Origin of the sequence: Nonomuraea sp. NPDC049486 (assembly GCF_040676925.1) — a bacterium.
Lineage (GTDB): Bacteria > Actinomycetota > Actinomycetes > Streptosporangiales > Streptosporangiaceae > Nonomuraea > Nonomuraea ferruginea.
On sequence record NZ_JBFAPV010000008.1, the window covers coordinates 144,482 to 200,229 of the forward strand.

Annotated in this window: 58 protein-coding genes and 1 tRNA gene (1 of these 59 cut by a window edge); 17 read left to right on the forward strand and 42 right to left on the reverse strand. The window is 70.2% G+C overall.

The genetic code is table 11. The features are described from left to right. Positions 1-234: 234 nt before the first annotated feature. From AB0K05_RS23720 to AB0K05_RS23750, 7 genes are all read right to left on the reverse strand, one after another. Positions 235-555 carry a TadE family type IV pilus minor pilin gene (locus tag AB0K05_RS23720; protein WP_364231652.1) on the reverse strand — a complete coding sequence of 107 codons (321 nt, stop codon included), beginning with the start codon at positions 553-555 and terminating at the stop codon, positions 235-237. A 35-nt stretch (positions 556-590) separates the two neighbouring features. Further along, positions 591-824, reverse strand: coding sequence for a DUF4244 domain-containing protein (locus tag AB0K05_RS23725; protein ID WP_148036299.1), 234 nt, complete (start codon positions 822-824; stop codon positions 591-593). 499 nt (positions 825-1,323) lie between these two features. Then, entirely contained in the window at positions 1,324-2,106 is a 783-nt protein-coding gene (locus AB0K05_RS23730; protein WP_364231657.1) for a type II secretion system F family protein, read from the reverse strand. 77 nt (positions 2,107-2,183) lie between these two features. Continuing rightward, on the reverse strand, positions 2,184-2,891 hold the full coding sequence (locus AB0K05_RS23735; protein ID WP_364231659.1) for a type II secretion system F family protein: 708 nt from the start codon (positions 2,889-2,891) through the stop codon (positions 2,184-2,186). Then, complete coding sequence (locus AB0K05_RS23740) at positions 2,888-4,216, reverse strand: TadA family conjugal transfer-associated ATPase (protein ID WP_364232107.1); 1,329 nt, start codon at positions 4,214-4,216, stop codon at positions 2,888-2,890. Before AB0K05_RS23740 ends, AB0K05_RS23735 begins: the two co-directional genes overlap by 4 nt. Before the next feature lie 65 nt (positions 4,217-4,281). Further along, positions 4,282-5,322, reverse strand: a complete 1,041-nt coding sequence (gene ssd / locus AB0K05_RS23745) for a septum site-determining protein Ssd (protein WP_219544809.1) — start codon at positions 5,320-5,322, stop codon at positions 4,282-4,284. A gap of 710 nt (positions 5,323-6,032) precedes the next feature. Further along, entirely contained in the window at positions 6,033-6,815 is a 783-nt protein-coding gene (locus AB0K05_RS23750; protein ID WP_271276109.1) for a Fic family protein, read from the reverse strand. Positions 6,816-7,063: 248 nt separating this feature from the next. Between AB0K05_RS23750 and acs the strand changes: the two genes are divergently transcribed. The 4 genes from acs (at position 7,064) to AB0K05_RS23770 (ending at position 11,127) form a co-directional block, all read left to right on the forward strand. Further along, positions 7,064-9,037, forward strand: coding sequence for an acetate--CoA ligase (gene acs / locus AB0K05_RS23755; protein ID WP_364231663.1), 1,974 nt, complete (start codon positions 7,064-7,066; stop codon positions 9,035-9,037). Positions 9,038-9,315: 278 nt separating this feature from the next. Further along, positions 9,316-9,762 carry a phage holin family protein gene (locus AB0K05_RS23760; RefSeq protein WP_271276107.1) on the forward strand — a complete coding sequence of 149 codons (447 nt, stop codon included), beginning with the start codon at positions 9,316-9,318 and terminating at the stop codon, positions 9,760-9,762. Continuing rightward, entirely contained in the window at positions 9,752-10,672 is a 921-nt protein-coding gene (locus tag AB0K05_RS23765; RefSeq protein WP_219544805.1) for an alpha/beta hydrolase, read from the forward strand. The genes AB0K05_RS23760 and AB0K05_RS23765 overlap by 11 nt, the downstream gene beginning before the upstream one ends. Continuing rightward, positions 10,669-11,127, forward strand: coding sequence for a DUF309 domain-containing protein (locus AB0K05_RS23770; protein ID WP_271276106.1), 459 nt, complete (start codon positions 10,669-10,671; stop codon positions 11,125-11,127). The genes AB0K05_RS23765 and AB0K05_RS23770 overlap by 4 nt, the downstream gene beginning before the upstream one ends. On the opposite strand, the gene AB0K05_RS23775 is transcribed toward AB0K05_RS23770, so the two are convergent. Further along, positions 11,124-12,317 carry a MarP family serine protease gene (locus tag AB0K05_RS23775; RefSeq protein ID WP_148036290.1) on the reverse strand — a complete coding sequence of 398 codons (1,194 nt, stop codon included), beginning with the start codon at positions 12,315-12,317 and terminating at the stop codon, positions 11,124-11,126. The genes AB0K05_RS23770 and AB0K05_RS23775 overlap by 4 nt on opposite strands. A gap of 82 nt (positions 12,318-12,399) precedes the next feature. On the opposite strand from AB0K05_RS23775, the gene AB0K05_RS23780 reads away from it, so the two are divergent. Next, the gene (locus AB0K05_RS23780; RefSeq protein WP_219544804.1) at positions 12,400-12,918 is read left to right on the forward strand and encodes a HEAT repeat domain-containing protein; all 519 of its coding nucleotides are present in this window, start codon (positions 12,400-12,402) and stop codon (positions 12,916-12,918) included. On the opposite strand, the gene AB0K05_RS23785 is transcribed toward AB0K05_RS23780, so the two are convergent. Together AB0K05_RS23785 and nth are read right to left on the reverse strand one after the other, a co-directional pair. After that, positions 12,895-13,542, reverse strand: coding sequence for a CoA pyrophosphatase (locus AB0K05_RS23785; protein WP_271276105.1), 648 nt, complete (start codon positions 13,540-13,542; stop codon positions 12,895-12,897). The two genes, AB0K05_RS23780 and AB0K05_RS23785, sit on opposite strands and share 24 nt — an antisense overlap. 39 nt (positions 13,543-13,581) lie before the next feature. Continuing rightward, positions 13,582-14,313 carry an endonuclease III gene (gene nth, locus AB0K05_RS23790; protein WP_148036287.1) on the reverse strand — a complete coding sequence of 244 codons (732 nt, stop codon included), beginning with the start codon at positions 14,311-14,313 and terminating at the stop codon, positions 13,582-13,584. Between the two features lie 349 nt (positions 14,314-14,662). Here nth and AB0K05_RS23795 point away from each other — a divergent pair, with 349 nt between their 5' ends. Further along, entirely contained in the window at positions 14,663-15,343 is a 681-nt protein-coding gene (locus AB0K05_RS23795) for a Crp/Fnr family transcriptional regulator (RefSeq protein WP_148036286.1), read from the forward strand. On the opposite strand, the gene AB0K05_RS23800 is transcribed toward AB0K05_RS23795, so the two are convergent. The 4 genes from AB0K05_RS23800 to AB0K05_RS23815 form a co-directional block, all read right to left on the reverse strand. Next, positions 15,325-16,113, reverse strand: a complete 789-nt coding sequence (locus AB0K05_RS23800; RefSeq protein ID WP_271276103.1) for an MBL fold metallo-hydrolase — start codon at positions 16,111-16,113, stop codon at positions 15,325-15,327. The two genes, AB0K05_RS23795 and AB0K05_RS23800, sit on opposite strands and share 19 nt — an antisense overlap. Then, a complete protein-coding gene (locus tag AB0K05_RS23805; protein WP_148037237.1) occupies positions 16,110-16,886 on the reverse strand; it encodes an NUDIX hydrolase in 777 nt (258 codons plus the stop codon). Before AB0K05_RS23805 ends, AB0K05_RS23800 begins: the two co-directional genes overlap by 4 nt. Before the next feature lie 88 nt (positions 16,887-16,974). Further along, a complete protein-coding gene (locus AB0K05_RS23810; RefSeq protein WP_148036284.1) occupies positions 16,975-17,433 on the reverse strand; it encodes a RidA family protein in 459 nt (152 codons plus the stop codon). After that, a complete protein-coding gene (locus tag AB0K05_RS23815) occupies positions 17,430-17,585 on the reverse strand; it encodes a hypothetical protein (protein WP_090945153.1) in 156 nt (51 codons plus the stop codon). Before AB0K05_RS23815 ends, AB0K05_RS23810 begins: the two co-directional genes overlap by 4 nt. Before the next feature lie 76 nt (positions 17,586-17,661). On the opposite strand from AB0K05_RS23815, the gene AB0K05_RS23820 reads away from it, so the two are divergent. Together AB0K05_RS23820 and AB0K05_RS23825 are read left to right on the forward strand one after the other, a co-directional pair. Then, entirely contained in the window at positions 17,662-18,663 is a 1,002-nt protein-coding gene (locus tag AB0K05_RS23820; RefSeq protein WP_271276102.1) for an ArsA-related P-loop ATPase, read from the forward strand. Next, positions 18,660-19,787 carry an ArsA family ATPase gene (locus tag AB0K05_RS23825; protein ID WP_219544801.1) on the forward strand — a complete coding sequence of 376 codons (1,128 nt, stop codon included), beginning with the start codon at positions 18,660-18,662 and terminating at the stop codon, positions 19,785-19,787. The genes AB0K05_RS23820 and AB0K05_RS23825 overlap by 4 nt, the downstream gene beginning before the upstream one ends. A gap of 44 nt (positions 19,788-19,831) precedes the next feature. Here AB0K05_RS23825 and AB0K05_RS23830 read toward each other — a convergent pair whose 3' ends face one another. After that, on the reverse strand, positions 19,832-20,128 hold the full coding sequence (locus AB0K05_RS23830; protein WP_148036282.1) for a WhiB family transcriptional regulator: 297 nt from the start codon (positions 20,126-20,128) through the stop codon (positions 19,832-19,834). A gap of 241 nt (positions 20,129-20,369) precedes the next feature. Here AB0K05_RS23830 and AB0K05_RS23835 point away from each other — a divergent pair, with 241 nt between their 5' ends. Continuing rightward, positions 20,370-22,634, forward strand: a complete 2,265-nt coding sequence (locus tag AB0K05_RS23835) for a transglycosylase domain-containing protein (RefSeq protein WP_364231673.1) — start codon at positions 20,370-20,372, stop codon at positions 22,632-22,634. Between the two features lie 45 nt (positions 22,635-22,679). Here the strand turns inward: AB0K05_RS23835 and AB0K05_RS23840 are convergent, their stop codons facing one another. Continuing rightward, positions 22,680-23,135 (reverse strand): GatB/YqeY domain-containing protein, encoded by a 456-nt coding sequence (locus AB0K05_RS23840; protein WP_148036280.1) that lies wholly within the window; start codon positions 23,133-23,135, stop codon positions 22,680-22,682. A 59-nt stretch (positions 23,136-23,194) separates the two neighbouring features. Between AB0K05_RS23840 and AB0K05_RS23845 the strand changes: the two genes are divergently transcribed. Both AB0K05_RS23845 and AB0K05_RS23850 read left to right on the forward strand, forming a co-directional pair. Further along, positions 23,195-24,088 carry a metallophosphoesterase gene (locus AB0K05_RS23845; protein WP_271276099.1) on the forward strand — a complete coding sequence of 298 codons (894 nt, stop codon included), beginning with the start codon at positions 23,195-23,197 and terminating at the stop codon, positions 24,086-24,088. Between the two features lie 72 nt (positions 24,089-24,160). After that, positions 24,161-24,234 (forward strand) — tRNA-Pro (locus tag AB0K05_RS23850). A gap of 358 nt (positions 24,235-24,592) precedes the next feature. Here the strand turns inward: AB0K05_RS23850 and AB0K05_RS23855 are convergent. The 9 genes from AB0K05_RS23855 to AB0K05_RS23895 all read right to left on the reverse strand — a co-directional run bounded on the left by AB0K05_RS23855 (position 24,593) and on the right by AB0K05_RS23895 (position 29,935). Beyond that, positions 24,593-24,721: a hypothetical protein gene (locus AB0K05_RS23855; RefSeq protein ID WP_364231676.1), complete on the reverse strand. Its 129-nt coding sequence runs from the start codon at positions 24,719-24,721 to the stop codon at positions 24,593-24,595. A gap of 49 nt (positions 24,722-24,770) precedes the next feature. Then, positions 24,771-25,286, reverse strand: coding sequence for a hypothetical protein (locus AB0K05_RS23860; protein WP_364231679.1), 516 nt, complete (start codon positions 25,284-25,286; stop codon positions 24,771-24,773). 360 nt (positions 25,287-25,646) lie between these two features. Further along, on the reverse strand, positions 25,647-26,363 hold the full coding sequence (locus AB0K05_RS23865) for a hypothetical protein (RefSeq protein WP_364231682.1): 717 nt from the start codon (positions 26,361-26,363) through the stop codon (positions 25,647-25,649). Positions 26,364-26,433: 70 nt separating this feature from the next. Further along, positions 26,434-26,724: a hypothetical protein gene (locus AB0K05_RS23870; RefSeq protein WP_271276095.1), complete on the reverse strand. Its 291-nt coding sequence runs from the start codon at positions 26,722-26,724 to the stop codon at positions 26,434-26,436. Between the two features lie 16 nt (positions 26,725-26,740). Continuing rightward, positions 26,741-27,115, reverse strand: coding sequence for a BlaI/MecI/CopY family transcriptional regulator (locus AB0K05_RS23875; protein WP_271276094.1), 375 nt, complete (start codon positions 27,113-27,115; stop codon positions 26,741-26,743). Between the two features lie 59 nt (positions 27,116-27,174). Next, positions 27,175-28,878, reverse strand: a complete 1,704-nt coding sequence (locus AB0K05_RS23880; RefSeq protein WP_364231686.1) for a VanW family protein — start codon at positions 28,876-28,878, stop codon at positions 27,175-27,177. Then, a complete protein-coding gene (locus tag AB0K05_RS23885) occupies positions 28,875-29,183 on the reverse strand; it encodes a hypothetical protein (RefSeq protein ID WP_271276092.1) in 309 nt (102 codons plus the stop codon). Before AB0K05_RS23885 ends, AB0K05_RS23880 begins: the two co-directional genes overlap by 4 nt. 11 nt (positions 29,184-29,194) lie before the next feature. Next, positions 29,195-29,401 (reverse strand): hypothetical protein, encoded by a 207-nt coding sequence (locus tag AB0K05_RS23890; protein ID WP_271276091.1) that lies wholly within the window; start codon positions 29,399-29,401, stop codon positions 29,195-29,197. 15 nt (positions 29,402-29,416) lie between these two features. Then, positions 29,417-29,935, reverse strand: a complete 519-nt coding sequence (locus tag AB0K05_RS23895; RefSeq protein ID WP_271276090.1) for a carboxymuconolactone decarboxylase family protein — start codon at positions 29,933-29,935, stop codon at positions 29,417-29,419. A gap of 57 nt (positions 29,936-29,992) precedes the next feature. Here AB0K05_RS23895 and AB0K05_RS23900 point away from each other — a divergent pair, with 57 nt between their 5' ends. After that, on the forward strand, positions 29,993-30,664 hold the full coding sequence (locus AB0K05_RS23900; protein WP_271276089.1) for a GNAT family N-acetyltransferase: 672 nt from the start codon (positions 29,993-29,995) through the stop codon (positions 30,662-30,664). A gap of 206 nt (positions 30,665-30,870) precedes the next feature. On the opposite strand, the gene AB0K05_RS23905 is transcribed toward AB0K05_RS23900, so the two are convergent. Genes AB0K05_RS23905 through AB0K05_RS23915 form a run of 3 tightly spaced genes read right to left on the reverse strand, consistent with a single transcriptional unit; the run spans position 30,871 to position 32,412 of the window. After that, positions 30,871-31,848 carry a saccharopine dehydrogenase NADP-binding domain-containing protein gene (locus AB0K05_RS23905; RefSeq protein WP_271276088.1) on the reverse strand — a complete coding sequence of 326 codons (978 nt, stop codon included), beginning with the start codon at positions 31,846-31,848 and terminating at the stop codon, positions 30,871-30,873. 46 nt (positions 31,849-31,894) lie between these two features. Then, a complete protein-coding gene (locus tag AB0K05_RS23910) occupies positions 31,895-32,104 on the reverse strand; it encodes a cation transporter (protein WP_148036270.1) in 210 nt (69 codons plus the stop codon). Between the two features lie 26 nt (positions 32,105-32,130). Further along, a complete protein-coding gene (locus AB0K05_RS23915; RefSeq protein WP_148037235.1) occupies positions 32,131-32,412 on the reverse strand; it encodes a metal-sensitive transcriptional regulator in 282 nt (93 codons plus the stop codon). A gap of 206 nt (positions 32,413-32,618) precedes the next feature. Here AB0K05_RS23915 and AB0K05_RS23920 point away from each other — a divergent pair, with 206 nt between their 5' ends. Further along, on the forward strand, positions 32,619-32,861 hold the full coding sequence (locus AB0K05_RS23920) for a hypothetical protein (protein WP_364231691.1): 243 nt from the start codon (positions 32,619-32,621) through the stop codon (positions 32,859-32,861). 105 nt (positions 32,862-32,966) lie between these two features. On the opposite strand, the gene AB0K05_RS23925 is transcribed toward AB0K05_RS23920, so the two are convergent. Beyond that, positions 32,967-35,003, reverse strand: a complete 2,037-nt coding sequence (locus AB0K05_RS23925) for a SufS family cysteine desulfurase (RefSeq protein WP_364231694.1) — start codon at positions 35,001-35,003, stop codon at positions 32,967-32,969. Between the two features lie 184 nt (positions 35,004-35,187). Between AB0K05_RS23925 and AB0K05_RS23930 the strand changes: the two genes are divergently transcribed. Further along, positions 35,188-36,318, forward strand: coding sequence for a helix-turn-helix domain-containing protein (locus tag AB0K05_RS23930; protein ID WP_271276086.1), 1,131 nt, complete (start codon positions 35,188-35,190; stop codon positions 36,316-36,318). A 131-nt stretch (positions 36,319-36,449) separates the two neighbouring features. Here AB0K05_RS23930 and AB0K05_RS23935 read toward each other — a convergent pair whose 3' ends face one another. Next, positions 36,450-36,887, reverse strand: a complete 438-nt coding sequence (locus AB0K05_RS23935; RefSeq protein WP_364231697.1) for a hypothetical protein — start codon at positions 36,885-36,887, stop codon at positions 36,450-36,452. 10 nt (positions 36,888-36,897) lie between these two features. Further along, positions 36,898-38,040: an amidase domain-containing protein gene (locus AB0K05_RS23940; protein ID WP_364231699.1), complete on the reverse strand. Its 1,143-nt coding sequence runs from the start codon at positions 38,038-38,040 to the stop codon at positions 36,898-36,900. 321 nt (positions 38,041-38,361) lie between these two features. Between AB0K05_RS23940 and AB0K05_RS23945 the strand changes: the two genes are divergently transcribed. Then, complete coding sequence (locus AB0K05_RS23945; protein WP_364231702.1) at positions 38,362-40,044, forward strand: hypothetical protein; 1,683 nt, start codon at positions 38,362-38,364, stop codon at positions 40,042-40,044. Between the two features lie 64 nt (positions 40,045-40,108). Here AB0K05_RS23945 and AB0K05_RS23950 read toward each other — a convergent pair whose 3' ends face one another. The 6 genes from AB0K05_RS23950 to AB0K05_RS23975 all read right to left on the reverse strand — a co-directional run bounded on the left by AB0K05_RS23950 (position 40,109) and on the right by AB0K05_RS23975 (position 45,038). Further along, complete coding sequence (locus AB0K05_RS23950; protein WP_271276082.1) at positions 40,109-40,720, reverse strand: isoprenylcysteine carboxylmethyltransferase family protein; 612 nt, start codon at positions 40,718-40,720, stop codon at positions 40,109-40,111. Position 40,721: 1 nt separating this feature from the next. Then, positions 40,722-41,384, reverse strand: coding sequence for a cation transporter (locus tag AB0K05_RS23955; RefSeq protein WP_364231705.1), 663 nt, complete (start codon positions 41,382-41,384; stop codon positions 40,722-40,724). Further along, positions 41,381-41,755 (reverse strand): metalloregulator ArsR/SmtB family transcription factor, encoded by a 375-nt coding sequence (locus AB0K05_RS23960; protein WP_364231708.1) that lies wholly within the window; start codon positions 41,753-41,755, stop codon positions 41,381-41,383. The genes AB0K05_RS23955 and AB0K05_RS23960 overlap by 4 nt, the downstream gene beginning before the upstream one ends. A gap of 68 nt (positions 41,756-41,823) precedes the next feature. Then, positions 41,824-42,687 carry a universal stress protein gene (locus AB0K05_RS23965; protein WP_148036262.1) on the reverse strand — a complete coding sequence of 288 codons (864 nt, stop codon included), beginning with the start codon at positions 42,685-42,687 and terminating at the stop codon, positions 41,824-41,826. 97 nt (positions 42,688-42,784) lie between these two features. After that, positions 42,785-44,503 (reverse strand): DNA polymerase/3'-5' exonuclease PolX, encoded by a 1,719-nt coding sequence (gene polX, locus AB0K05_RS23970; protein WP_271276079.1) that lies wholly within the window; start codon positions 44,501-44,503, stop codon positions 42,785-42,787. Positions 44,504-44,615: 112 nt separating this feature from the next. Continuing rightward, positions 44,616-45,038 (reverse strand): CBS domain-containing protein, encoded by a 423-nt coding sequence (locus tag AB0K05_RS23975; RefSeq protein ID WP_148036260.1) that lies wholly within the window; start codon positions 45,036-45,038, stop codon positions 44,616-44,618. Positions 45,039-45,220: 182 nt separating this feature from the next. On the opposite strand from AB0K05_RS23975, the gene AB0K05_RS23980 reads away from it, so the two are divergent. Then, positions 45,221-45,859: a phosphoribosyltransferase gene (locus tag AB0K05_RS23980; RefSeq protein WP_364231712.1), complete on the forward strand. Its 639-nt coding sequence runs from the start codon at positions 45,221-45,223 to the stop codon at positions 45,857-45,859. Between the two features lie 3 nt (positions 45,860-45,862). Here the strand turns inward: AB0K05_RS23980 and AB0K05_RS23985 are convergent, their stop codons facing one another. The 5 genes from AB0K05_RS23985 to AB0K05_RS24005 all read right to left on the reverse strand — a co-directional run bounded on the left by AB0K05_RS23985 (position 45,863) and on the right by AB0K05_RS24005 (position 54,714). After that, positions 45,863-48,769 carry an FAD-binding and (Fe-S)-binding domain-containing protein gene (locus tag AB0K05_RS23985; protein WP_364231715.1) on the reverse strand — a complete coding sequence of 969 codons (2,907 nt, stop codon included), beginning with the start codon at positions 48,767-48,769 and terminating at the stop codon, positions 45,863-45,865. Between the two features lie 99 nt (positions 48,770-48,868). Then, on the reverse strand, positions 48,869-50,632 hold the full coding sequence (locus AB0K05_RS23990) for a glycoside hydrolase family 15 protein (RefSeq protein WP_364231718.1): 1,764 nt from the start codon (positions 50,630-50,632) through the stop codon (positions 48,869-48,871). Positions 50,633-50,650: 18 nt separating this feature from the next. Continuing rightward, positions 50,651-51,748 (reverse strand): enolase C-terminal domain-like protein, encoded by a 1,098-nt coding sequence (locus tag AB0K05_RS23995; protein WP_364231721.1) that lies wholly within the window; start codon positions 51,746-51,748, stop codon positions 50,651-50,653. 40 nt (positions 51,749-51,788) lie between these two features. After that, positions 51,789-53,504: an RICIN domain-containing protein gene (locus tag AB0K05_RS24000; RefSeq protein WP_364231724.1), complete on the reverse strand. Its 1,716-nt coding sequence runs from the start codon at positions 53,502-53,504 to the stop codon at positions 51,789-51,791. Positions 53,505-53,670: 166 nt separating this feature from the next. Further along, complete coding sequence (locus AB0K05_RS24005; protein ID WP_219545524.1) at positions 53,671-54,714, reverse strand: LacI family DNA-binding transcriptional regulator; 1,044 nt, start codon at positions 54,712-54,714, stop codon at positions 53,671-53,673. A 345-nt stretch (positions 54,715-55,059) separates the two neighbouring features. On the opposite strand from AB0K05_RS24005, the gene AB0K05_RS24010 reads away from it, so the two are divergent. Then, positions 55,060-55,748, forward strand: partial view of an RICIN domain-containing protein gene (locus AB0K05_RS24010; protein WP_271276073.1) — the beginning only. It continues 1,333 nt past the right edge of the window; the window shows 689 of its 2,022 coding nt (coding positions 1-689); its start codon is at positions 55,060-55,062; the stop codon falls past the right edge of the window.

Here is a 55,748-nt window from a genome sequence, read left to right on the forward strand (position 1 = left end):
CGGTCTGCACATCAGGCCAGGGGGTCTGGCTGCCGCACGGGGGTCCGCACCGTGAGGTCAGGATTCGGTTCTCGCTGCCGCATGACCGGTCTGCACATCAGGCCAGGGGGTCTGGCTGCCGCACGGGGGTCCGCACCGTGAGGTCAGGATTCGGTTCTCGCTGCCGCATGACCGGTCTGCACGTGAGGTCAGGATTCGGTTCCGGCTGCCTCACGGGCGGTCCGCACCGTGAGGTCAGGATTCGGTGGGCGTGGTGGCGGACGCGGTCACGTGGATCGCGGGCAGGGCGGGGCCCCAGGGCGGGCGGACGGCGAGCGAGATGTGCACGGTCGTGTGTTCTGGGGTGCGGTTCACAGTTACCTCTGCTTCGGGGCGGGTGGCTGAGCGGGCGAGGTCTCGTACCTGATCGAGACGCTCGCCCCTGGCCGCGGCGCGAGCGGCGGAGCGGGCGGCGTCGACGCATTCGAGGTGGGCTCCGACGGCCTGGATGGCCCACAGCGCCGCCGCGAGGACGACCATGAGTGCGGGGAGCATCGCGGCCGTTTCGGCGGTCACGGAGCCTTTTGACGACCTCCGGCGCGCGTGGCCGGTCATCCCTTGGTGTTGAGCGCCCGGTCTATCAGCGAGGAGAGCATCTCCTGCACTTCGGGACTGCTGACCACCTTGAAGAGCAGAGCGGCGAAGGCGCAGGCGGCGATGGTGCCGACCGCGTACTCGGCGGTGGACATGCCCCTGTCGCGGGCGGCTCCCGCCAGGCGGGCCTGCCTGACGGACCACCAGCGGCGGTGGCGGGTGCGGAGCGACAGGTTCTTGTGGTCCTGCATCGTGCCTCCAGGAAGGTCGGGCCGGGGCGACGCCCCGGGGTGCGGGTCCAAGATTCGCTCGGACCGGCATGGGCCCAAGGGGCCGAGCGCCGTTCTGTGGATAAGCGAGTACGTGGCGCCGGAGCTGTGGAGGGAGCACCCGTGAACGGAGGCGGGATCGGGTGGACGCGACGTTGGGCGGACGCGACGTTGGGCGGACGCGACGTTGGGCGGACGCGGAGGTTGAGCGGACGTGGAGGTTGAGCGGACGTGGTGGTTGAGCGGACGTGGGCCCGGTGGACCTGGTGGCACGGTCTCGTCAGCGGACGCGTGCTCGCCGGAACGAAGCGCTCTCGTCAGCGGACGCGAGCCCGGCTGACCTAGCGGTGCTGTCTAGACAGCGGACGCGAGCTTGCTGAAGCCTGTGGAGCACTCTCGTCAGCCGACGCGAGCCCGGTGGAACCGGCGGAGCGCTCTCATCAGCCGACGCGGACTCGCTGGAACCGGGAGAGTGCTTTCGTCAAGGGAGGACGATCGTGGTGGCCAAGCCCGCTACCACGGGGATGATTCCCAAGAGGACGAACGCCGGGAGGAAGCAGAGGCCCAGGGGTGCCACCGCTTTGACGCCCACGCTGCGGGCCGCGGCCACCGAGGCGGCCCTTGACGTTTCGCGGGCGTCGTCCGCCAGGCGGGTCAGGATGTCGGCCACGGGGGCGCCGCTCTGGGACGCTCGGATCATCGCTCGGGCGAGTTGGGCTGTGGCCGGGTCGCGGGACAGGTGGGTCCAGGTCGGCTCGGGGTCGGCGCCGAGTTTGAGCTGGGCGGCCACCCAGGTGAGTCTCAGCCCGAGGGGGCCGCCTATCGCCGTGGCGGCGGTCTCGGTGGCGGCGCTGGTGGGCTGGCCCGCGAGCAGGCAGGCGGACATGAGGTCGGCGGCGAACGGCAGGTCCGTGGTGATCCGGTTGCAGTCGCGTTCGAGCTCTGGCGGATCTCTGCGGTGGAGGGCCGCCGCGGTGATGGGAGTGGCGAGGAGGGCCGTGACGATGCCGGGGACGCCGCCGACCAGCAGGGTGACAACAACACCCAGGCAGAGCGACGGGACGAGGGTGCGGCTTGAGAGCCGACGCCCGGCTTGCGCCGTGTCAGTGAGCCAGACGGGCGGGGGTGGGTCGGCGGGGCGGGATCCGTTCTGCCGGGGTGAGGGCTCGGGGAGCAGGCGCGCGAGGCGTTGCGCGGGAGTGGTGGGCGAAGTCCAGAGGTAAGCCGCCAGGGCAGTGCAGAGAATGGAGGCGAGCGCGAGCATCGGGTGGTCCTAGCTGTGACGGAGGTCGGGACTTTCCGCAGCGGATGGGTTTTGACGCCTGGCCTTGTCAGGGCGGGTCAGGGGTTCACCGCTTTGGTGGCCATGCGGTGGGTCCACCAGAGGCCGCAGGCGTCCAGGGAGATGCCGGCGGCGAGGCAGAGGAGGCCGGGGAGGCCGCCCAGCAGGAAGGTGAGGGGACGCATGCCCAGGGCGGCGGCCATCAGGAGGCCCAGCGCCGGGAGGATGGCCAGCATCCTGGCTGTCGTGCGAGGGCCGGCCAGTTGGGCGGCGACGTCCTGCCGGTGGGCCTGGGAGGCGCGCAGGGTCGCCGCCACGCGGTCCACGAGGGCGCTCAGGCCGGCGCCGACCGTCACGCTGACGTCCCAGCAGGCGGCGAGGCGGCGCAGGCCCTCGCCGCCCTCCTCCGGGGCGGCCCGGAGCAGGGCGGCGGAGACGTCGCCGCCGTCTCTGGCCGCGGCCGACACGGGGCGGAGCGCGCCGGGGTCCGGCAGGTCGACGGCGTCGAGTGCTCTGGACAGGGCCTCGCCGGGGGTCCGCCCCGCTGACAGCTCGGCGGTCATGGCGTGGCACAGCTCGATCGACGCGCGGCGCCAGGCGTCGGCTCGGCGTGACCTGCTCGGGCGAGCGAACAGGGCCTTCAGGCTGGGCGGGCGCGGCCCGTCGTCGTGGTGGGTGAGCCTGGCCAGACGGAGGGTGGCGGCGTCGGGGCTGGTCCAGAGCCAGACGGCGAGGGCGATGAGGAAGGCGGCTGCCACGGCGGTCATGACGCGGACTCCTCGGGAGAGGGAGCCTGGCCGATGGGGAGAGGGCGAGGGCTCCCGGACGGCGACACTTCTCGCGAGGCCGGAGACGTCGGGTGATGGCGAGGGCTCCCGGACGGCGGGGCTTCTCGCGAGGCCGGAGACGTCGGGTGGTGGCGGAGGCTCCCGGACGGCGGGGCTTCTCGCGAGGGCGGAAGGGGCGGGGAGTCGCCCGTCAAGGTTGTGTAGGCGGGGCCTGGGTGTGCGTGGCCTTCGGGGGTGAAGGTCACGGCGGGGATGGCTCGTACGAGGTCGTCGTCGGTTCTGGTCAGGAGGCGGATCTCGGAGATGCGGCGTCTGCCGTCCGTGCGGCTGCGGGTGAGGTGGATGACGACGTCCAGGGCGGCCGCCAGTTGGCTGTGGACGGCTTGTCTGCTGAGGCCCGCGGCGCAGCCCAGGGCCTCCAGGCGGGGCGGGACGTCGGCGGCCGTGTTGGCGTGGAGGGTGCCGCAGCCGCCCTCGTGGCCCGTGTTGAGGGCCGCGAGGAGGTCGACCACTTCCGCGCCTCTGACCTCGCCGACCACCAGGCGGTCGGGGCGCATGCGCAGGGCCTGGCGGACGAGGTCGCGCAGGCCCACGCCGCCCGCGCCCTCGACGTTGGCGGGTCTGGACTCCAGGCGGACCACGTGCGGGTGGAGCGGGCGGAGCTCGGCGGAGTCCTCGACCAGGAGGAGGCGTTCGCCGGGGTCGGCCAGGGACAGGAGCGCGGAGAGGAGAGTCGTCTTGCCCGTGCCGGTGCCGCCGGAGATCAGGAAGGCTCTCCTGGTCGTGACCAAGGTGGTGAGGATCGGGACGGCGGCGGGGGTGATGGTCCCCGCCGCCACCAGGTCGGGCAGGGTGAACGTGCGGCGGGGCGGCAGGCGCAGCGAGACGCAGGTGCCTCCCGAGGCGATCGGGGGGAGGATCGCGTGGAGGCGGACGCCTCCGGCGAGGCGGGCGTCCACGTACGGGGAGGCGTCGTCGAGGCGGCGGCCCGCCGCGGCGGCCAGGCGCTGGGCGAGCCTGCGGACCGCGGCGTCGTCGGTGAAGGTGACGGGGGTGAGGCGCAGGCCCCTGCCGTCGTCGACCCATACCTCGCGGGGGCCGTTGACCAGGACGTCCGTCACTTCGGGCGCGGCCAGGAGCGGCTCCAGCGGGCCCGCGCCGATGAGGTCGGCGCAGAGGGCCCGGGCGACGGCGAGGATCTCGGCGTCGCCGTAGACCGCCCTCTCGGCGCGGAGTGCCACGGCCACCTGGGCGGCCGTGGGTTCGGCTCCCGCTCTGGCGAGGCGTACGCGGACGGCTTCCACGAGCTCGGGGGTTACCTGCACGGTGGTCTCGATTCGGGTGGGATCGCGGGCGGTGGCTGAAGGGGTCACGCCGGGAGGAGGTCGTGGAGGAGCGTCGTGCAGAGGGCGCCGAGGGTGGTGCGGGGGCCCAGTCTGGGGAGTTCGCCGCGGTTGAGCGTGGCCGTCAGGCGAGGGTGGTCGGGCAGGTGGGCGGCGGCGGGGATGGACAGGGAGGCCGCCGCCGCGTCGGCGTCGAGGACGCCGGGGCGGATGACGGCGCGGATGTCGGAGGTGTGCTCGGCCGCCTGCCGCAGGACCTGGGCGGCGGACAGGACCCCGCGGACGTCGGCCGTGACCACCAGGAGGGTGGTGGTGGCCCTGCCCAGGGCTTCGGCGGCCGCCGCGTCGAGGTGGCGGGGAAGGTCGACGATCACCAGGTCGAAGCCCCGGCGGCCGGCTTCGAGGACCGAGCGCATGGCTTCCCTGGGGATGGGGCGGACCTCGCCCCGGTGGAACGACAGGACCGCGAGGTCGCCGAAGCAGGGAAGGGCTCCTTGGAGGGCCGTGGAGCTGATGCGGCCCTGCCTGGCCACCAGGTCGGCCCAGCGTGCCCCCTGCGTCTCCTCCTGGCCCAGGAGGGCGTCCAGGCCGCCGCCCAGCGGGTCGGCGTCGACCAGGAGGGTGCGGAGGCGGTCGCCGGAGGCTCTGAGCGCCAGGCACGCCGACAGGACGCTGGCGCCCGCGCCGCCCCGGCCGCCGATGACGCAGAGGACCGCGCCGGACCGCGGGTGGGGCTCCATGGCGTCGGCGAACTCCTCGACCAGGCGGCGCTCCTCGTCGGGGAGGGGCACGACGGCCTGGGCGCCGACCGAGACGCAGCGGCGCCAGGTGTCGGGGTCGTCGGGGGCGCGGGTGACGAGGAGCACGCGGTCTCTGGCGGGAGGGGCGCAGGCGGCGACGGCGTCGGCGAGGTCGGCGCCGACGACCACCAGCGGGGCGAGGCTCCAGAACGGGCGGGCGTGGGCCGGCGCGTGGGCCACGTCGATCTGGGCGCCGGCCGCGGCGGCGACGCGGACCAGGTCGTCGAGCAGGTCGCGGTCCTCGGTGATGACCAGTGGGCGATTCATCGGACTCCCTCGGGGTCGGGGAGGTCCGACCATGCCCGGGACGAGGTCGGGCGCGGGGAGGCGAACGCGGTTCTGGGGATGACGCCGCAGGCCGTGCACAGGCTGTGGACGACGGCTACGGGCGAAGTCCGGAAATGGGGCGACCCCCGCCGGGGGGGAGAGCGGGGGTCGCCTGTTCGGTCCGGCTCCGGGGGGGTAGAGCCGGTCCCGTTTCAGAAGAAAGCTTTCATCACTTCACCGGAGCATGGCAAGGGACTTGGAAACCCAACCCATGCGCAGTCACTCCAGTTTCTGGTGATACCACCGTATGCTGCCCGATCCACTCGAGTTTCGTCGAGGCGCAATCTGGTATTTCCGCCAAGTTTTTTCGTAATCGCATAACGATCACATAAAGCCGATCACGGACAGTGATCATCACGGCTTGATAACCACGCCCCGTACCGCGACGCCGATCCACCACACCGGACACGCGGCCAACCTCCGGTAAAGGTCTTGCTCCCGGGGGTTCCCATCAGGGCTGATCCGTCATAGAAAGGTGTCACGGACCAGTGGTCCGGGTGCATCAACCGGGTACCCACGCGCGACCAGCCGCGGGAGGCGCGTCGTGACGGGCTTGACCCGCTCCGACGAATTGAGGTGCACGCTTGGTAACCCGGCGTGATGCACCGGCGGACGGCGTCTCTTGACAGAGGCGCCGTCAGCTACGTTTCTCAGCCTCTTTGCATGGCTTCGCAGATGGCGACCGCTTCCCGCACCCCCAGGCTTACCGCAGAGGCACATTGCTGTATCCACTGGGCCACGCCCTCGGGTGTGCCGCTCAGATAGGCCCGCAAGCCCTCGGCGTACGGCAGCTCCAGATGCCCCACCTCGACGGCCACCAGCGACTTGGGGTCGAGCCCGTACTCCACCAGCGTGAGCCGCTCGGCGGCGCGCGCCACGACGCCGTCGGCCGTGCCGAAGGGTCGCAACACCGCCAGCTCGGCGTGCACGACGGCGGCCAGCACCAGCGCCGGGGCGGCCTTGGTGGCGCCGTCCATAAGCCAGATCAGGCGCTCCATCCGGGCCGCGGTCTCCTCGGCGGACGGCGCCGCGCCCAGGCCGAGCGGGTCGGGAGCGGCGTCGGCGGTCCGGGGCCGGCCCAGCGCCTCCTGGCCGGTCAGTCCGGCCGCGGCGACGGTGTGCAGGCGGGCCAGCACCTGCCTGGGGGCCTTGCGCCAGGTCGGCCCGAGGCGGCCCAGCTCCGCGGAGGCGCGCAGCGCCCCCTGCACGACCGGGTCGTGCGCCTCGTCCCTGCGCAGCGCGTCGAGCGGGACGTCCGCGCCCTCGATCGCGGCGGACGCGCGGGCGCCGCGCAGCGACGACTCGGTGGACACGGCCGGGCTCGCCCGGCGCAGGACGCGGTGGCGGTAGAGCCGGTCGACGGCCTCCCGTGCGGCGTCGACCGCTTCGGACACGCCGGGAAGCCGCGCGAGGGCGGCCAATGGGTCACTCACGGATATCGACCATACCCGCGGGTAGAGGATCACTCTCGCGGGGCCCATAAAGCCGCCTCCAATTGGCGCGCTCCAAGGGAGACATTTCAGGATGACAACGTTTCAATAGCTTTTGTCATTCAAATCGGCAAGCTGTCGACTTCCTGCGCCGAACGGTACAGACCTGTCTAGACCTCTTGTGTGGGGGTGCTGTGACCTGGTGAAGTGGGACATGACCTACCCGATCTGGCCCTAGAAGGAGCGCGAAGGTGGCCCCGGAGACCCCTGGCAAAGAGACCCAGGCCCTGTCCAACTTGCTGCAGGAGAACCGCCGGTTCGCGCCACCGGCCGAGCTGGCGGCGGCCGCGAACGTCACCGCCGCCGCTTACGCCGAGGCGGACGCGGATCGCCTCGGCTTCTGGGAGCGTGTCGCCGAACGGCTGACCTGGGCCAAACGCTGGGACACCACGCTCGAGTGGAACGCGCCCTTCGCGAAGTGGTTCGTCGGCGGCGAGCTGAACGTCGCCTACAACTGCGTCGACCGGCACGTCGAGGCCGGCCACGGCGACAAGGTCGCCTACTACTGGGAGGGCGAGCCCGAGGACGACTCCCGGGTGATCACCTACGCCGAGCTGCAGGACGAGGTCTGCAAGGCCGCCAACGCCCTGCGCGAGCTGGGTGTGGGCAAGGGCGACCGGGTGGCCGTCTACCTGCCGATGATCCCCGAGCTGCCGATCACCATGCTGGCCTGCGCGCGCATCGGCGCCGTCCACTCGGTGGTCTTCGGCGGCTTCTCCTCGGCGGCGCTGAAGAGCCGCATCCACGACGCCGACGCCAAGCTGGTCGTCACCGCCGACGGCGGCTACCGCCGCGGCGCCCCGTCGGCGCTCAAGCCGACCGTGGACGAGGCCGTCGCCGAGAGCCCTCAGGTGGAGAAGGTCCTGGTGGTCCGGCGCACCGGACAGGACGTCGCGTTCGGCGACAAGGACCTGTGGTGGCACGACGTCGTCGACCGCCAGAGCACCGAGCACACCGCCGAGCCGCACGGCGCCGAGGACCCCCTCTACATCCTCTACACCAGCGGCACCACCGGCAGGCCGAAGGGCATCCTGCACACCACCGGCGGCTACCTGGCCCAGACGGCCTGGACGCACGACGCGGTCTTCGACCTGAAGCCCGAGACCGACATCTACTGGTGCACCGCCGACATCGGCTGGGTGACCGGCCACTCCTACATCGTGTACGGCCCGCTGGCCAACGGCGCGACGAGCGTGATCTACGAGGGCACGCCCGACACCCCCCACCGCGGGCGGTTCTGGGAGATCGTGCAGAAGTACAAGATCTCGATTCTCTACACCGCGCCCACGGCCATCCGCACGTTCATGAAGTGGGGCGACGACATCCCCGCCAAGTTCGACATGTCGAGCCTGCGCGTCCTGGGCTCGGTGGGCGAGCCGATCAACCCTGAGGCGTACGTCTGGTACCGCGCGAACATCGGCGGCGACCGCTGCCCGGTGGTCGACACCTGGTGGCAGACCGAGACGGGCGCCATCATGATCAGCCCGCTGCCCGGCGTGACCCACGCCAAGCCGGGCGCGGCCATGCGCCCGCTGCCCGGCATCGTCGCCGACGTGGTCGACGACCAGGGCAACAGCGTGCCCGACGGCGGCGGCGGGTTCCTCGTCATCCGCGAGCCGTGGCCGGCCATGCTCCGCACGATCTGGGGCGACGACCAGCGCTACATCGACACGTACTGGTCGAGGTTCGACGGGATGTACTTCCCCGGCGACGGCGCCAAGAAGGACGAGGACGGCGACCTGTGGCTGCTGGGCCGGGTCGACGACGTCATGCTCGTCTCCGGCCACAACATCTCCACCACCGAGGTGGAGAGCGCGCTGGTCAGCCACCCGAAGGTGGCCGAGGCGGCGGTCGTGGGCGCCACCGACCCGGTGACCGGCCAGGCCATCGTGTCGTTCGTCATCCTGCGCGGCACGGTCGAGGAGAGCGACGACATCGCGGCCGAGCTGCGCGCGCACGTGGCCAAGACGCTGGGCCCGATCGCCAAGCCCCGCCAGATCCTGGTGGTGCCCGAGCTGCCCAAGACCCGGTCCGGCAAGATCATGCGGCGGCTGCTGCGCGACGTGGCGGAGAACCGGAGCATCGGTGACGTCACGACGCTGGCCGACAGCACGGTGATGAACCTGATCTCGGAGAAGCTCCCGTCGGCCAAGGCCGAAGACTAGAAGCCCTCGTACGCGACCCCCTGCCCTGGATCATCCGGGCGGGGGGTCGCTCGTGTGCCGGACCGGCTCGGCGCTATGTTCTCGGATCGGGTAGATCTGGGAGTGATTGCGGGGCGCGTGGTGGGCAGGTTCCTGGGATGTTCGGCCGGGGCGGCGAGGCAGTCAGGCGGGCTCCACGGGTGGGACGCGGCGGTGGGGCCGGGTCCCATACGGTATGCGGGCGTCGCATCCCGCTGACGATGATTGACACGGCCATCAGGCCTCGATAGGAGACGTTCATGCCGCAGACTCCCGAGGAAGAATCGCTGGGCTCGCTCGTCGCCCAGGCGAGCGATCACATCTCGACTCTGGTCCGTTCGGAGATCGAGCTGGCCAAGGCCGAGTTCAGGTTCGACGCCAAGCGGGTCGGCACGGCCGGGGGCCTGTTCGCCGCCGCCGCCTTCATGGCCCACCTGTGCCTGATCCTCGCCTCCTTCGCGATCGCCTTCGTGCTCGCTCAGTGGATGCCGACGTGGGTGGCCTTCCTCGCCGTGACCGTCTTCTACCTGCTTGTCGCGGCTTTGCTGGTCTACGTCGGAATCCGCAAGCTGAAGGGGCTGGCCGGGATGAAGCGGACCGCCCGGTCGCTGAAGGGCCTCAAGGAGATCGCCCATCCGGATGAGGTCCCGGTGGCGGACGATCGACCGGTCCCGGTCAAGAGGCCGGTGACACCCGGTGGCGTCTGACGAGGCCGTCGTCCAGATCGAAGGCCCTTGGACGCACCGCACGGTGCACGCGGGGGGCACGCGGTTCCACGTCGTGGAGGCCGGCGACGGCCCGCTGGTGCTGCTGCTGCACGGCTTCCCGCAGTTCTGGTGGACGTGGCGGCACCAGCTCAGGTCGCTGCCCGAGGCGGGCTTCCGCGCGGTCGCGGTCGACCTGCGCGGCTACGGCGGCAGCGACAAGCCGCCGCGCGGCTACGACCTGCCGACGCTGGCCGCCGACGCGACCGGGCTGATCAAGGCGCTCGGCGAGACCGGCGCGATCGTGGTCGGCCACGACTGGGGCGGGCTGCTGGCCTGGACGATGGCCGTGCTCGACCCCAAATGCGTGCACCGGCTGGTGACGGTGTCCGCCCCGCATCCCCTGCGGCTGCGCAACGCGCTGCTGACCGACCCGTTCGGCCAGCTCAAGGCGAGCCGGCGGGCGTTCGGCTTCCAGCTTCCGCTGCTGCCCGAGCGCAGGCTGACCAGGCGCGGCGGCGCGCTGGTGGGCAGGCTGCTCGACGACTGGTCCGGGCCCGGGTGGCCGGACCAGGAGACCTCGCGTACGTATCGCGAGGCGTTCACGATCCCGGCCGTGTCCCACTGCGCGCTGGAGTATCACCGGTGGTTCGGCCGCTCGCAGCTCCGCCCCGACGGGCGGCGGTACGCCAGGGCCATGCGGACCGAGGTCGAGGCGCCGACGTTGCAGCTGCACGGGGCGCTCGACACCTGCACGCTGCCGCGCACCGCGCAGGGGTCGGGCCGCTACGTGGCCGCCCCGTACCGGTGGCGGCTGTTCGAGGGGGCGGGCCACTTCCCGCACGAGGAGATTCCCGACGTGTTCGACACCGAGCTGCTCGGCTGGCTCGACGACCCGGAGCCCGACCGATGAGAGACCGAGATCCGGAGGGCCGCCCGCGCAACGCCCGCCCGCGTGACGCGTTCGGCCGGCCGCTGCCGTACGGCTCGGAGGGCATGCCGAGGGTGCCCGACGACTACGCGCCCACCACCGGGCAGGCGGTCGCCGACGGCCGCCGGTTCCTGGAGGAGGGCCTGCCGTTCAGCGCGCACGAGGTGTTCGAGGGGCGCTGGAAGTGCGCCCCCGAGGAGGAGCGCGAGCTGTGGCAGGGCCTCGCGCAGATCTGCGTGGGCCTGACCCACCTGCAGCGCGGCAACGCGCGGGGCGCGCTGACGCTGTTCGCCCGCGGCGCGGCCCGGGTGCAGTCGTACGGCGACCCGTACGACGCGGTGGGCAGGGCGGCGTCCGGCCTGCACGACGACAGCGACGCCGCCGAGGCGGTCGCGCTGATCCTGGCCGAGCTGCCGGAGCCGGACGACCTGACCTAGTCGCACTGCTGGGTGTCGGCGGGGCTGGTGTCGTTCTTGCCCTGCTCGGCGTCCGGGCGGACCTCGTCGGCGGTCAGCGCGTAGCCGGTCTCCTCCTGGCTGACCGCGGCCGCGAAGATCACCCCGTACACCCGGCCGTCGACGGAGAGCAGCGGGCCGCCGGAGTTGCCGGGCAGCACCAGGCCGCGGATCGCGTACACCGAGCGGGTGACGTTGGTGTCGCGGTAGATGTCGGGGCTCTCGGCGTTGTTGATGCGGCTGCGGATGCGGGCCGGCTCGGCGGAGAAGCCCTGGCCCTTCGGGAAGCCGGCGATGATCGCGTTGTCGCCCTTCTCGGCCTCGCCGTTGAAGGCCAGCGCCGGGAGGTCGAGCCCCGGGACGCGCAGGACGGCGATGTCGCGGCGCGGGTTGTAGCGGACCACGGTGGCGGCGTGACGCCGGCCGCTGTGGTCGACGATCTGCAGGTCGCGGGTCACCCCGGCGACCACGTGGGCGTTGGTCATGATGCGGTCGCGGGCGTAGACGAAGCCGGTGCCCTCGATGTGCTTGTTGCAGCTCTCGGCGTTGCCCTGCACCTTGACGATGGCGCGGGTGGCCCGCTCCAGCTTGGCGCCCTTGAGGATGCTGCGGGGGGCCGGTTCGACGTCCACGAGCTGGCCCGCGCCGATCGCGTCGAACACCGGCGGGAACTCGGAGCGGTCGATGAACTTCTTGAACGGCTGCTGCCAGTTGCGCGCGGCCTGCGGGATCGCCTGGTCGACGGTGGTGAGCAGCAACGACCCTTTGACCTGGTCGACCAGCGGGGTGAACGAGGTCGAGACGATCAGCGACCCGATCAGCCACGCGATCACCAGGACCGACAGCGCGCTGGCGAACGTGCCCCCGACCGCGTCGGCCACCTTGGCGGGCTCCCACGTGACGTGCGAGCGCACCACGGCCCCGATGGTCGAGGAGGCGAACTGTCCGATCGTCGCGGCCAGGAAGACGATCACGATGGCGAGCAGCGCCTGCGGCGTGTCGCCGTCGACGACGGTTCGGGAGATCGGCGGCGCGATGAACACCCCCAGGACGGCCCCGCCCACGAACCCGACGAAGCTCATCACCCCGATGATGAAGCCCTGCCGGTATCCCGAGATCCCGAAAGCGATCACGAGGCCGATCAATATGAGGTCAAGCAGATCACCGCGCACGCTTCAAAGCTAACCAGGGTCTGGGTCAAGTGTGCATGTCTTCTGCCAGGACCGCCCGCGGCCCGTGGCTAACGTGATCCGCATGCCGCCGTTCGAGGGAACAGTTCGTGGTCTCATCGAGGCAGCTCTGCGCGACACCGACCCGGACGGGCCGGTGCGCTGGCAGGTGATCAGCCGGCTGCGGGAGCGCGGCGATCTGGAGTGCTTCATCGAGGCCCGGCGGCTGTGCGCCGCCGACGGGACCGCCGAGCGGCTGCTGGGCGTCGACATCCTGGGCCTGCTGGGGGCGTACGTGGACCGCGCGCTGCCGATCCTGCGCTATCTGGCGGCCAGCGAGGACGACGCGGTGGTGCTGTACTCGGTGCTGATCGCCTTCGGTCATCTCGGGGACCCGCGCTCGCTGCCGTCGGTGATCGACCTGGCCGCCCATCGCGACCCGCGGGTGAGGTACGGGGCGGCCTACGCGCTGCAGCACGTGCTGGGCGACCCACCCGACCGTACGGGGCTGGCCGCGTTGCGTTCGCTGACCCTGGACGCCGACGCCGACGTGGCCGGCTGGGCCTCGCTCGGCGTGGCGCTAGCCACGGGCCGCGAGCTGTAGCACCTCGGGCGGGATCTCCTCCACCCGGTCGCGGTCCCACGGCAGCTCCATCGCGCCCTCGCGCAGCAGCCCGTCGAGCACCGCCGCGGTGAACCCCCACACGAGCATCCCGCGCACCCGGAAGGCCGGCCCGGCGAGCCCGGCCCGGTGGCGCAGCATGAGGCGGTTGGCCGGGTCGGTCAGCTCGGTCACCGGCACCCGCTCGACGGAGTCGACCTCGTCGGGCGAGGCGGCGTGCACCGCGCACGGGTCGTGCCACCAGCCGAGCACGGGGGTGACCCGGTTGTCGCTGTGGGAGAGGTAGAGCTCGGGCATGGTGCCGAGGACGGTGACGCCGCGCGGGTCGAGGCCGGTCTCCTCCTCGGCCTCGCGCAGCGCCGCGCCGATCGGCCCGTCGTCCTCGGGGTCGACGCCGCCGCCGGGGAACGCCGGCTGGCCGGGGTGGCGCCGTCCGCGCGTGCTGCGCTGGATCAGCAGCACGTCGGGGCCGTAGGGGCCGTCGCCGAACAGCGCCAGCACCGCCGCCCTGCGTCCGCCCCGCACGGGCGGGCGCAGCCCCGGGGGGACACGGGTCTGTACGGCGTTCGCGGCGAGCTGGTCAAGCCAGTGGGGCACCTCGGTCACGACTTCTCCAACACCGCGGGGATCACCGAACTTCCCCGCTCAGGAGAAGGGACCGGAACGCACCAGTTTGCGCGCCTCCTCGACGGCGGTCGGGCCGGTGCCGTACGAGGGACAGAGCGCCGCCAGCGGGCAGACGCCGCACGCGGGCCTGCGGGCGTGGCAGATGCGGCGGCCATGCCAGATGATCCGATGGGAGAAGACGGTCCACTCGCGCTTGGGGATGAGCTCGCCGACCACCTGCTCGATCTTGACCGGGTCGGCTTCCTCGGTCCAGCCGAAGCGGCGCACCAGCCGCTGGAAGTGGGTGTCGACGGTCAGCCCCGGCACCCCGAAGGCGTTGCCGAGCACCACGTTGGCGGTCTTGCGGCCGACGCCGGGCAGCGAGACGAGATCGTCCATCTTGCGCGGCACCTCGCCGCCGAAGCGGTCGCGCAGCCCCTTGGCCAGCCCGATCAGCGAGCGGGTCTTCGCCCGGAAGAACCCGGTCGGCTTGATGATCGTTTCGAGGTCCTCGGGGTCGGCGGCGGCCATGTCGTCGGGCGTCGGATACTTGGCGAACAGCGCGGGCGTGGTCAGGTTGACCCGCACGTCGGTGGTCTGCGCCGACAGCACGGTGGCGACCAGCAGCTCGAACGAGTTGGTGAAGTCGAGCTCGCAGTGAGCGTCGGGGTAGGTGTCCGCGAGGATCCGGTTCATCTTCCTGGCCCGCCGCACCAGCCCCAGCCGGGTCTCCGGCTTGCGTCCGCGGGCGCCCGCCACGTTCGTCGCCATGCCGCAAGGGTATGGCCACCCGCCGCTTCCCGGGACATGACGCTTTCTTTCCGCGTACGAGGAGAGCCGGCCATGAGAAGGAAGATCATAAATCCCCTCTTCGGGGGATTGGGCCGTTCTTATCGGTGTATGTAACGGACTGGAGGGCTCTGAGCGGGGGATGAGTAAGCATGTTGACGGTTTTGTTCGTACACTTCGGCAGGAGGATCGCACGGCTCGTCGTGGGGGGAACCATTTCGAGCCCGGCACGCGGTTCATCCAGCCGCTGAGCGGCACCCCCGGGCGAGCCTGGCTCGCCAGGTGTGCCGCCCGGAGTGGTGTGCGTCACAATGGCAGCAGAGGAGGCAGAGTGAACACCGAAGACGTGCTGGGCAAGGCCCCCCTGTTCGCCGCGCTCGACCGGGAGAGCGCCGCGGCGCTCAGGACGAGCATCACCGAGGTCCAGCTGTCCAAAGGGCAGACGATCTTCCACGAGAACGAGACGGGCGACCGGCTCTACGTCGTGCTCGAAGGCAAGGTCAAGCTCTCCCGCACCTCCCCCGACGGCCGGGAGAACGTCCTCAGCGTGCTCGGCCCGAGCGAGATGTTCGGCGAGCTGTCGCTGTTCGACCCGCGTCCGCGCACGGCCACCGCGACCGCGCTGACCGAGGTGCGCCTGGCCGGGCTGGGCCACGACGACCTGCGCCCCTGGCTGACGGGCCGCCCGGAGGTGGCGCTCCACCTGCTGCGGGCGCTCGCCCAGCGGCTGCGCCGCACCAACGACGTGCTGGCCGACCTGGTGTTCACCGACGTGCCCGGCCGGGTGGCCAAGCAGCTGCTCGACCTGGCCGAGCGGTTCGGCACCAAAACCGACGACGGCATGCGCGTCCACCACGACCTCACCCAGGAGGAGCTGGCCCAGCTCGTCGGCGCCTCCCGCGAGACGGTCAACAAGGCCCTGGCCGACTTCGCGCACCGCGGCTGGCTGCGCATCGAGGCCAAGGCCGTGGTGATCCTCGACCACGACCGGCTCTACAACCGGTCCAGATAGTCGAGCTGGGCCCGCACCGACATCTCGGCCGCGGGCCAGAGCGACCTGTCGACGTCCGCGTACACGATCCGTACGATCTCCCGCGGCGTGCGCGCGCCCTGGCGCCGTGCCTCCTTGATCTGGTCGAGGCGCACCCGCCGGTGCGCGATGTAGCTGTCGAGCGCGCCGATCGGGTCGGGCAGCACGGGGCCGTGGCCGGGCAGCAGGGCCTGCGCCTCCAGGCTCTCCGCCGCCGCCCTGAGCCGGTCCAGGCTGCGCAGATAGTCGGCCAGGCCGCCGTCACCCGCGATGATCGTGGTGCCCCGGCCGAGCACGGTGTCGCCGGTCAGCATGGCCCGGTCCTCCGGCAGCCAGAAGCAGAGCGAGTCCGCCGAGTGGCCGGGCGTGCCGTACACGTGGATCTCCAGCCCGTCCACGACGACCACGTCACCGTCGGCGAGCCCTTCGTCGCCCAGCCGGTGGCGCGGGTCCAGGGCGCGCACCGGCGCTCCGACGAGCCCGGCGAACCGCCTGGCCCCGCCGCTGTGGTCGAAGTGCCCGTGGGTGAGCAGGATCTGGGTCACCCGGCGATCCCCCAGGTGGTCGCGGACCCGGAGCAGGTGCGCCTCGTCGTCGGGCCCCGGATCGACCACGACGACCTCCCGGCCGCCGATCACCCACGTGTTGGTGCCGTCGAGCGTCATGATCGACGGGTTGGGCGCGAGGAGGTTCTCCGCGTGCGCGGTGCGCGACCCGTCGGGCGTGTCGAGCGGGATGTGCAGGCCGCTCATGCCGACTCCAACCGGAACTCGCCGTCGACCTCCACGACCCTGGGCAGCACGGTGACGATCTCCCGCCGCTCGCCCAGCACCGACTCCACGCCGTCGTGGCGGGCCAGGTCGCCGAGGGTGCGGTACGTGGGGGGCATCAGGAAGATCTCGCCCCGGTCAGCCATGGCGAGGGCCTCGGCCGGGCGGCGCCACTCGACCTGGTCGGCCTCGCCGCCCACGTCGCGGGTGCGCTGGCCCTCGGGCAGCACGGCGACGAAGAAGCGGGTGTCGAAACGCCGCGTCTCGGCCTCGGGCGTGATCCAGTGGGCCCACGGCTTGAGCAGGTCGGAGCGGAGCACCAGGCCGCGCTTGGCGAGGAAGTCGGCGAAGCCGAGGCTCCTGTCGATGAGAGCCAGCCGGTCGGCCTCCCAGTCGTCGCCCCGGGTGTCGGCGACCACGGATTCGGGGCCGGGCCCGGCGAGCAGCACCCCCGACTCCTCGAACGTCTCGCGTACGGCCGCGCACACCAGGCCCCTGGCCACCGCCTCGTCGGCGCGGAAGGCCCGCGCCCACTCGGCGGGCGACGGCCCCGCCCAGGCCACGGCCTGGTCGGTGTCACGCGGGTCGACCGACCCGCCGGGGAAGACGTACGCGCCGGCGGCGAAGGCCATGGTCGCCTTGCGCCGCAGCAGGTAGACCTCGATGCCGCCCGCCCGGCCCGCGCGGAAGAGCGCCACGGTGGCGGCGTCCCGCGCGCGGACCGGGGCGACACGCCCGGACAGCACGTCTCTGATGTGTTCGGCGTGTTCCCGAGAGAACCGAAGACCAGCCACGATGACCTCCAACTAGAACATCACTCGGTCATAGTGACATATCCGGCGTTCAGGACACCTCGGCGATGAGCTCCACCTCGACCGGGACGTTCAGCGGCAGCGCCGCCACCCCGACCGCGCTGCGCGCGTGCTTGCCGGCCTCGCCGAACACCTCGCCCAGCAGCTCGCTGGCCCCGTTGGCGACCTGCGGCTGCCCGGTGAAGTCGGGGGCGCTGGCCACGAACACCACGGCCTTGACGATCCGCTTGACCTCGGCCAGGTCACCGACCTCCGCCTTCAGCGCGGCCAGCGCGTTGAGCGCGCAGATCCTGGCCGCCTCCTGGCCGTCCTCGACGGTGACGTCGGCGCCGAGCTTGCCGGTGAACCGCACCTCGCCCTTCACCACCGGGACCTGGCCCGAGGTGTAGACCAGGTTGCCGGTCCGCACGGTCGGCACGTACGCGGCCAGCGGCGCGACCACCTCGGGCAGCTCCAGCCCGAGGTCGGCGATCTTCTGCTCCGGAGTCACTGCTTCTCCCGCTTGAAGTAGGCGACCAGCTGCTCGGGCGTGGCGCCCTGAAGGATCTGGACCAGCTCCCAGCCGTCGGAGCCGAAGTTGTCGAGGATCATCTTGGTGTTGTGGATCAGCACCGGAGCCGTGAGGTACTCCCATTTCTTCATGGCCATCAGCGTAGTGTGAGCAATCTCCGGGGCACTCGTGGGCTTGCGTCAAATGACCGTTCGGTAGCCTCGAATCGTGGACTCTCGGGACACGGATTGGGACGGTGTGCGACTGCACGTCGTCACCGGCAAGGGCGGCACCGGAAAGACGACGGTGGCCGCCGCTCTCGCGCTCGCCCTCGCCTCGGGCGGGCACAAGGTGCTGCTCGTCGAGGTGGAGGGCAGGCAGGGCATCGCCCAGATCTTCGACCTGCCGCCGCTGCCGTACGAGGAGCGCCGCATCGCGGTGGCCCCCGACGGCGGCGACGTCTACGCGCTGGCCGTCGACCCCGAGGAGGCCATGCTCGAATACCTGGAGATGTTCTACGGCATGCGCAGGGCGGGCCGGGCGCTGACCAAGATGGGCGTGCTCGACTTCGCCACCACGATCGCCCCCGGCTTCCGCGACGTCCTGGTCACCGGCAAGACCAGCGAGGCGGTGCGCCGGCGCGGCAAGGACGGCAAGCGGGTCTACGACGCGGTGGTCCTCGACGCGCCGCCGACGGGCCGCATCACGCGCTTCCTGAACGTCACGGAGGAGGTCGCGGACCTGGCGAGGGTCGGCCCCATCAAGAACCATTCCGATCTCGTACGAGGCGTCGTGAAAAGCCCGGAAACAGCGGTGCATTTCGTGACTTTGTTGGAAGAAATGCCCGTCCAGGAAACGCTCGACGGCCTCGCCGACCTTCGCGCGGCCGGCCTGCCTCCCGGCGGCGTCTTCATCAACATGGTGCGCGAGCCGCTCCTCCCCCAGCCGGTCCTCGACAAGGCGGTCAAGGGCCGCGTCGACACCGCCGAGCTCGTCGCCGGTCTGGAGGCCGCCGGCCTGGCCACCGGCGGCGACGCCAAGGCCCTGGCCGAGGCGCTCGCCGAGGAGCTCGCCGAGCACGCCCGCCGCACCGAGATCGAACGCGACGAGCGCGAGACCCTCACCGCCGCCGAACGGCCGAGCTACGAGCTGCCGCTGCTGGCCGACGGGGTCGACCTCGCGGGCCTGTACGAGCTGGCCGAGAGCATCCGCACCCAGGGAGCAGCGTGAGAAAGCCCGCCACCCTCGACATCGACGCCATCCTCGACGACAGCGGCACCCGCATCATCGTCTGCTGCGGCTCCGGCGGCGTCGGCAAGACCACCACCGCCGCGGCGCTCGGCCTGCGTGCCGCCGAGCGCGGCAGGTGCGCCGTGGTGCTCACCGTCGACCCCGCCAGGCGCCTGGCCCAGGCGATGGGGCTGAGCGAGCTCGACAACACCCCGCGCCGCATCGTCGAGTGCGAGAGCGGCGGCCAGCTCTTCGCGATGATGCTCGACATGAAGCGTACGTTCGACGAGATCATCGAGGCGCACGCCGACCCGGAGCGGGCCCGCCAGATCCTGTCGAACCCCTTCTACCAGTCGCTGTCGTCGAGCTTCGCCGGCACCCAGGAGTACATGGCCATGGAGAAGCTCGGCCAGCTCCGCCGCTCCGACGAGTGGGACCTGATCATCGTCGACACCCCGCCGTCGCGCTCCGCGCTCGACTTCCTCGACGCGCCCGAGCGGCTCGGGAGGTTTCTCGACGGGCGGTTCATCCGGCTGCTCACCGCCCCGGCCAAGGCCGGCGGGCGCAGCGCCTTCCGCATCTTCAACGCCGGGTTCGGGTTCGTCGCCGGCGCGCTGACCAAACTGCTCGGCGCCCAGGTGATCAAGGACCTGCAGACGTTCGTGTCAGCGCTCGACGCCGTCTTCGGCGGCTTCAGGCAGCGCGCCGAACTCACGTACAAGCTGCTGCAGGCGCCCGGCACGGCCTTCCTCGTGGTCGCCGCGCCGGAGCGCGACGCCATGCGCGAGGCTTCCTACTTCGTCGAGCGGCTGGCCGAGGAGCGCATGCCCCTCGCCGGCCTGGTCGTCAACCGGGTGCACGAGTCACCGGCCGCGACGCTCTCAGGAGTGAGGAGCGCCGCGGCCGCCGAGGACCTGCAATCACGGGGCGAGCACGAGTTGACCGCCGCTGTGCTGCGGCTGCACACCGGGAGGATGCAACTCGCGGCTCGCGAGCACCGGGAGCAGGACCGCTTCGTGACCGCGCACCCGACGGTGCCGGTCGCCCAGGTCGCCGCGATGTCCGAGGACGTGCACGACCTGGCCGGCCTGCGCCGCATCGGCGAGCTCATGGCGAAGGCATAAGAGTGCGGCCGGCGTCGTCACCGGCCGCGCCTCGCCTGGACCGATCAGCCGGCGATCAGCTCGTTGGTCCGCTCGTACTCTTCCTTCGCGGACTCGAGCAGCTCACGCCACGAGTCCACGTCGGGTCGCCGCCTTAGCAGCGCACGCCGTTCGCGTTCGGTCATACCGCCCCACACCCCGAACTCGATGCGGTTGTCCAGCGCATCGGCGAGGCATTCGGTACGGACCGGGCATCCTCGGCAGATCAGCTTCGCCCTGTTCTGCGCAGCCCCTTGGACGAACAGCGCGTCCGGGTCCGCACCTCGACAGGCGGCACGGGAGGTCCAATCCGTGATCCACATTTTCGACCCCACTCCCCTTAGGTGGTCAGTCGTCATTTGGGGCCGACGGGCGCGGGCGCCGAGCCTCCGTATTCAGTTGCCGCAGGGAGAACGTACGCAACGAGACCTTCGGACCGACAGACCCCAGAGGACCAAATTCTCGCTGGACTCTTGACCGGGAATGACTAGTCACCCCTACCAGTCAAGGCGAAATGGTGTGGTGTTACCGTTAGCCTCACGCTTTCGACGTAGGCTTGGGACCGTGCAAGCTCAGGGCAAAGATCGTTTCGCGCCGATCCTGAACGTCATCAAACTGACGACGGCCGGCGTGGCCGCGGGCGTGCTCGCAGCCGCCGTCGCGCTGCCCGCCGTGGGCGGCGCGGGCGTCTCCGCCAAGTCGGCCGTGGGAGCGCTCGACCTCAAGCCCGAAGAGCTCGAAGAGCCACCGCTCTCCGAACGCACCAAGCTGGTCGACGCGAACGGCAAGCAGATCGCGCAGTTCTACTTCGAGAACCGCCAGTCGGTCAGCCTCGACAAGGTCGCCCCGATCATGCAGAAAGCCCTGATCGCGATCGAGGACTTCCGCTTCTACAAGCACGGACCCATCGACATCGAGGGCACCGCCCGCGCTCTGATCAAAAACCTTACCACCGGCGGCGTCACGCAGGGCGGTTCTTCCATCACTCAGCAGTACGTCAAGCAAGTGCTGGTCAACGCCGCCGAGACCGACGAGGAGAGGGCCGCCGCCACCGCCACGACCGTCTCACGCAAGCTCAACGAGCTGCGCTACGCCATGGCGATCGAGCAGAAGTACACCAAGAACGAAATCCTGGAGCGCTACCTCAACATCGCCTACTTCGGCGCGGGCGCCCACGGCATCCAGGCCGCCGCCCGGCGCTTCTTCGACAAGCCCGCCTCCGAGCTCAGCCTCGCCGAGTCCGCCACCCTCGCCGGCGCGGTGCAGAACCCCGCCCGCACCGACCCCAACGTCGGCCCCAAGTCCAGAGCCCTGCTGCTGGAGCGGCGCAACGTCGTGCTCGACCGCATGGCCGAGGTCGGCGCGATCACCCGCCCGGAGGCCGACGAGGCCAAGAAGAAGAAGCTGGGCTGGAAGGACGTCGAGATGCCCGGCGGCTGCGAGGAGAGCTCATACCCGTACTTCTGCCTCTACGTGCAGAACGAGATCCTCCTCAACAAGGACTTCGGCAAGACCGCCGAGGAGCGGCTCAAGCTCCTCCAGCGCGGCGGCCTGACGATCAAGACCACGATCGACCCGAAGATGCAGAAAGCCGCCGAGAAGGCCATCAAAAAGTACGTGAGCCCCAAGGACAAGCCGGTGGCCGCCCAGGCGATGGTCGTGCCGGGCACCGGCGAGATCAAGGCCATGGCCGCCTCGCGCAAGTTCGGCAACTCCAAGAAGAAGAACGAGATGTCCTACAACCTGGTCGCCGACGCCGCGCACGGCGGCGGCCGGGGCTTCCAGCAGGGCTCCACCGCCAAGGTCTACACGCTGACCGCGGCGCTGGCGGAGGGCATGAAGTTCGCCGACGGCTTCCCCGCCCCCAACGGCTACCGCGCCACCGGCTACAGCTCGTTCAAGGACTGCAAGGGCAACGGCGTCGGCGACCCCTCCCACACCGTCAACAACTCCAGCGAGGGCGGCGGCGGCTTCAAGACGCTGGAGAGCGGCACCTGGGGCTCGGTCAACACGTTCTTCATGAAGCTGCAGCAGTCCGTCGGCCTCTGCGACACCGTCAAGACGGCCAAGAAGATGGGGCTCAAGCGGGCCGACGGCGGGAAGCTGGGCGAGTTCGAGACCTTCACCCTCGGCATCAACGAGGTCGACCCGGTGACGGTCGCCAACACCTACGCGACCCTCGGCGCCCGCGGCAAATACTGCGCCCCGCTGGCCATCACCGAGGTCAAGGACCGCGACGGCAAGGTCACCCGGTTCAAGCCCAAGTGCGAGCAGGTCCTGGACGAGAAGGTCGCCGACGCGGTCAGCGCCATCCTGTCCGGCGTGTTCACCAAGGGCACGATGAGCGGGGTCGGCGGCATCGGCCGCGACGCCGCCGGCAAGACCGGCACCACCGACAACTACACCGCCGCCTGGTTCGCCGGCTACACGCCCAACCTCTCGTCGGCCGTCAGCATCGGCGACCCGCGCGGCGCCTTCAGCCACAACCTGATCGGCGTGACCATCGGCGGCCGCTACTACTCGTACGTGTACGGCGCCTCGATCTCCGGCCCCATCTGGAAGGAATCGATGATCTCCGCCCTCAAGGGCGTGGAGCCGGCCAAGTTCCACTCGGCCGACCGGTCCCGCTTCGGCGGCTGCAGCGACAAGTGCGCGCCCAAGCCGAAGAAGAAGGAGCGCGACGACCGCGGCGACCGCGACTTCGACGACCTGCGCGACCTGTTCGACCGCGACAACGACCGCGGTGACCGCGGCGACCGGGGACGCGGCGGCGACAACAACCGCGGCTGGGGCGACTGGAACGAGACCGGCCTGGTGCCGTCCGACTGACTGACGGACGGGCCCTCGCCACCGGAGGCCCGTCCAGCCACGACGTCAGCCCGCCAGCCTGGCGCGCACGGCGGCGGCCACCCGGCCACCCTCCGCCCGCCCGGCGACCTTCGGGTTGACCGCCTTCATGACCTGACCCATCGCCTGCGGGCCCGAGGCGCCCGTCTCGGACACGGCCTCGTCGACCAGCCTGCCCAGCTCCTCGTCGGACAACTGGGCGGGCAGATACTCCTCCAGCACCGCTTCCTCGTCGCGCTCCGCCTGGGCCTGCTCGGCGCGGCCCGCGTTGCCGAACGCCTCCGCCGCCTCCCGGCGCTTCTTGGCCTCCCGGGTCAGCACCTTGATGATCTCCGCGTCGGTGAGCTCTCTCGCCGCCTTGCCGGAGACCTCCTCGACGTTCACCGCCGCCAGGGCCATCCGGATGGTCCGCAGCCGGAGCTCGTCCCGATTCTTCATCGAGGCCGTCAGGTCGGCCTTCAGCTTGTCTTTCAGTCCGCTCATGCGGTCCATCTTGCCGCGTGCGCGGACGGCCCGTGCCGGATGTCGGGCATCATGAAGAGGTGAGGAAAGCAGTCGCAGTGCCGCTGTCAGTGCTCGGGCTCGGCGTGGCCGGCGTGGCCTACGCGTCGATCGTGGAGCGCAACTCGTTCCGGTTGCGCCGGTTCGACGTGCCGGTCCTGGCGCGGGGCCAGCGCCCCGTACGGATCCTGCACCTGTCCGACCTGCACCTGACGCCCCGGCGCACCATGCTGATCAACTGGGTGCGCTCCCTCGGCGCGCTGGAGCCCGACCTGGTGGTCAACACCGGCGACTCGATCGCCCACCCCGACGCCGTCCCGTCGCTCCTGCACGCCCTGGAGCCCTTGCTGCGCCGCCCCGGCCTGTTCGTGTACGGCTCCAACGACCTGTACGCTCCGCAGCCCAAGAACCCCCTGCGCTACCTCTGGCGCACCTCGCGCAACGAACGCCGCCAGCACACCCCGTCGCTCCCCTGGGAGGAGCTGGGCGCCGGCATGGCCACCGAGGGCTGGCTCGACATGAACAACACCACCGCCCGCGTCAAGGTCGGCGACCTCGACGTGGCGGTGGCCGGCATCCACGACTCCCACATCTCCCGCGACCGCTACGACCTCGTGGCCGGCCCCGCCCCCTCCGACGCCGACCTCCGCCTCGGCGTCATGCACTCACCCGAGCCGCGCAACATGACCCGCTTCGCCGACGACGGCTACCAGCTCCTCCTCGCCGGCCACACCCACGGCGGCCAGCTCTGCATCCCGTTCTATGGCGCCCTGGTCACCAACTGCGGCATCGACAGGAAGCGCGTCAAGGGCCTCAGCCGCCACGACTCCTCCTGGCTCCACGTGTCCGCCGGCCTCGGCACCAGCCCGTACGCCCCGGCCCGCTTCGCCTGTTTCCCGGAGGCGTCCCTGCTCACCCTCGTGCCCCGGCGCTGAGGCGGGGCCGAGTGGTCACAAGCACCCGCGAAGTCGGCTAGACTTTCCACGCACATGCAAGACGGTGTGCACCGGGGTGTAGCGCAGCTTGGCAGCGCGCTTCGTTCGGGACGAAGAGGTCGTGGGTTCAAATCCCGCCACCCCGACAGTGCAGTAGCAGGTCGAGGGCCTGATCGCTGGAGACAGCGGTCAGGCCCTCGATCGTTTGACCGTATGTCTGAACTCCGGGTTCCGCAGTCGGTAGTCACAGGTGAGCCCGAAATTGAGGGTTGACCTGGGGGAAGGCGTGCAGGACCGTAGAGGGTCGTGTGCCTACGCCCTCCGCAGCCACGCGCCAGTCGGGTCAGGCCGGCTCGAAGCCGGAGCCCCGGGCTGGCGGCGTGATGGAAAGTGCCTGTAGACGGCTCGTTGTACGGGTCGTAGCGGGGTCGTGTGGACGACGGTTCCAGCCGGTCCGGCGAGGGTTACCTGGGACAGACGGGACAATTCGCGGTTGATCCGGGGCTATCTTTGCCCACATCCGCACTCGGCGACCCGGGTCCGCAGCAGGGCCAGCCAGCAGATCAGCACGTGCGCGCGGATGCGGTGCTCGAGTCGGTGGAAGACCGGGCGCAGGAGCAGTTTGGATTTCATGCATAGAAGTAATCAATCAACCACTCATTGTCAGGGCGCTTGATGGGTTCTAACGCTCGCCGGACAGCTCCACGATCACGATGTCACCGTCCGCCGCGTGCGCTCCGATCTCCGGCGCCTCGGCGCTGTCGACCACGACCGTGACCATCGTCGTGCCGTTGCGCTGCTCGACCACGCTGTCCACCAGCGCGCTGGGCGCCAGAAGACTGGCCTGCCCCGTGTGGTGGGCATGGATGACCTGCACCCGGTATCCCGGCTTCAACTCGCTCGGCACCTGACCCGGCTTCAGCGCCAACCCCACCCGCGCCTTGCCCGCGGCAAGTTCCTCGCTCGCCGTCGTGGTCATCGCCCGGGTGAGCAACGTGTGAGGAAGGATCGTCACCGCGGCCACTGTCCTGGCGATCTGCTTGCGTTCCGACCACAGCACGTATTCCCCGCCGGCGTCGGCGATCAGCGCTTCCTGCATGACCGCCGGCCGGAATCCCTCCCCCGAGCCGACCTGCTGATTGATCCGGATCACGGAGATCCGCTGATCAGCACATTGCACGAGCAGCGTGGTGGCCAAGGCACCCCCGAGCACGAGCAAGACCGCAAGGGCGGCGAGCCCCGGCCGTCGTGGACGTAGCATCGCAGGCAGCCCACGCTCCTTCGAAGCGGTGAACGGAGTCGCCTCACTCGTGGGACGGAACGGTCTTTCGGTCGTCGACACGATCCGCAAGTCTGGCGGAAGTAACAGGCCTTGCCCCCAGAGGGTGGGGGAAGTCATCAAGAACGTCATCCTCAGGCGTATAAATCTCTACCCGATCCTTCTGGTCACTCCACCCGCTACCTCTCCAGCCGTCGGCTTTCGCGGCGAATTTCATGCGAGAACATAAGAAAAGCGCTTATGACCTGGGAGGATAGGAATCATCAATACATGCCGAAATCACACGATGGAGGCTAGGCTCGTACGATGAGCGCCGGGAAGACCTTGGTCCTGTGGGACATCGACCACACTCTGATCACCATCGGCGGCCTCAGCCACAACATCTACGCCGAAGCCTTCCAAACCGCGACGGGCCAGGCCATGCGCCAGCTCGCCGACATGACCGGCCGCACCGAACGCGCGATCACGGCGGATACCCTGCGCCTGCACCACATCGAGGTTTCGGCTGAGCTGCTGCACTCGTTCGGCCTTGCCCTCGCCGAGTCCTTCCTGACCTTCGAGGAGGAGATCAGGAAACGCGGCCAAGCCCAAGCGCCGGGCGACGAACTGTCCCTCCAGATGATCGACCGCACCGTCGAGCGTGGACACCAGCCGGAGACCGGGCAGGTGTTCGGTCATGGTCTCGATGGACGGGCCCCCGCGTACATCCCATGTGCCCCAGCCCTTCGCTGAAGAGCAGATCGCCGGGTTGCAGGGCGTCCAGCGGAACGCGCCGGTCGGCGCCCCAGCTCCATTGAGACCATGCGGTGCGGGGCTGCCGGAGGCCGGGCCGGTGTAGACCATGCCCTTGCCGTTGCGGTCACCGGTGCGGAAGGCGCCGAGCCGCCGCAGGAGCTTGGTCTGCGCGTCGACCATCTTCTCTACCTTGGCCTTCTCCCCGCGCACCTTGTCGTGGGCTGTCTCGGTCTCTGCCGCGCCGCGCGTCAGGCGCAGCAAAACATACTATTCCACATAGTGAATGATTCGGCATTGTCGCTATGAGATACGCGTGGCCCGCCCGGAGCGTTCAGTGCGGCGGACAACGGGTGACGCCGTGAAGATCGTGTCCGCTCAGCAGGGCCGCCGTACCCGTGGTGGTCAGGCCGGACCCGTCACTCAGCAGGGCCGCGCACGCCTTGAACAGCCCGGCCGGACCGTGCCCCACGACCTCGGCCGGCACGGCGAAGGCCGGCGCGGCCAGCACGACGGACGCGACCACCGAGGCGGCCGCCGCCTGCCACAGCGCGATCGCCGCCCAGGCAGTGGCCCTGCGTCCTAACCGGGGGAGGTACACGGCGGCGGCGATCGTGTAGATCACCGGACGAGAGAGGCGATCAGGCCCGGCCACCCCGGTTCGGGAACACCTGCAAGGCCGCCTCAAGCGCTGCGGCTTCCTCCGGAGTGAGCCGTTCCAGGAAGTGGACGAGCGTGGCCGCCTGGTTGTCACTGCCCGCCAGCGCCTTGCGCATCAGGTCGGCGGTGTAGGCCTCTTTGGACGCGATCGGCTCGTAGACGTAGGCGCGGCCGACGGGCTGCCGCTTGAGCAGGCCCTTCTTGTGCAGGTTGTCCATCACGGTCATCACCGTGGTGTAGGCGATCGTCCGCTCCTGGCGAAGGCCCTCCAGCACCTCACGCACCGAGGCCGGCCTGCGCCGGGCCCACATCCAATCCATGATCGTGGATTCGAGCTCGCCCAGGCCGCGCAACATGCCGTAATACTACTGGTGATCGTCGTCACACCGTTTCTTGAACGGTTCCTTCGGCGCGTTCACCGCGACTGCTCCGGCCCGTCACAGGTGAGCCGGGGCTCCGCGTCGTACACGGTGTGGAACTTCTGCTTGCGTACGACCTTCCCGTCCTCCTTGAAGATGCGCCACACGTCGATGGTGAACCCCTCCGCGCCTCCCATCGGGATGCAGTCGGGCCCCGAGTCGGTCAGGCTGGGGACCGGCTTGACGTCGTAGCGCGCCGAGCTCTCGGACTCGATCTCGTAGCGCTTGGTGCTCCAGAACTGCACGGTGATGGAGGTGCCGGTGTACGAGGTCTTGATCAGCACGCCGTACGGCGAGTCGTTGCGCCAGCGGAAATCCGGCTGGGGATAGGAGACCGTGGACTCCCGCCCGGCCGGGTAACGGGAGATGTAGTACTGGTGCGGCCTGTGCTGGACGTCTTCGAAGCCGCCGAAGAAGACCGCGTTGAACATGGTGGTGGCGAACTGCGAGATGCCTCCGCCCACGTCGTTGACGAAGCGGTTGTTGAGGATCATCGGCGCCTCGACGAAGCCGCGCGCCTTGTCGCGCTTGCCGACCACGCCGTTGAGCGAGAACGTCTCGCCCGGCCGCACCACATAACCGTCGAGGATGTCGGCGATGCGGTGGATGTTGGTCACGCGAGGAGCGCAGCACGGGTGGTGCGTGGTGTACGAGCTGACCTTCTCCTTGACGCCCAGCTTCTTCGCCTCGGCGGTGGTCACCCGCGCCTGTCGTGCCACGGCGGGCAGCTCGACGGTGCGCTCTCCCGCTGCCACGGCCTCGGCGATCGCCGGGCCGATCGCCTTGGTGTCGACGCCCCGCCCCGGCCGGGAGGGGACGACCTGCGGCTTGCCCTTGACGATTTTGAAGGAGGCGTCCTTCGGAGGCGTCGCCAGCAGTGCCTTGCCCAGGGCCGGAGCGATCTCGGAAGCCTTGAAGGACGGGCGCAGACCACCCTGCCCGTCCGAGACGAAACGCAGGCCCGCGGCCAACTGCTCTCTGGACACGTCGGCTTCCTTGCCGCCACTGGTAAGCGTGAGCGGCGACGCGACCGCCGTGCGCGCGGTGGTCGTGGTGACACGACGGACCTCGGCGGCGGTGACCTTCGGCGGCGTCGCGCGGACGTCCAGCTCCACTGACGTACGGCCCTGCTCGAAGGCCTCCCGTACGGCTCGCGCCGCCTGGTCGAGGTCGAGCGCGCGGCCGGGCTTGGGCAGGACAGCTCGCGGCTCCAGCCCCCGGTAGCGGACACTGCCTTCCCTGGGCTTCTGGTGCACGCTCTCGGCCAGCTCCCCGAGTGCGGCGGTGAGCCGCCCCTGATCCACCGTGACCTTGGGAGGAACCTCGCGACTGCCGAAGAGCGAGCGGGCGACGCCTACCGGGGTGACGGCGCCGTCCATGGCGACCTCGACCGTCGCCCCGGTGTCGAAGCCGAACCCCAGCTCGGCGGGTGTCACTTGTTCCCGCTTCTTCCCGGCGATCAGCGTCAACGGCTCCTCCACTCGCTTCCTCAGCTCCTCGTCCAGCCGGGAGCGGGCGGCCTCGGGTGACATTCCGCCGACGTCGACCCCGTCCACCCGCGTACCGGGTGGAACCTCGCCGGCGAGCAGAACGGCCGGCACGGCGTAGGCCAGTATCGCGACGAGGACGGCGACGGCCGGGATGAGCACGCCGGGCGAGCGCAGGCGGCTCCGGTCCTGGCGCGGGTGATGATCGCTCATGTGCCCGCCGGTCGGAAGGCGACGTCGCCACCCTTGTTCCGCGACTCGTGGACAGTGCCGTCTTCGAGGGCGGCGAGCAGCCGGTTGCCGTCAACGGCGGCGAACGCGACGACTCGCCCCGCGCCGCCGGCCTGCCAGGTGCGCCCGCCGTCACAGCTGGTTTGAACGCGTCTCTCGGCGTCCACACCCACCAGCGGAGTCCAGCTCTCGCCGTCGCCGGGACTCGACCGTACGCGGCCGGTCCGGCCGTCGTGGGCGTACAGCTTGTCGCCCGCGGTTGCGGCACGAAGCCGTGGATCGCGCATGACTCACCCTACTAGCCGATATAGTACTTCAGCCCACGCAGGCAACCCTGACTGCCGCCTGCATCGCGGGCTTTACTGGACCATACCTGCATCAATGGACCGATATGTGCGGCAGTAGTGGCGCAGGCCCAGTACGGCGGGCTGGTGACGATGCAGTCCACCGAGCCTGCGGGCATCTCTGCGAGCACCTGGCGGGCGTCTCCCTGGTAGATCGCCATGCATCGTGCTGCTGCTCAGTTCGCTGGTTGCAGGCCGGCCAGAAGGTTGAAGGCCCCGGTCAGCAGGTTGAGTGTGACCACGCCGACGATCTCCGCGATGATGCGGTCGCTCCAGCCGTGCGCGCGGAGGTCTGCGACATCCGCGTCGGTGATGGAGGACGGCTCGGCCAGCACCCGTACGGCCACGGCGATCAGGGCTGCCTCTCTGGCGTCGGTGGACGTGCCCTGCCGGGCCAGGGCGATGTCGGCCTCGCTGAGCCCGGCCGCGCGCCCGGCCTCGACGTGCGCCTGCATGCAGGTGCCGCATCCGATCCACTCCTGGACGGCGAGCGAGACCTTCTCGCTGAGGGCGCGGGGCAGCTTGACCCGCTTCATGGCGCGAGAGAAGTTCAGGTAGCCCTCAAGCAGCGCCGGCGAGTGCGCCATGGTGGCGACCATCTCCCCCACGCTTCCTCTCCTGTCGAGGATGTCGTTCAGCAGTTCCTTGGACCTGCCCGGGGCGTCGGCAGGCTCAAGCGGGACGAGACGTCGCATATGTCCTCCTCAAGACTCTCGATGTACCATACCCCCCTACCGTATAAGGAGGAAGGCGTGGAGCGATGGCTCGTTGAGCATCTGTCCCACTGGCTCGGCGGCTGGCCCGCAGTGACCGAGCTGGACATCGTCGGCGCGGACGTGCGCGATCATCCCGGCTGGGACGGCAAGATCCATCCCGCGATCGGGGTGTCCAGCCCCGAGGCAGGCGTGTTGTCGCTCCCTCCACACGCCGTCACGGCCGCGACGAAGCTGTACGCCGAGGACAGGGACCTCGCCGTGCTGGGGCCGCGGGTTCCCGCCCTGGCGGGCTTCCCCGAGCGCGGCTGGTTCACCGCCGTCTACCGCTGGACCACCCACCCCGAGCCCTTGCCCGACGCCGGTACCTGGATGGCCGCGGACGCCCCCGGCGTACCGGACTGGCTGCTGCCCTTCGGCGGGGATGTCCTGGTGGCCATGGACCCCGCAACCGGCGAGCACCTGGCCGGGGTGGGAATCAAACGGCACGACGCCTACGGCCGCGAACTGGCAGTGGTGACCGCTCCCCAGGCCCGCGGCCGGGGCCTCGCCCGCCGCCTGGTCGCCCAGGCGGCCAGACGGGTGCTGGACGAAGGCGCCCTGCCCACCTACATGCACGACCCCGCCAACCGGGCCTCCGCGGCGGTGGCCGAAGCCGCCGGCTTCCCCGACCGGGGATGGTTCGCCTTCGGCGCCGCCGAAGCCCGTTGATCACACTGCTTCACGGCGGGGCACTCCGCCGCGTCAGAACAGATCGCGCTGCACCGCGCATGCTCATCTACGACCGTCACATCGCCGTCGTACAAGCCGATCCAGAGTCCCTGCAGGCCGGCACTGTGCTGATTCGCGGCGGCGGCCGACTCGGCCGGCTCGACCCCGGCTGACCGGTGAGCGGCGGAACCCTGCTCCCACGAGGTTCAGCAATTGACGTCGACGACGAACCCGCTGGCGGCCAGTTCGGTCAGGAAGGCGATCGGGTCCACCAACTGCTCGATGTGGCGGACGCCGGCCGGCAGTCCGGGCAGGTCGCGGACGAGCAGCGCGGCCGCGCGGCCGGTCGCACAACTCTGTGAGTGCCCGCCGAACGACGCCTGAGCCGCTCCGGCGCTGACCGTCACCGCGAAGCCGTCGCTTCCGAGGTGGACCTTCGCCAGCGTCTTGAGCAGCAGCTCTCGTATCCGGGGACGGCGCAGCAGCCCTGCGATGGCAGGGCGCCGGGCGGCGGCCAACAGCGTGGTGAACAGGCGGGAGTCGAGGCACAAGCCCGTGCGGGCGGACGGTACGGCGATCGTCCGGGGCAGCGTGTACTGGTCGGAGAAGGGGAAACGATGCACGATACGGGCACCGTACGGCTCGGGGAAGGCCATCGTCCACGAGCCTTCGAGCGCGCCCAGCCCGTCCAGTGTCCAGGCGATCGCCGCCGAGCCGTGCTGCTCCCCCGAGCCGAGCAGCACGCCGATGTGCAGGTCGCTGCCCGGTGACCGCTCGGCGACCACGCGCGCCAGCAGGTTGGTGACGCCGGGAACGAGGCCGACACTCAGGACGGCGGTCGCGCCGCGCGCCGCGGCGAGATCGTCCAGTTCCTCGATCGTGGCCAGTACGTCATGGGAGGCCGACACGTCGACATAGCCGATGCCGCGCTCCAGGCAGGCGCGGGCGACGGCGGCATTGTCGATCTCGGCGCACATAAGCACCGTCGTGATTCCCTCCAGTGACCTGGCCAGGTCAGCGGGGTCGGCGGCGTCCACGCGAACCGACGTCACACCGGCAATGGGCCGGGCACGGCCTGGATTGCGCCCAGCGACGATCACCTCTGTGTCGGGACGTCCTGACAGAGCCAGGGCGGCCTCGCGGCCGACCGCACCATATCCACCGAGGATGAGGACGGCGCTCACCGACGGGCCCCTTCCGCAACCGTCCGCCCGAGAATGAACGTGGTGTTCACTGGTTCGCCACTTCGTAACCGGCCTCTTCGACGGCGGCGGTGATCTTCGCTGGGTCGACGGGGCCGTCGCTGTTCACGGTCAGCAGGCCGGTCGCCAGGTCCACCTCGACGTTGGTGACACCGGCCACTTCACTGACCTCCTCCTTGACGGAGCTGACGCAGTGGCCGCAGGTCATGCCCTTGACGGTGTAGGTGGCGGTGCTCATATCGATCTCCCTTTCAATCCGGTCGGTCAGGAACGAACAAGCCGTGCGATGGCGTCGGAGGCCTCCTTGACCTTGGCCTCCGCCTCGGGCCCGCCCTTCTGCGTGGCCTCGGCGACGCAGTGGGCCAGGTGCTCTTCGAGCAGCGCCAGGGAGAACGACTTCAGCGCGCTGGCCGCTGCCGACACCTGCGTCAGGATGTCGATGCAGTACTTGTCGTCCTCGACCATGCGCTGCAGGCCGCGGACTTGCCCCTCGATACGGCGCAGGCGCATCGCATGGTTCTGCTTGCTGTGGCTGTATCCGGCCATGTCCACTCCCCTCTGGTTCGGTTGTTCGGAATAACACCATACCCCCCTATGGTATTTCTGCCATTCGCGGGTGGCCCTTGCCGCCGGCCGTACACGATTGAAGGAGTCCGCATGCCGCACATGATCCGCAAGCCAGGCGTCCTCGGCGGGACGTCGCTGGCCGTTTCCTCGCCGGAGTTCATTTCGTCAATGACGCGATCACCGCGATGCTCGGAGCCCTGCTGCCGACGTTGCAGGATCGCTTCGGGCTCGGACCGGCCCTGCTGTCCGTGCTCGTGCCAGGATCGCTCGATCGGCCCAGCCCGGTTCCGCACGACGATCTGACGCCGCAGTACCGTCACCTCATGCCGGAGCACCATGATCTCGGCGTCCAAGGCCGCCTCGCTTCAGCCCAGGAGGACCAACCAGCCGAGTACCCGGACCACGATCAAATACAGGAGATGGGCTGACACCAGAGCCGATCTGGGCCGTTGGGTCGGGCACGGGCGAACTCATGAACTGGGGCGCCGAAAGGCCACCCCCGGCGGGAAGTGGCCCTCGGGGAAGAGCGGCGGTCAGGCTCGGGCGGTCACCAGGGTCACCGCGGTCTCCGAGTGGACGCCGGTCTCATCCGTGCAGTGCGCCAGATTCGCGCGTACGGCGGCCGCGAGGTCGGCGCGACGCGAACCGATGTACGGGCTGACCGCGGAGAAGTCGAACAGGCAGCAGATCGCGTCAGGCCCCCCGGGAAGGGTGGCCGGCAGCGTCCATTCGCGGAGTTCGATGTCCACGAAACCGGCCTCCTTCGCCAGCATGGCGACCTCGATCCCGGGCAGGGACCACGGTTCCTCGAAGAGGCCCGCCTTGTCCGGGCCGAGGACGGTGGCGACGGCGTCGTGCAGGGCGCGGAAGAGGGGGTTGCGGTGCAGCGGCTGCCACGTGGCGATGGCGATCCGCGCGCCGGGGCGGGCGGCCCGCCGCATCTCGGCCAGCGCCGCGCCGCGATCGGGAACGAACTGCAGGACCTGCTGCATGGTGATCAGGTCGAACGCTTGGTCGGAGACGTGCAGCGGGGTGGCACCGCATTCCACGTACTGGATGGGGGCGCCGTCGAGGGCAGGCAGTTCAGCGGCGAGGGCGAGCATGGCGGGGTTGAGGTCGGTGCCGACCACGGCGCCGGTGGGGCCGACCGCCTTGGCCAGCACCCTGGCGACAGTGCCGGGGCCGGTGCCGACGTCGAGCGCCTTGGTGCCGGGGGCCGGCGCCAGCGCCTCCACCATGTACTCCGCCCACGGCTGGAAGATCGACGGGAGCAGGATGTCCTGGTACTGCCGTACCAGGCTGACGTCGAAGGAGGTGCCCGCGGTCACGGCGGCCCGGGACCTCGTGGCCGTTTCGAGGGTCTCGGCGAGGATGTCGACCTCGTCGGGGGAGTTGTACAGGTAGAACGAGGCCCGGATCGCAGCGGGGACGCCGAATCGGCTGCACGCGAGCTGCGCGCAGTGGTTGCCGGACCGGACGGCGATGCCCGCCTCGTCCAGACTCGCGCGCATGCGCTGGAGCGGGATGCTGTCCACCACGAACGACAGGAGCGGCAGCCGGTTCGCGGTGTCGGTCGGGCCGATGAAGCGGATGCCGGAAACATCGCCGAGCCGGTCCAGGGCGTACTCGATCAGGGCCTGGTCATGGGCGGCGATCGCGTCCATGCCGATGTTGCTCAGGAAGTCGCAGGCGGCGCCAAGGCCGACGGCCTGCGCGACCGGGGGTGTGCCGGCCTCGAACTTGAGCGGGGGCGCGGCGTAGTGCATGGCGTCCACCGCGACGTGCTCGATCATCTCGCCGCCGCCGAGGAAGGGCGGGAGCTCTTCCAGAAGTTCGTACCTGCCCCACAAGGCGCCGATTCCGGTCGGGCCGCACATCTTGTGGCCGGAGAACGTGACGAAGTCGGCTCCCAGCGCGGTGACGTCGATGCCGAGGTGCGGGACCGACTGGGCCGCGTCGACGACCATCAGGGCGCCGACCTCATGCGCGCGGGCGGCGATCGTTGCGACCGGGTTCACCGTGCCCAGGATGTTCGACGCGTGCACGACCGTGACGACCTTGGTCCGTTCGTTGAGCTTCTCGCTCAGGTCGGAGAGGTCCAGGCGGCCGTCGTCGGTGATGCCGAGATATCTGACCTTCGCACCCACCCGCTCGGCCAGCAGCCGCCAGGGGATCAGGTTGGAGTGGTGCTCCATCTCGGTCAGGACGATCTCGTCGCCGGGACCGACGCGGAGCCGTCCGTCCGCCCAGATGAACGAGTTGGCCAGCAGGTTGACGGCCTCGGTCGCGTTCTTGGTGAACACGATCTCCTCGGCTCGCGGTGCGCGCACGAACGCGGCGATCTTGCTTCGCGCCCCTTCGTACAGGTCGGTCGCCTGCACGGCCAGCCGGTACACGCCACGGTGCACATTCGCATTGGTGCGGATGTAGTAGTGGTTCAACGCGCCCAGGACAAGGGCGGGTTTCTGCGTGGTGGCGGCGCTGTCGAGGTACACGGGTGGGCGGGAACCGTCAAGGGCGGTTTCGAAGAACGGGAATTCCTTCCGAATCGACTCGACGTCGATCGCCATCGTGGTCTCCTCCTGCCGAATGGTGTAGCGGCATTGTCGGCGGAGCCCGACCGGATAGATCCAACTGGAGTTGCTTCGTGGCGAACCCTTCAGCGTAACCCACATTTCACCAAGGTCGAGCGGCAAGGAGTCGCCGTCATTTCCGGCCACCGAGGGCCTCGAATTCCTCACTTAATGTGGCGGCATGGTCGGCGATTTCTTGGTTGACGGCGCGCGGATCATGGCCAGGCGCCGTTCGCGCGGCCTTACCCGGAGAATTCTGGCCGACCTGGTCGGCTGCAGCGAGGAATGGCTCCGCCTGGTCGAGAACGGGGTGAAACCCCTGGATCGGCTGTCGACCATCATGCGGATCGCCGAAGTGCTCCGCGTCGAGGATCTCTCCGAGTTCGTCGGCGGCCGGACGAAACTCCCGCCCGCCTGCGAGCACGGCGAATCCGACGAGGTCGGGAACGCGCTGCTGCTGCCCGGCCGGTTCACCGGCGAGGCGACCGAGAGCGTGCTGCGGGTGCAGCACCACGTGATGACGGCGTGGGAGATCTGGCAGCGCTCGCCCCACCGCTACACCGAGACGCGGCGCCGCCTGCCGCCGCTGCTGTCGATGGCCGACCTGTCGGCCAGGGGCGCCACCGGCGCGGACCGGGAAGCCGGTACGGCCGGCCTCACCCAGGTGTACCGGCTGTTCGCGGCGCTGCTGCGAAGCTGCGGCCAGCACGCGCTGGCCCTGGTCGCCGCCGATCGCGCGGTGGCCTCCTCGGCGGGTTCGGCGATCACGAAGGCTGAGGTGGCGGGCGTGCTCGTCTCGCTCGGCCGGTACGCCGACGCGCGCTGGCTGTGCCTGGCGGTGATCGACGAGCGGCCCGAGTCGCTGGAGGTCACCGGGCTCTGCTATCTGACGGCCGCGCTCGCCGCCGCCGAGGAGAGCGACGTGCTGCGGGCCGAGGAGCTGCTGAACCACGCCCGTAGGATCGGCGACCGGCTGGGCACGGAGTTCGCACTGGAGGTGGACCTGCACCGAGTCGCGGTCGCGGTCCGGATGGGCCGGTGCGCGCAGGCGATCCGCCTCGCCGCGGGTGTCGATGCCGACCGCCTCCCCGACAGGGACCGCCAGGCGCGGCACCTGCTGGCCGTGGCCACCGCGCACGCGATGGACGGCGACTCGAGCGCGGCCATGGCGCTGCTGTGGCGGATCGTCGAGGGCTGCCCGGAGGAGCTGCGATTCAACGCGGACGCCGGACCGGTGCTGGCCCGGCTGCGGGCGATGGACTGCGAGTCGACCCGAGGGGAACTTCGGCAGATGACCCGGATCACCTCTTGATTCATCAACGTCGGGGCATGGACGACGCGCTTCTCGGCCGTTCGGGACGACCACGCCCGTCGCCATCTCCGCGAACACCGACTTCCCCCTGCCGGATGAGGACACACCGCACGGCAAGACCTGGACGTACCTCAGCCTGAAGGGCGGGCCGTCGAGGCCGGGGTCTTCGCCGGTTGAGGATGCGATCCCAAGGCGACATACCAGCGCCGATCCTGGCGAGTGAGCACCAAGGTCTCGGCATAGTGCCCAGAGGTGCCGCGGCCCACGAGCCGGGCGGTCGCCACCTTCGGCGAGATCTCGCTGCTGATGTCGACGTTCTCAAGCCGGATCTGCCGGCCGCCGTGCATCTCCAGCCGCCGCTGGATGTCGGCTGCCGGGTCGTTCCCGATCGGGGCCAGCAGGGCGAGCCGCTGCGCGTCGTGCTGGTTCAGCCCGGTCACGTAGGCGTCCACCGCGGCCCGGGGGCTGGCGGCTCCTCCGGGCGCCTCCGTGAGGCCGCATCCGAACAGCAGCGCGCATCCGGCGAAGGCCAGGACGAGCCTCCGCCGGATGTCCGAGATGATGCTCATATCTGCCGTGTCACGTCCGATGTGCGTAGAACCATGCATCGGGGGTCGCCGCGATGATGCTGCTCAGTCTCTTGTTCAGAGTATTGGTGCTGTGGTAGGTCATGTACAGTTCGTCGGCGTTCTGTCCTGAACCGTCGCGGCCGGTGACGAACATGGAGTGGCTGATGTTGTCGTTCCGGTCGAAGTCGATTTGCAGGACGTCGCTGACGCCCATTTCCCAGATGTAGTCGAGCGGCTCCGTCCGGCCGGAATTGAAGGGACTGGCGAACCAGTACCAGTTCTCGGCCGCCGCCCAGGTGTAGGTGGTGGTCCAGTTACCTTCGTGCCCGTAGTACCACTGGTCGGGGAGGGTCCGGTTCTCGCCTGGCCAGGAGCCCGTCTCCGCCCAGCCTCCGGCCTTGACTATCTGCGACAGGAAGTTGGTGCAGTCGCCGCCTTCACCGCCGTAGGTCCGGTAGTTCGGGTTGTAGTTGCTCCAGTATTGGAGGGCGTATCTCGTCATCGCGCCGTAGTCGTAGGCGAGTGTGGAGTTACCGGGAGCACGATAGGTGGGGGACGATTTGTCGGGCACCGTGCCCTGGGACGTCGTCCGTGGCCGGGATGTGCTGCTGAGCTTCTTACTGGATGGAACGGCTTTGGACGGTACGGTTACTGCGGTGCTCGGGTAGGTGTCGGGAGCGAGGTCTCCCACGCGGATATCCGGCGCGTCATGGCTGAGCACCCACTGGCTTCCTTCCAGGGTGTACGTCAGGGTGTGACGCAGCTGGTATTGCTCGGCCTCCGGACTGCCTGGCGTCGTGCGGGCGTAGAACAACGTGGTGTTCTCGGTCAGCTTGACCGTCGCGGTCTTGCCGCTGGTCGATATCTGCGTGTCGGAGACGGTGACCTCGCCCCGGCTGTGCCCGCCGTTGGCTGATCTCAACTTCTCGCGGCGTACGTCGATCGCGGCGGAGTCGGCTCGGAGCGTCTCCTTGAGCTGCTCGCTCGCCGGCGTCGCGTGGAGTGCGGTGCCCCGCGAGTCGCCGGTCAGTTGGGCGACTCGCGATTTGAGGTACATCAGTGCGGCGGTTTCGATGTCTTCGGCCGAAGCGTGTGTGTCGGCCGAATATGCGGGTGTGCTGATTGCCATCAGACAAGCGGTGGCCGCGGCCACCCATAAGTGCCGTTTCCTTGTACGCACGATGCCTCCCCGTAACTATTGTCATGACAACCCGTTGATCGCTTCGTAAGGATCTCTTGCGAGGGGATATCCGTCAACACTGCGCATGCCGGAAAACGCATGTCGGTGCCGCATGGACGAGTAACCGTCCGGGGCGGCCAGGGTGTCAGCTCCGGTGGTCAATCCTTGATCCGTGCCGCGCTAAGATCATCCATGCTTCCGGATGGTTTCTGGCGGGTTATCAGGATTGGATTAGTAGGTCTGGTTCTTGCGGCGACGGTCGCGGGCCTGCTGATCGGTGATGCCTGGCTCTGGGTGGCCGTCGAATGGGCGCCGCCGGCCTATGCGGGCTTCGCCGGGCGAGAAGGGTTCGGCACCCCGACGGTCGTGGCGCTGCTCGTGGCCGCCCCGGTGAAGGCCGCGTTCCTGTGGCTGATCCTGCGCGCTCCTGCGCGGGGGCCGCTCGACCGCCGGGAGAAGGCGCTGCGCGGGCTGCTGTATCTGGCGGTGGCGGACGGCCTCGTGCTGTGGTACCCGATCGCGCTGCTCCCCGACGCGGTCGACGCGGCCTTCCAGCTCGCGCTGTGGGCCGCGATCGACGTTCTCTTCCTGCTCGTCATCCGCTGGCGGTCCGGCATGCTGCGGGCGGCGGCCGGCGCGATGTTCGCCGTCGAGCTGGTCGTGATGACCGACGAGCTGCTCGACGACCTCGACCTCCCAGAGCTCGGCGCGGGCGACATCGTCGTACCGATCTTGATGCTGGGCGGAGTGGCGGGGATCCTCATCACGGTCATCGGGCAGTGGCGCGACGGCCGGTGGAGCCGTGGCACGCTGACCGCCGGTTGGCTGTCGGTGGGCGTCTACGCGCTGGTGCTCCCGCTCGACATTCTCCTCGACACGATCCCCGGCGACGGTCTGGCGGTGTCGGTCCTGATGGAGGCGGTGACCCTCGTCAGCACCGTGTGGATCGCGGCGACCGCCCGTGAAATGCCTAGAAAGGACCGCCTGGCGGACCTTCCGCCCGCGCGGCAGCGCGCGATCCGCGTCGCGGTGGCGGCCGTGGCCGTGCTGCTGGTCATCGCGCAGATCCACCCGGAGCAGACCGCGCACCTCACCCACACCGGCTGGTCGATGGACTGCTATGACCGGCCCAGCTTCGGCGACCTGAAACCTGAGGAGCGCGACGCCGCGTTCCTGTGCCTGGCGCGGAGCAGAGACGGCGGGGTTCCGCCCATCTTCCCGGACAGCCTGTCGGACCAGGGCGTCCTCTCGTACGCGCGAGCACTGTGCCGTGCGAAGGACCGCGACGAGCAGACGGCGATCCTGACGCGGGCCGGGAGCGCGCGGCCCGCGTGGGGCGCGGACCCGTGGGACCTCGTCTACGTCTGCCCCGAGATCATCGGCGCGACCCACCCCGAGCTGCTGCGGTCGACCGCGGAGAAGAAGGCGGCGAGCGACGCCTACCTCGCCGAGAGAAACGCGAGTTGCCGCGACCCGTGGCCCCGGACGAAGGGTGTCGTCCAGGCCACGGCCACCTACTTCCTGTTCGCCGACGGCGATGCCGGATATCTGGTCCACGATCCCGGCGACCCCGCGGCCGGCGAGGCGGCGGAGCGGGCGACGGACAAGGTCTACGACGACAGCGCCGGCATCGGGGTGGCCCGCAGCGCGGTGCTCATCGGGCACGTCGAGGACGTCATCGATCTGTGCCTCACCGTGAAGGCCCTCCGCACCGCGCCGCCCCGGCGGACGGCCGGGTGGGATCAGGTCAACGAGGTGCCGATCGTCAGCCGCAGCGGCCGGCTCACCGTGCCGGAGATGGGCGACGGAGAGGTGGGCGCGGGTGCCCCGATGCCGAACCTGGCGATCGCGGGGAAGGGCCGCTACCGGCTCCGCGTCTACGTGCGGGTCGGCGAGGCGGGTGAGGAGCACCTCGTCGTGGTGTTCCCCGGCGCGTCGAGGAAGAGGGTCGAGCTGAAACGGTGGACAGCTCGATGATCACGATCTCCGGTGCGATGGCGCTGCCGACCACGTGGAAACGCCGAGATCTCGTCCATCGTCGTCAGGAGGTGTGCGGCATGCGGCCGATGCCGGGCAGGAAGCGGCCGACGCGCGCCGCGTACCGCAGATAGGCGGCGCCGTGCACGCGCCGGAGATACGGTTCTTCGACGGCGCGGACCTGCAGCTCGATCGCCACGACGGCCAGAACCAGCGCGGCCAGGGAGATCAGGTTGGGGACCATGGCGGCCAGCCCGGCAGCAGTGGCGATCATGGCGGTGAAGATGGGGTTGCGCGCGAGGGCGAAGGCGCCGGTGGTGACCAGGTCGGTGGTCTCGCTCTCGGCCACGCCGATGCGCCAGGAGGCGCCCATCGAGGTCTGCGCGGCCAGCGTGGCCGCCACTCCGAGCAGGGCCAGCACTGTTCCGGCCGCCTGCAGGGGCCGCTGGTCGATGCCGGGCAGCGGCGGCAGGCCGGCCAGGGCTGCGGTCGGCCCGGCCGCGCCGGCGGCCAGAGCGGCGACGAACAGGAGTTTCGCCCACCACTGGACGCTGCCACGGGCGAGGGCTGCACCGCGGAAGCCGGCGTCTCCGGTGCGGCGCCACTGCACCCAGCTGCGCAGCCCGAACGCCAGCAGGGCCCAGGCGAGATAGATGACCAACGCGGTGACGGGCATGTCAGTCTCCCGGGCAGGAGCAGCCGGGGGCGCAGGCCTGGGTGGTCACGCAGCAGGCGTGGCCGCGCCAGGCGTCGCGGCCTTCCTTGACCGCGACGGCGGCGATGACCAGGGCGGCGATCGGGTCGGCCCAGGACCAGCCGAAGGCGCTGTTGAGCGCCAGGCCCACGAGCAGCACGGCGGACAGGTACGTGCACAGCAGCGTCTGCTTGGAGTCGGCCACCGCGGAGGCGGAGCCGAGCTCGCGGCCGGTGCGGCGCTGCGCGGCCGACAGGAACGGCATGATCACCAGCGACAGCGCGGCCAGGACCAGGCCGGGGGTGGAGTGCTCGGCCTCGCCGCCGCCGAGCAGGGCGCGCCCGGCGTCGAAGGTGACGTAGGCGGCCAGCGCGAAGAACGAGACCGCGATGACGCGCAGCGCGGCCTTCTCCCGCTTCTCGTGGTCGGCGGCGGAGAACTGCCAGGCCACCGCGGCGGCGGAGGCGACCTCCACCACGGAGTCGAGACCGAAGCCGATCAGGGCGGCGGAGGAGGCGACGGCTCCGGCGGTGATGGCCACCACGGCTTCGATCACGTTGTACGTGATGGTCGCGGCGACCAGGAGCCGGACGCGGCGCCGCAGGACGTCCCGCCGCACCGGGACGGTGACGTTCGGCGCGGTCACGACACCGTCTCCCCGGCCTCCCGTACGGGACACAGCGCCACGGCGTGGCCGGTGGCGGCCAGCAGCTGCTCGGCCGAGGCGAGCAGGTCCATCAGCTCGGGCCGGGTCAGGGAGTAGAAGGACTGGCGGCCTTCGGCGCGGTAGCCGACCAGGCCGCAGTCGCGCAGGCAGGCCAGATGCTTGGACACCGTGGACTGGGCCAGCCCGAGCTGGGTGGTCAGGTCCACCACGCGGGCCTCGCCGCGCGCGAGCCGCTGCACGATGCGCAGCCGGGTCTCGTCGGCCAGGGAGTGGAACATCGCCACCGCCGGGGAGACGCCGGCGGCGATGTCCGCGCTGACACAACGGCCGCCATCAGAATCAATCGCCATATGGCGATGATAGCCCGATACCACGATGCATATGCAAGAGGAACGGGCTGCGCTCCTGAGCGGGCCGGTCAGCCGGCTCGCCCGCGCGGCCGTACGACGGCGACCGGGCAGGAGGCGTAGTGAAGCACCCCGTGGCTGACCGAGCCGAGCACGGCTGAGCGGATCGCTCCCCTCCCCCGGGAGCCCACGACGACCAGGTCGGCACGCACGGACGCCTCGCACAGCGCCGCAACGGGATTGCCGCGGTAATCCGAAACGGTCACGGCCACGCCGGGATGCCGCTCCGACCATGGCGACAACATCCTCTGGACCTCTTCCCGCCGCGCCTCGGCGATGATGTCGAAATCCCGTGGGAAGCCCCGGCCCAACCTGCTCGACGGCAGATCCCAGGCGTGCACCACCCGCAGCCGGGCACCATGCGCCTCCGCCTCCTTGAAGGCGTAGTCGATGGCCGGGTGTTCGGGATCCTGAGGATTCAGGCCGGCCACGATCTCGCCCCGCATCATCGCGGGTGAGCCACGGACCACCACCACAGGACCCGCTGCGTGCCCGGCGAGGCCCAGGGCCACCGAGCCCAGCAGGAGCCCGGTGAATCCGCCCAGGCCGCGACTGCCGACCACGATGGCCGAGGCCTCGTCGGCCTGCGCACGCAACACCTCGGCGGTATCACCGTAGAGCAGCTCGGTGCTCACGCGGACGGTGCCGCGGAACCCCGCGGCCACCGCTGCGGCCTCCTGCAGCTGCAGCTCACCTTCCTCACGCGCCGGGTCGTCGGCTGAACGCTCGTATGCCCGCCCGCCGTGGACGAACGGCTCTACGACGTGGACGATACGCAGGTCGCAATCGCGTCGGGCCGCGTCGTCGGCCGCCCACACCACCGCGGCCAGCCCTCCCCGGGAACCGTCCACCCCTGCGACGATCGGTTCGGCCATGTCATAGCCCCCTCCACTCGGTTCCGCCGACCGCCTCGGCAACCGGTCGAGCACGTACGCAACCGCCCCTCGCGGCCGCCGGTCCGATGCCGGGCGGTCACCCTGACCGGAGGAACTCCAGCAGCCGGTCGACCGGCCAGGTGTTGATGACCCGTCCGGCCGTGAGCCAGCCCCGCTGCGCGGTACCGACGCCGTACCGCATGTTGCCCAGGTGCGGGACGGCATGCGCGTCGCTGCCGATGGCGAAGAGCACGCCGAAGTCCAGCGCTCGCCGGACGAGGCCGGCGGGCAGGTCGAGGCGGTCGGGAAAGGCATCGATCTCCAGAGCCGTTCCGGTGCGGGCGCACGCCCGGAAAACCTCATCCCAGTCCGCGTCGACCGGTTCGCGGCTGCCGATGATCCTGGCGGTGGGATGGCCGATGATCTTGACGTACGGATTCTCGCAGGCCCGGACGATGCGCCGGGTCATCTCGGCCCGCGGCTGCCCGAAGTGCGAATGCACCGCCGCGAGGCACAGATCGAACTCCGCCAGGAATTCCGCCGGCCAGTCGACGTCTCCCTCCGGATCGATGTTCAACTCGGTGCCGTGCAGCAGTCGCAGCTCCGGGTAGTCGTCTGCCAGCCGGCGGACCCGTTCACGTTGAGCCAGGGCCTTCTCGCGGGTCATCCGCTGCATGTACAGGTTCGGGGCGTGGTCGGTCACCGCGTAGTAGCCGTAGCCGCGCTTGGCCGCCGCCGCGACCATCTCCTCCAGCGGCGCCACCCCATCGGTGAGATCAGTGTGGGTGTGCAGGTCGCCGCGGATGTCGGCCTCGCTGACCAGCACGGGCAGTTCTCCCCGGAGCGCGGCCTCGATCTCGCCGCTGTCCTCCCGAAGCGTCGGCGGGATCCATGGCAGGCCGAGCCGGTCGTAGACCTCCCCCTCGTCGGCCGAGACGATCCTCTCTCCGGTCTCCACGTCGAACAGGCCGTACTCCGAGAGCTTCAGCTTCTGATGCAGTGCGATCTCGCGGGTGTGGATGTTGTGGGGCTTGGAACCGGTGAAGTACTGCAGTGCCGCCCCCCAGGAGTCCTGGTGAACCACCCGCAGATCGACCTGGAGGCCGGCGGGGGTGCGGATCGAGCTCTTGGTGCCGCCACTCGCGATCACTTCGGCGGCGAGGGACGAGCCCGTGAACGCCGCCATCAAAGCCGCGGAGTCCCCGGACGTGGCCAGTACGTCGACATCGCCGATCGTGTCCTTCATGCGGCGCAGCGATCCGACGAACGAACACCGCCGGCAGCCGCCGACCGCCGACAGTTCCGCGACGACCTGCTCGGCGACGCCCATCGCGACATCGATGTGGACGCGCCGGCCCGTCTTGTTCATCAGCTCGATGCCGTGGAGCAGGTTCTCCTCCGTCTTCGCGCCGAATCCGCGCAGCCCGTGCAGGTTCCCGGCCCGGATCGCCTCCTCGAGCGCCTCGACCGAGCCGATCCCGAGTTCCCCGTAAAGGACCATGGCCTTCTTCGGACCGAGTGAGGGAATCGTCGTCAACCGGCGTACTCCGGCCGGCACCTTCACCCGGAGTTCCTCCAGTTGGTAAATGACACCGGTCTGGCGGAACTCCTCGATCTTCCCCGCGATCGACGTGCCGACATTGGGTATGTGGCGCAGTCCGGCCGCGTCGAGGTGGGTGATGTCCTGGGCGTACCCGCCGACCGACCGCGCCGCCTTCTCGTACACCCGGACCTTGAACGCGTCGCCCCCGGTGATCGCTATCAGGTCGGCGTACTCCTGCAACAGCGCGGCGACCTCGTCGTTGATCCGATCCATCTGAAGCACCTCGTTCCGTGCGGCCGGGTCTCATGGACCGCCGGCGCGGCGGGGCCGCCCGCGCGGACGCGGGCGGCCGCCGCGCGTCAGAGATCACCCTGGCGCAGCGGTTTCAGTGAGAGGTCGCCGAGATCGCTTCCACCAGTACGCCGACCTTGTCCTCGGGCAGCTTCGCCGCGAGATCGGCCTGGCTGATGATGCCGACCAGTTCCTCGTTCTCCAGCACCGGCAGCCGGCGGATCTTGTGCTCGGCCATCTGGTGCAGGACTTCCTCGATGTCCGCGCTCGCGTCGATCGACCACACCTGCTCTGCTTCGATGAGCTGCCCGGCGGCGAGCGTGGCCGGGTTCTCGCCTCTCGCGACGCACTTCACGACGATGTCGCGGTCGGTGATGATGCCCTTGAGCCGTCCCTCCTCGCAGACCGGCAGCGCACCGACGTTCATGTCCGTCATCCGGCGCGCCGCCGTGTCGACGGTCTCGTTGATCTGAAGGCATTCACAGCCATGGTGCATGACATCACGCGCTGTCGTCATGTCGCTTCCTTCCCTGTGACGTCCCCTTCGATGTCGTGCTACTCAGCCCGCGGCCCGTGAAACCCGCCGGAAGCATCTTTGACCTGCAATTTCTGCAGCATCCCCATCAAATTTTTGCCGACCGGCCGTGGTGAAGGGGCGTCGAGGTGGGGAGGGTGGCAGCGAACTCAGGAGGTGGACCGGTGTTCGTCGATCGTCATGACGCGGGTGTCCGTCTGGCCGAACGAGTGAGGGAAGCCGTCAGCGACGAGAACGTGGTCGTCGTGGGGCTGCCCCGAGGGGGCGTGCCGGTGGCCTTCGAGGTGGCCCGGGCCCTGGGCGCGCCACTGGACGTGATCGTGGTCCGCAAGCTGGGGGTGCCGTTCCAGCCCGAGCTGGGGTTCGGCGCCATCGGGGAGGGCGGCGTACGGGTGATCAACGCGGGGGTCGTCCAGATGGCGCATCTGACGCGGGGAGAGATGGCCGGCGTAACCGAGGACGAGCAGGCCGAGGTCATGCGCCGCGCGAGCCGCTTCCGCCGTGATCGGGCGCCGGTCGACCTGGCGGGCCGTACGGTCGTCGTGGTGGACGACGGGATCGCCACGGGCGGCACGGCCCGGGCCGCCTGTCAGGTGGCTCGTGCGCACGGAGCCGGGCGGGTGATCCTGGCGGTGCCGGTGGGCCCGCCGGAGACGATCGAGAGCCTGCGCGCGGACGCCGACGAGGTGATCTGCCTGGAGACGCCTACCGATCTGTTCGCCATCGGGTTCTGGTACCGCGATTTCACCCAGACCACGGACGACGAGGTGATCGAGCTGCTGGGGCGGTCCACAGGCGGGTGATCCTCAGGCTCGGGCGAGGAGTTCGGCCAGGTGCAGCGGGCGGTGCCGGGTTCCGGCGTGTTCGATCTGGGTGCGGCAGCTGAAGCCGTCGGCCAGGACGATCGTGCCCGGGTCGCTCTGACGGATGGCGGGCAGCAGCTCGTGCTCGGCGCAGGCGAGTGACGTGCGCAGGTGACCGGCGGTGAAGCCGAAGTCGCCGGCCAGGCCGCAGCAGCCGCCGACCGTGCGCAGCTGGACCCCGGCCTGCCGGAGCACCTGCTGATCGGCCTCGTAACCGAGGACGGCGTGCTGGTGGCAGTGCGGCTGGGCGACGGCGGCGAGGTCGATGCGCGGCGGCCGCCAGCCGTCGGTGCCGGTGAGGAGCTCGGCCAGGGTCCTCGTCTGCTCGGCCAGCCGGGTGACGTCGCGGTCGCCGGGCAGCAGGTTCGCGGCGTCGTCCCGGAAGACGGCGGTGCAGCTGGGTTCGAGCCCGACGATCGGGATGCCACGCCGGAGCAGGGGCGCGAGCGTGTCCAGGGTTCGTCGCAGCACGCGGCGGGCGATGCCGAGCTGCCCGGTGGAGATCCAGGTCAGCCCGCAGCAGAGGGTGCGCGGTGGGACGAGCACTCGGTAGCCGGCGCCTTCCAGGACGGTGACGGCCGCGGCCGCGATGCGCGGGGCCAGGTTGTCGGTGAAGGTGTCGGGCCACAGCAGCACCTCGCCGCGTTCGCCGCTGCCGTGCGGCCCCCGTCGGCGGTAGGCGTCGCTGAAGCGGATCCCCGCGAAGGACGGCAGGGGCCGGGACGGCTCCATCCCGCCCAGCCGCTTGACGAGCCGGGCCAGGCCGGGCGCGTGGGTCACGGTGTTGACCAGGCCCGGGGCGAAAGAGGCCAGCCGCGCCCACACCGGCAGCCAGCCCATGCTGTAGTGGGCGGCGGGCCGGAGCCGGCCCGCGTAGTGGTGGGCGAGGAACTCGGCCTTGTAGGTGGCCATGTCCACACCCACGGGGCAGTCATGCTTGCAGCCCTTGCAGGCCAGGCAGAGGTCGAGGGCGTCGTGCACGGCGGTGGAGCGCCAGCCGTCGGTCACGGCGGAGTCGTGGTGCCCGTTCAGCATCTCGAACAGCAGCCGGGCACGCCCTCGGGTGGAGTGCTCCTCCTCCCCGGTGGCCCGGTAGGAAGGGCACATGACGCCGCCCTGGTGGCTGCGGCACTGGCCGACGCCGACGCAGCGCATCACGGCCCGCTGGAAGCTGCCCTGGTCGCCGGGGTAGCCGAACTCGGTCTCTGGCTCGGCGGGCGTCCAGGCGCTGCCCAGCCGCAGGTTCGTGGTGATCCCGTACGGGGAGACGACCTTGCCGGGGTTCATCCGGTCATCGGGGTCGAACACCGCCTTGACCTGCTGGAAAGCGCCGACGATGGTGGGCCCGAACATCTTGGGCAGCAGCTCGGCCCTGGCCTGGCCGTCGCCGTGCTCGCCCGACAGGGAGCCGCCGTAGGAGACGGCCAGATCCGCGGCCCGGTCGAGGAAAGCGCGGAAGGCCGCCACGCCGTCGGCGGTGAGCAGGTCGAACGGTATGCGGGTGTGCACGCAGGCATGGCCGAAGTGGCCGTACAGCGCGGCGTCGCCGTATCCGAACTCTTCCAGCAGGCGGCGCAGGTCACGCAGGTAGTCGCCGAGGCGGTCCGGGGAGACGGCCGAGTCCTCCCAGCCGGGCCAGGTGTCGGGCATGCCGGGGCCGCGCGCGGTGGCGCCGAGCCCTGCCTCGCGCAGCTCCCACAGTTGCTGCTCGGCGGCGGGGTCGTCGAAGAACGCCACGTCCGGGGCCTGCTCGCCGCGGCCGAGATCCTCCACGAGGGCGCGTGCCCGCTGGTCGGCGTCCTCCTGGTCGTCGCCGATGAACGACACCATCAGCCAGGCGCCGCCTTCCGGCAGACGGGCGACCGCCTGCCGGTGCATGTGTTTGCGGGTCTCGTACCCGACGAGCTTGTCGTCGATGCCTTCCAGCTGGAGCGGCCGGTGCGCGGTGATCCGCGGCACGGCGTCGGCCGCCGCCGCGATGTCGTGGTAGCCGAGCACGAGCAGGCTCTGCGCGGCCGGCACGGGCACGAGCGCCAGTTCGGCGCGGAGCACGGTGACCAGGGTGCCTTCGGAGCCGACCAGGGCGCGGGCCAGGTCGAACGGGCCGCCTGGCAGCAGTTGGTCGAGGTTGTAGCCGGAGACCCGGCGTGGGATGTCCGGGTATCGGCGGCGGATCTCGTCCGCGTTCTCGCCGGCGATCTCGCGCAGCCTGCGCAGGATCTCGGCCGGGCGGCCTCCCTCCGCGGTGATCCGGTCGTACTCCTCGTCGCTCGTGGGGCCCACCCACATGCGCGTCCCGTCGTAGGTGAGGATCTCCAGCCGGACGACGTTGTCGGCGGTCTTGCCGTACAGCTGGGCGGTGGATCCGCAGGAGTTGTTGCCGATCATGCCGCCGAGCGTGCAGTGGGAGTGCGTGGACGGGCGGGGGCCGAACATCAGGCCCGTCGGTGCGAGCCGCCGGTTGAGGTCGTCCAGCACGATGCCGGGCTCCACCACGCAGGTACGGGCCCGCTCGTCGACGGAGACCAGGCGGTCGCAGTACTTGGACCAGTCGATGATCACGGCGGTGTTGCAGGTCTGGCCGGCCAGGCTGGTCCCGCCGCCGCGTGAGGTGATCGGCGCCCGGTGCTCGCGGCAGACCGCCACCGCGACGGCCGCGGCCTCCACCGTGCGCGGCACGACGACGCCGAGGGGCACCTGCCGGTAGTTGGAGGCGTCGGTGGAGTAGGCGCCCCGGCTGCCGGGGTCGAAGCGGACCTCGCCGTCCACCTTGGCGGCCAGGTCCCGTTCCAGGTCGCGGACCCGCACGTAGGGCTGCCGGCTCCTGAGGCCGGAGTCGGGGCGTGTCATCACTTTGAGCGTTTCCGCGACGATACGGGTCACGCCTGCGGTCCTGCCCTGCCCGCCGGAGCGGAATGCTGACGAATGTGGAAAGACTTCGCACGGGTGTCAGAGGGCGGCCAGCGCGGCGGCGGTGTTGATGACGGACACGTGGCTGTAGGCCTGCGGGAAGTTGCCGATCTGCCGACGGCGGGCGGTGTCGTACTCCTCCGAGAGCAGCCCGACGTCGTTGCGCAGGCCGAGCAGCCGGTCGAACAGGTCGCGCGCAGGGCGGCGGCGGCCCAGCATCGCCAGCGCGTCGGCCAGCCAGAACGAGCAGGCCAGGAAGATGCCCTCGCGGCCGGGCAGCCCGTCCACGCTCTCGTGCTCGGGCCGGTAGCGGAGCACGAAGCCGTCCTCCACCAGCTCGCGCTGGATCGCGTCCACGGTCCCGGCCACGCGCGGGTCGTCCGCCGGCAGGAAACCGAGGCGGGGGATGAGCAGCAGCGCGGCGTCCAGACCGGTGGAGCCGTAGTACTGGGTGAAGGTACCGCGGCCGGCGTCGTAGCCCTGCGCGCACACCTCGTCGTGGATCTCGCGGCGCAGCGCCCGCCACCGGTCCACCGGCCCGCCCAGCCCGAACGCCTCCACCGCCTGGACCATCCGGTCGGCGGCCACCCAGGCGAGGATCTTGGAGTGCACGAACTGCCGACGCGGGCCGCGCATCTCCCACAGCCCGTTGTCGGGCCGCCGCCAGACGCCTTCGAGATAGTCCATGATGCTCCGCTGCAGGTCCCACGCCTCCTCTACCACCGCGAGCCCCGACTGCCTGGCCAGGTGCAGACAGTCGAGGGTCTCGCCGTACACGTCGAGCTGGAACTGGCCGCTGGCGGCGTTGCCGACGTTGACGGGGGACGAGCCCTCGTAGCCGGGCAGCCAGTCCACGCTCCATTCGGGGATGCGCCGGGCCCCCTCGACCGTGTACATGATCTGCAGGGCGGCCGGATGCCCGGCGACGGCGCGAAGCAGCCAGTCCCGCCAGGCGCGGGCCTCGGCGTCGTAGCCGGCCGACATGAGCGCCTGCAGGGTGAACGAGGCGTCGCGCAGCCAGCAGTAGCGGTAGTCCCAGTTGCGGGAACCGCCGATCTGCTCGGGCAGTGACGTGGTGGCGGCGGCGACGATCCCCCCGGTCGGCGCGTACGTGAGGGCTTTGAGCGTCAGCAGGCTGCCGCGTACGGCGGCGCCGTCGTCGCCCCGGTAGCCGCAGCCGCTGATCCAGTCGCGCCACATGCGCTCGGCTCCGGTCAGGGACTCCTGCGCGTCGATGGCGTCCGGGCGCGGCAGCCACGAATGCTGCCAGGTCAGGACGAACGGCACCCGGTCACCTGGCCCGACCGTGAACTCCGCGGTGGTGCGCCGGGCGTCCTCGTCGACGCACAGAGGGACGGGAGTGCGCAGCCAGGCGGCGTCGGGCCCGGCCACGGCGGCGAAGAGGCCGTGCTCGTAGCGCAGCCAGGGCTCGTCGCGCCCGTAGTCGAAGCGGAGCATCAACTCCATCCGCATCCCGACCCGGCCGCGCACGCCCTCGACGATCCGGACCACGTCGGGCGCCTGCCCGCGCGGCGGCATGAAGTCCAGGATCCGCACCGCGCCGCCGTCGCACTCCCATGTGCTTTCCAGGACCAGCGTGTCGTCCAGGTAGCGGCGGGAGGAGCACGGGCCGCCAGACGCCGGAGCCAGCAGCCACCGGCCCGCACCGGGCTCGCCCAGCAGGGCGGCGAAGCAGGCGGGAGAGTCGAAGCGCGGCAGGCACAGCCAGTCGACGGACCCGTCACGGGCGACCAGGGCGGCGGTGTGCATGTCCCCGATGAGGGCATAGTCCTCGATCCGCATCCCGGTCACCTCCTGGTCCTACGCGGTGCGGTACGGCCGCGCGGCGTCGGCGCGCAGGGTCAGGCCGTGACCCGGTTCCCCGGTGACCGGGCCTGCCAGCCCGCCGGTGGGGTCGGCGGCCCCGTCGAACAGCTCGGCCTCGATGCGCTGGTGGTCGTGGAACCACTCGATGTGCCGCAGGTTGGGCGTGGCGGCGGCGGCCGGCAGGTGCAGGTTGGGCGCGCAGTGCGCGGAGACCTGCAGATTGTGCCCGGCCGCGACCGCGCAGGCGGCGAACCAGCCGGTGTAGCCGCCGCAGCGGGTGGCGTCGGCCTGGAGACAGTCGACCGCTTCCGCCTGGCACATGCGGGTGAAGTACGCCACGTCGCTCCCGTACTCCCCCGCGGCCACGTCGGCGGTGACCTGCCCCCTGACCAGCCGCAGGCCGGCCAGATCGTCGGAGGAGACCGGCTCCTCGAACCAGCGCACGTCGTGCTCGCGCATCTGCTCGGCCTGCCGGACGGCCTGCTTGGCGGTGTAGCCGCCGTTGGCGTCGACGTACAGCTCGGCGTCGCCGCCGATGACGCGCCGGGCCAGCGCGATCCGGTGCAGGTCGCGGTCGGGTCTGGCGCCGGACGACTCGCCGATCTTGATCTTGACGCGGCCGATGCCCAGCTCGTGGACCCAGTGGGTGAGCTGCGCGACGGTCGCGTCATCGTCATAGGTGGTGAAACCGCCCGACCCGTACAGCGGCACCCGCTCGCGGGCCATCCCGAACAGCCCGGCCAGGGACGTCCCCAGCAGTCGCGCCTTGAGATCCCACAGCGCGACGTCCACGGCGGAGACGGCGTACCCGGCGACGCCGGGACGGCCGGCGTTGCGCACCCGGCGGATCATGGACGCCCAGATCGCCGGGATCGCCAGGGCGTCCGCCCCCGTGACCACCTCCGCCAGGACGTCGCCGATGAATCCGGCCGCGGCCGCGGGCGCGTACGTCCATCCGGTCCCCGTCATGCCCTCGGCGCGGACCGTGGCGACGACCAGGGTCGTGGCGTCCCAGGCGAGGGTGCCGTCCCCTTCTGGCTGGTCGGTCGGCACCCGGTAGGCGGCGGCGGTCACCCCCTCGATCCTGCTCATGTGAGTGCGTGCTACCCCGTCCTACCTGGACAAACGGGCGTCAGCCGGTCCGCACGAGCTGCCACTGCTGGTTGTTGCCGCCCCAGTCGTCGTACTGGACGATGTTGGCGTTGTCGGCGGTGGAGGCGCCCTGGACCTCCAGGGCCTTGCCGCTGTTGCGGTTGATCAGGCGGAGGTAGCCGCCGGAGTCGGCCGTCCGCCACTGCTGGTTGGTGCCGTTGTGGTCGGCCCACTGGACGATGGATGCGCCGTTGGCGGTCGACCAGTTGTGGACGTCCAGCACCTTGCCGGAATGGCGGGACTTCAGGCGGTAGTAGCCGCCGCCCGAGTCGACGAACTGCCATTGCTGCTGGTTGCCGTTGTTACGGGTCCACTGGGTGATGCGGCCGCCGTCGGCGGTGGACAGGTTGTAGACGTCCAGGGCCTTGCCGCTGTTGCGGTTGACCAGGACGTACCAGGCACTGGTGTCGATCCCGCCAGGGGACCCGGTCACGCCGGTGACGAAGGTGGTCACGCTCCGGGCGGGGAGCGTGACGGTGAAGGAGCCGTTGGACACGCCGGTCGTGCCCTGGGGCGCGACGTTCCTGCTCGCGTCGGTGAGCCAGGACGAGACGCTGGACGCGGTGCCGTTCGCCAGGGTGAACTGCTGGCTCACCCCGGAGGTTCCCTTGTTGATGGCGACGACGACGACCGTGGAGTCACCGCCCCGGTAGGCCGAGACGTAGACGTTCGACGCCGGGTTCGCCGTGGCCTCGATCCGCACGTACCCGGGGCGGACGAACCTGGCGAACTGCGCCATGTTGGCGCCGCGCTTGCTGATCTGGCCGTCCTCCCGCATGGGGCCGTACCCGCGCCGGATGTACCACCAGATGTAGGCCTGGAACTCGGCGTCCACCATGGCGCGGTGGATGTGCTCCCCCACGTCGAGCGCCTGGGGCCAGAGGTCGGCCGAATCGCTGCTGTTGGGGTAGTAGACCTCGGTCATCCAGAGCTCTTTGCCCGCGCCCTTCTGCTTGAAGAGGGGGTACGGGAAGTTCGCGAACGACGTGCCGTAGAGGTGAGCGCCGATGATGTCCACGTTGGCGAGCGCCGAGGGGTCGTTGAGTATGGGGTCCGACATGTTCTTCAGGTACTGGAAGGACTCGGGCGCGATGACCCTGGTGCCGATCGAGCCGGCGTTCTCCCGTAGGAAACGCACCATTTCGGCGGGAGTCCACCACGTCCATTCGTGGGCGTAGTCGGGCTCGTTCTGCACCGAGATGCCGTACAGGTTCACCCCGTTGTTCCGCAGGAAGCCGTTGAAGTCGTTCAGGTGCTGGGCGTAGGCGCCGTACATGTCGTACCTGAGGCGCCGGGCGTTGGTCTGGCTGCCGCGTACGAAGGTCTCGACCATGTGGGCGGGAGGGTTCCACGGCGAGGCGATGACGGTCGCCCCGAGCTCGATCGCGCGCCGCGCCGTCGCCAGGTCACGGCTCCAGTCGGCCTGGTTCTCGGGGACGGGGATCCTGAGCACGGAGAACCCCAGGCGGCCCTCGCCGGTGCCGAACGCCGTGTCCCGCTGGGCGGCCGTCAGGTCGCCGATCCAGGCGGAGTGGGTCATGCCGCCGAAGCCGCGGATCGTCTGCCGCCCCGCCGACGGATCGATGACCGCCGCGGCGGCGGCCGTCGCCCCCGCGGGCCGCGCCGTGGCCGCGATGACGGGCAGGGCTCCCATCGTGGCCAGCATGGTCCTCCGGCTGACGGGTCCGTTCCGCATGTTGCCTCCTCTTTTGGGAGCGCTCCCATTTCGGCGTACGCACGTACATGTCGGGGAGGGAAGGACTATCTCGGAGCGCCGAGTGTTCGCGCTAACATCTCTGGCTGGAACGTAGAGCCCTCACCCCGGCGCGTCAACCGTTCACCGGGAAGAAACTTAACCAAGATCATGACCGGAGGGCGGCCGTGCTCTGGCGGACCACGAGTTCGGTCCCCAGCTCCACCCGCTTCTGCTGCAGCGTCTCCCCCTCGGCCAGGCTGATCAACATGGTCGCGGCCGTGGCGCCCATCTCGCGCAGAGGCTGGTGGATGGTCGTGAGCGGCGGCTGCGCCCAGCGCCAGACCGGCATGTCGTCGAAGCCGATCACGCTCAGGTCGTCGGGAATGCGGAGCCGCAGCTCGTGGGCCGCGTGGTAGACGCCGATGGCCTGACCGTCGTTGGCGGCGAAGATCGCGGTGGGCGGCTCGGGTAATTTCATCAGCTGATGAGTGTGGGCCACCCCGTCCTCGATCTGAAAGTTTCCCTGACGGATGAGAGCCGGGTCGATCGGCACACCCGCGGCGTCGAGAGCGGCGCGGTAACCGTCCAGCCGGGCCCGGCTGGAGAGCGCGAACGAGGGTCCGGTGATCATCGCGATGCGCCGGTGGCCGAGTTCGAGCAGGTGACGGGTGGCCTCCAGGCCGCCGCTCCAGTTGGTGGCGGCCACGGACGGCACGCCGAGCCCCGGATTGCCCGCCGGATCCAGCACCACCAGGGGGATCTCCTGGGTCGCGAGGCGCACGCGCTGATCCTCCGCCGGCCCGGAGAACACGGTGATCACACCGGCGGGACGGCGGGTGAGCAGGTCGCCGATCCATTTGGGCTCGGGAGTGTGCCGGCCGCCGAGCTCGGAGACCACCACGCTCAGGCCGTGGGTCCAGGCGACCCGCTGGACCCCCTTGACGATCTCTATCGGGTAGTCTCCGGCGAGCTCGTGGAAGACGACCTCGATGAGGCTCGCGGGTTTGATGCGACGGCGCTGCCGGCGGTAGCCGTGTTCCTCGATGAGCCTCTCGACCAGCGCGCGGGTCGTCGGGCCCACCTCCGAGCGACCGTTGATGACCTTGGAGACCGTGGCGGTGGACACTCCTGCCAGCTCGGCCAGCTGAGTCAGGGTCAGTGGTACCGAAGGTGCCGATTCGCCGATGGGGGGTTCTCCGGTCGAGGCCATATCCGGAGTTTATCCAGGTACTTTTCGGTCGCCTCTCGGAGAGGAAGCAAGTTAACCCGGCGCCTTCGTGGTTCACAGGGGCTGTTCTCTGAAACTTTCACACACGGGTGTCCTGCCGTGTGCGCTTCTTTCCGGCGAATGCGCAGGCGAAGCGACATCCGGACGGCGACGCCCCTGTGCGCGAGTGGTGGTCCCTCGTTGACGACGGACGGGGGCATCGGATGTACTCCGCGACAACGTACTCGTCGAAGAAGGCCGCGCGGTTTCACGCGGCGAAGTGTTAGCGCTAACAAGTTTCGTGGTGAATTTCGTCCAGGCAAGCGGCCAACGGCTCTGGAGGTCTCTGTGAGGCGCGTGCTCGCGGTTCTCTCGTCACTGCTGCTGGTGGGCGTGTTCCTCACGCCACAGGCGTCGGCCGCGACGGTCGACACCAACGCCTGGTACGTCCTGGTCAACCGCAACAGCGGCAAGGCCCTGGACGTCTACAACCTGTCCACCGCCGACGGCGGCCGCATCACCCAGTGGACACGTAACAACGGCAACCAGCAGCAATGGCAGTTCGTCGACTCGGGCGGCGGCTACTACCGCCTCAAATCCCGCCACTCCGGCAAGGTCCTCGACGTCTACAACTTCTCGACCGCCAACGGCGCATCCATCGTCCAGTGGGCCGACCACAACGGCACCAACCAGCAATGGCGGCTCGCCGACAGCCCGGACGGATACGTGCGGCTCATCTCCCGCCACAGCAACAAGGCCCTGGAAGTCCAGAACGCCTCCACCGCCGACAACGCGAACATCGTCCAGTACGACGACTGGGGCGGCAACAACCAGCAGTGGCAGCTCGTCCCGATCGGGAGCGACCCGAATCCGGGCGGCACCTACACCAACCCGGTCGTCTGGCAGGACTTCGCCGACGGCGACATCATCAGGGTGGGCGACGCCTACTACTACTCGGCCTCGACGATGCACTACTCGCCGGGCGCGCCGATCCTGCGCTCCTACAACCTGGTCGACTGGGAGTACGCCGGGCACTC

Bases quoted from the DNA above. Each gene is read 5' to 3' on its own strand.
- AB0K05_RS23770 (WP_271276106.1), top strand. From the start codon at position 10,669: ATGAGAGACCGAGATCCGGAGGGCCGCCCGCGCAACGCCCGCCCGCGT.
- AB0K05_RS23990 (WP_364231718.1), bottom strand. From the start codon at position 50,632: ATGCGGATCGAGGACTATGCCCTCATCGGGGACATGCACACCGCCGCC.
- AB0K05_RS23885 (WP_271276092.1), bottom strand. From the start codon at position 29,183: ATGCGCGATCCACGGCTTCGTGCCGCAACCGCGGGCGACAAGCTGTAC.
- AB0K05_RS23960 (WP_364231708.1), bottom strand. From the start codon at position 41,755: ATGGCGATTGATTCTGATGGCGGCCGTTGTGTCAGCGCGGACATCGCC.
- AB0K05_RS23760 (WP_271276107.1), top strand. From the start codon at position 9,316: ATGCCGCAGACTCCCGAGGAAGAATCGCTGGGCTCGCTCGTCGCCCAG.
- AB0K05_RS23840 (WP_148036280.1), bottom strand. From the start codon at position 23,135: ATGAGCGGACTGAAAGACAAGCTGAAGGCCGACCTGACGGCCTCGATG.
- AB0K05_RS23730 (WP_364231657.1), bottom strand. From the start codon at position 2,106: ATGCTCGCGCTCGCCTCCATTCTCTGCACTGCCCTGGCGGCTTACCTC.
- AB0K05_RS23830 (WP_148036282.1), bottom strand. From the start codon at position 20,128: ATGTGGATCACGGATTGGACCTCCCGTGCCGCCTGTCGAGGTGCGGAC.
- AB0K05_RS23925 (WP_364231694.1), bottom strand. From the start codon at position 35,003: ATGGCGATCGACGTCGAGTCGATTCGGAAGGAATTCCCGTTCTTCGAA.
- ssd (WP_219544809.1), bottom strand. From the start codon at position 5,322: ATGAATCGCCCACTGGTCATCACCGAGGACCGCGACCTGCTCGACGAC.
- AB0K05_RS24000 (WP_364231724.1), bottom strand. From the start codon at position 53,504: ATGCGGAACGGACCCGTCAGCCGGAGGACCATGCTGGCCACGATGGGA.
- AB0K05_RS23915 (WP_148037235.1), bottom strand. From the start codon at position 32,412: ATGGCCGGATACAGCCACAGCAAGCAGAACCATGCGATGCGCCTGCGC.
- AB0K05_RS23950 (WP_271276082.1), bottom strand. From the start codon at position 40,720: ATGCCCGTCACCGCGTTGGTCATCTATCTCGCCTGGGCCCTGCTGGCG.
- AB0K05_RS23920 (WP_364231691.1), top strand. From the start codon at position 32,619: ATGCTCGGAGCCCTGCTGCCGACGTTGCAGGATCGCTTCGGGCTCGGA.
- AB0K05_RS23875 (WP_271276094.1), bottom strand. From the start codon at position 27,115: ATGTTGCGCGGCCTGGGCGAGCTCGAATCCACGATCATGGATTGGATG.
- AB0K05_RS23995 (WP_364231721.1), bottom strand. From the start codon at position 51,748: ATGAGCAGGATCGAGGGGGTGACCGCCGCCGCCTACCGGGTGCCGACC.
- AB0K05_RS23815 (WP_090945153.1), bottom strand. From the start codon at position 17,585: ATGAAGAAATGGGAGTACCTCACGGCTCCGGTGCTGATCCACAACACC.
- AB0K05_RS23855 (WP_364231676.1), bottom strand. From the start codon at position 24,721: ATGAAATCCAAACTGCTCCTGCGCCCGGTCTTCCACCGACTCGAGCAC.
- AB0K05_RS23880 (WP_364231686.1), bottom strand. From the start codon at position 28,878: ATGAGCGATCATCACCCGCGCCAGGACCGGAGCCGCCTGCGCTCGCCC.
- AB0K05_RS23910 (WP_148036270.1), bottom strand. From the start codon at position 32,104: ATGAGCACCGCCACCTACACCGTCAAGGGCATGACCTGCGGCCACTGC.
- AB0K05_RS23930 (WP_271276086.1), top strand. From the start codon at position 35,188: ATGGTCGGCGATTTCTTGGTTGACGGCGCGCGGATCATGGCCAGGCGC.
- AB0K05_RS23725 (WP_148036299.1), bottom strand. From the start codon at position 824: ATGCAGGACCACAAGAACCTGTCGCTCCGCACCCGCCACCGCCGCTGG.
- AB0K05_RS24005 (WP_219545524.1), bottom strand. From the start codon at position 54,714: ATGGCCTCGACCGGAGAACCCCCCATCGGCGAATCGGCACCTTCGGTA.
- polX (WP_271276079.1), bottom strand. From the start codon at position 44,503: ATGGATCGGATCAACGACGAGGTCGCCGCGCTGTTGCAGGAGTACGCC.
- AB0K05_RS23935 (WP_364231697.1), bottom strand. From the start codon at position 36,887: ATGAGCATCATCTCGGACATCCGGCGGAGGCTCGTCCTGGCCTTCGCC.
- AB0K05_RS23780 (WP_219544804.1), top strand. From the start codon at position 12,400: ATGCCGCCGTTCGAGGGAACAGTTCGTGGTCTCATCGAGGCAGCTCTG.
- AB0K05_RS23735 (WP_364231659.1), bottom strand. From the start codon at position 2,891: ATGACCGCCGTGGCAGCCGCCTTCCTCATCGCCCTCGCCGTCTGGCTC.
- nth (WP_148036287.1), bottom strand. From the start codon at position 14,313: ATGGCGACGAACGTGGCGGGCGCCCGCGGACGCAAGCCGGAGACCCGG.
- AB0K05_RS23890 (WP_271276091.1), bottom strand. From the start codon at position 29,401: ATGGCGATCTACCAGGGAGACGCCCGCCAGGTGCTCGCAGAGATGCCC.
- AB0K05_RS23985 (WP_364231715.1), bottom strand. From the start codon at position 48,769: ATGACACGCCCCGACTCCGGCCTCAGGAGCCGGCAGCCCTACGTGCGG.
- AB0K05_RS23895 (WP_271276090.1), bottom strand. From the start codon at position 29,935: ATGCGACGTCTCGTCCCGCTTGAGCCTGCCGACGCCCCGGGCAGGTCC.
- AB0K05_RS23800 (WP_271276103.1), bottom strand. From the start codon at position 16,113: ATGAGCGGCCTGCACATCCCGCTCGACACGCCCGACGGGTCGCGCACC.
- AB0K05_RS23975 (WP_148036260.1), bottom strand. From the start codon at position 45,038: ATGACGACAGCGCGTGATGTCATGCACCATGGCTGTGAATGCCTTCAG.
- AB0K05_RS23965 (WP_148036262.1), bottom strand. From the start codon at position 42,687: ATGGCCGAACCGATCGTCGCAGGGGTGGACGGTTCCCGGGGAGGGCTG.